Raw genomic sequence first — 56,292 nt, 5'->3', positions numbered from 1 at the left:
AGGCGCGACAACCTGTCCCATGCTCCCCATCTCGACCAAATCCATCTACCTGCACACCGATGACGCCAAACGGGCACGGTCAGGCCTTCCCCGCTTGATACTGCATCGCTATCCGAAATGCAGATCAAAGTATCGTCGCGTGATCGACTTGCGGGCCTCGGCCTTCATCGGGCGGACATGATCAGGCGACCATCCCTTCCCTCCATAGGTCGCCCGGCAATGAGCGCAGCGATAGGGGGACTCCAGAAGCCGGATATTGAGCAGATACGGTGCCTCGTGGCCGCAGCGCCGACACGAGTTCTCCAGCGGCTTGCGATGCGCTGGACAAGCAGCAATGCTCTCAATCTGGTGCAGGACGCTGTGATACCCGTCCAGCATGCAGCTATGACAGTGCCGGAAGACGCTGCAATAGCGCCGCCGCTGACTCGGCTGGACGAGTGCAAGACGCAACGTCTGGATCGGTATCGCCAGGGTATCGTGCAGCCGCCGCAGATCAATCAGCCCGAGTTGCGGCACGACGCCCTCATACGGATCGATGTCCGCACCCAACAGCCGGGCCACGACGTGTCCGGGCAGCGCGTTTGCCTTCTCGAACTTCCACAGGATTGAGACAAGCGACTCGTAGGGCTCGATCCACTTCTTGTTGAAGAGGTACCCCAGCGCCGGAGTCAATCGGCCCTCGTCCAGCGTGAGGATCGGGAAGCTCGGCGGCGTGAGGCGCGAGCCCCTAGGCAGCGACGAGCACATGACCGGTGGCATGACGCGATTGCACGTAACCGCAATGCTGCACCGCGTAGCTCCACAAAGCCGACTCGGGGCAGTATCCCAGCGTGTCGCGGATCTCGCTCTCCTTGAGGAGAATCTCGACTGCCCGTGCAAACGACTCCATCGGGATCGCCAGTCGGCCAGGCAAACATGCCTTGTTGTGTGCCGCCTCAAAGGCTTGCCACAGGGTGTCCGCATCGCTCACCAGTCGATACCCACTATCGAAGGCCTGCGGGACATAGAAGCGCGTGAAGCTCCAAGCGCTACCTTCAGGGTACGCAGTCTGGTCGTAACCTTGCAAACACGTAGCCACATCCTCGGCATTGCGGATGCCATAGAATGACAGTTCCTCGACCATCAGCCGCGCAACAATCTGCGTCTTCCCCGCTATCTGCAGCGCGGTTTTTTGCGCGAGCAGTTCCTGCTGGCCCACCAAGAAAGTGAACAGCTTGATCTGCTGCCGATCGAGCGCGTCGTGTACGTCGCGCAGCCATTCGTACTCGTTCTCGTTATAGCGCTGCGCTTCGTCACAAAATAGCAGGACGGTGCCACTCCCGGCACGTGCGGCCGCTTCCCGAATTCTCAAGGACAGGCGCATCCGTTTTGACGGATTGCCACCGGCATTCGGCTCCGGATCCCCCACGGCCGCAAGCAGGTTCGCAAAGAACGGCCCCTCGGCATGGCGTGGCTTGTGCTCGCACTGCGCGTGGTAGGTGGTCATCTTCGGATGGTTGCGCGCCAGCAACAGGCGTACATACTCGATCGCGCGGGTCTTACCGATACGCGATGGCCCATGGATCAGCGCGCCCATGATCCGGTAGCGCAGGCACCGCTCGACGAGTTCATAGAAGCTCTCGATCGCCGGCGTGGCAATCCTGTAGTTGCCGGTGGCGAGCGGGTGCAGCGACGGGTCAATCGGACGCGGAACCTGAAGCGACATGATGCACCTCCTGACAAGATCGACTGGGATTAGAAAACCTGGCCGGTACCGATCGAGAGCTTTCGCGGCCGTGCCGTCAGGCGCGGCGAAGGCTCAGCAATCGCCGCCCCTGACGCGACGTCCACCGAGGGCGTGGCAGGTTGCGCCACCGCTGGCTTGTCGGTCGGTCGAGGTGGACCAGGGGGTGTGCGGGTGGTCGGCGCCGCCGCGAGCAGGCGCATCACATGGGCAAGCTCCGTGGCCGCCTTGCGGGTCTTCTTCGCCTGTGCGGCCTTTTCCTTCACGTAGGTCTCAATCGGATTGGCTGCGCCGGCCGAGTGGTGGCGTCGCTTGCCCGCTTGCCGGCGGATTTCCTGCCGCAACTTGAGGTTGTGCGGTACCACCCGCCATGCTCCTTGTGCGTCAAGCACACCCAATTCCGTGCCGTCGGCAAGGAACGCGCGCACGCTACGCAGATCATCCGCGTTCATGTAGATCAGCAACTGGTGGCCGATCAGATGCGTGCTGGTCGCGAGCACACCGTTGGTATAACGCACGCCATGCAGGTTGATGTGCGGACGTACCCCCTGGTCGAGATAGGCCCGCACGCGGCACCGCCGAGCCGACTGCATCAAGCAGAGGGTTCTGCGGCGCTGATCTGCAAGCCATGTCACCAGCGTCCCCCGACCACGAACGAAGTACTCGATCGCTTCGAGCGGCGTGGCATTGTTCAGACCACTATGTGGCATACCGTTGTAGCCGGCAATGGCGTACTCGACGAGTTCCTCGAGCTCGCCAAGCGACACGTACAGGCACAGGTCTCCCTTGGGATCGGCCAGGGCCCGGCGCAGATCGCGTGGGTGGGAACCCGTATAGCCAGGTAGGCGCGAGGAGAGGCGACTGGCGATCGTGCCAAAGAAGCGCTCGATGTACGGACGCTCATCGGGGCTGTACCTGGGTCCGGCATCAACCAGGCAGCCGATAAACTCGCACAGGACTGACAGCGTCTCGTTGGCGAGGTTCGCCTTCGCGTTATCGAGCTTCATGGATTCCCAGGTGGCATAGGCGAGTTCCGGCAGCCTTTGCGACGGGAACCCATCCTGCGGACCATAAGTCAGGCCTGGAATGGTGAAGCTTCGTGGACGATGGGGCTCCAGCGCGTTCTCGAGGGTCTTGATCACATCGTAGCGGCTGTACTCCCTGGCGAGCGCAATGTGGTAGCCGAGGACTGCTCGCGTACACACGTCGATCATGACGAGTAGCCATACCCGCTCCATCTCAAATTCGTGCTCAAATCCAAGCGGATCGCGAACGACCACCTTGAGGCGGATGTCGAGCCGGTGACCATCAAATTCGACGACCTGATACGGGCGCGTCGCGATAGACGCTGCGGTGGTGCCGGTGCGTGGCAGTCCCTTGAGGTGCGACGCACCGGCCGCACGAGCCGCCGTCCCGAAACTGTGCAACAGCTCGGCCTTCAATCGCCGCGACAACGAACGAATCGCATGACCCGCTGTGTTGAACGGATAGTTGGCGGCCGTCAAGCCCACGGCCCGACACTGACGCAGAAAATCGTCATGCAGCGCCTGCAAGCCGCGCAGCCGGGTGCGCAAACGCCCATCCGTATGGATCTGTTCAAGCACGACCTTGCGCTGTTTGACCTGGAGCAGCAGCCAGCCGGCCAGTGCCGGGTAGCGTTCAAACAGCTGAGACAAGGCACCAGCCGCCCCGCAACTGCCGCGCTCGCCGCGTATCTGCACGTCACACACCCGCGCGTATTGAGTAATGCGCGTGTAGTGCATCAGTGCACGAAAACCAAATGGCCTGCCGTCCGGATGCGCCTGCATGGCCCGCTCAAGCCAGCGGTACAGTTGTCGCCGATTGACGCCCGTCGTTTGCTCGATGGCCTTGATTGGCGCCCCGGCCACGTACTGCTCCAACGCTTGCCGGCGCCTTTCGAATACGCGTCGAGCAGCTTCGTCGAACTCCGTGTAGGCTACCGTGGGCCAGGCACTTGCATCGACGGACTGCAGCGCCGGTTTGCGACGGTTCATGACTTCGCCTCCTGGGCCACGAACATCGTGAGCAATGACAGCGGTTGGGTCCGCAGTTCCTGTGCGGTGACTCGACCAACATGCAGCAAGCCGAACAGCGCCGCGCGAACCAGGACCGGATCACCCGTCGAGAATTCGCGCTCGATGGCCAACAGGCGTTGAGGTTCCTTAAGGAAGCGCACGATTGCCCCAGGCAGCGTTGGCGCGACAAGACCGCGGTTTGCGACCAGGTACGGCAGCATGCGTTGCCAGTTATCGATCCAAATACGCGCGGCAGCCAGCTCAGCCAGGGCGACGTACCGAATCGAAAGGGCTTTGTCGTCAAGATCGCTATCCGCAGCCGGTACCTCGTCCTCGGATCTTGCATCATCAAGAAGGACCAATTCCTCGCGATCGCCATAGCGAACCCAGAAATCGGCGAGACGGCGGCAACCATCGATCTGCGCATAGCCCGGCCGTTCGCAAAACGTAACGACTGCCGGATCTGCTTCCAGCAGCAGCCACTGTTCGACGGCGGGGCGCTGATAGAACATGACGCGCCGCGCAAGCTTCGGGCTGAATGCTTCGAACCGATGCGCACCTCGCGGCCGAGCAAAGGTGATCGGCCCCGCAATCGACCGGGAATCTTCCATAAGATCAAGGGCTTACGGATGGGATTCGAAGTGTAGGAGGTGAATTGACAGATTTAATACGGACTTATGCGAATTGACACTTTTAATGCGTTTCGAGTGGAAGCAAATGTGTCAACACAACGGCGCTAAGCCGCGTCAGCTAACGGCAAGGGTAGTGACAGATTTAATACGCTCTACGTTTGCCGACCCGCACAGTCCGTGGCAGAGGCCGAGCAACGAGAACATGAACGGACTGATCCGTGAGTATCTACCGAAAGGCGAAGACCTATCGATCTTCTCACAAGGGTACTTGAACAGGATCGCGAAAGCGTTGAACTATCGCCCTCGGGCGGTCCTTGACTTCGCCACTCCGGCAGAAGCCATGGCAGAAGAGATCAACAAATTACGAACCGGTGTTGCATCTCAGACTTGAAACCGCCACCTTGTTCGCCAACTGAAACGGTCCGACATCAGACGCAAATTCAACGCATACACCCGTATGCTTGTCGCCATAATGCGACCACATCAAAGGATGGTCGCGCCTGTCTGTCATGCAAAAGACACCGACGTTCTGAACATGTCGACGGCCTATCGTGTTGTACGTCTCGATTTTTTCAGTGTTCGATTGCGCCATGAATCGAAAGGCGCGACCGCGACGCTCCTGCCGGCTGTGGCCCTGCTTTCGGCCTGCATTATTGTGGAGCTTGAGAACACTCTTCCGGTCCAGCACCGCGCGTGGATTGAAGCTGGGGGCGCAGTCGAATGGATCATTGAAGTCCGAGGGCTTGGCGAGGTAGATCTCCCCGTGGCTGAGTAGACGTTCGAACCTGGCCCACTGCACGGCTGCACTTAATGCATATAACTTGTAGAGAGACGCTGGCGGAGTCACGAGTTCCATGAAAGTCCTAGTCAGCATTGAGGAGCATCTCACGGACTGCCACCGTCTCCATGAGTCGATCAACCGATCCATACAGCGTGTGAGCATTCATGTTGTGCTGATCCAGATAGCCGAGTGCCCGCCGCCATTCAGATCTTGGTAGCGTGAACTTTACGAGTACGTCTTGTATGGCGTCCCGGCTCGCAAATGCCTCCATATGGCTGCAGATTCCATGCCGCCCTTCCCCGCTCCTCTTCCGAAGACACAGTGTGTATTCGGCCTGTTGTATATAGTGCCGAGGCGCAGTCCTGGTATATGGACCGAACGAGTAAATGGTCGGGCTCGCAGGCGATGTTGCCTTTCCCCTTCCCGTGGCTTCCAGGTATGCAAAAACCGCTACGCGCTCTTGGCGCTGTTCGTATGCTCTCGAATATGCGAAGAATGCGGCAACGTACGGCGACCTTGTCCAGTCCAGTAGCGGCGAAGGGAAACCGTGATGTCGCAGATAGACCAGGTACGCGTACTCGTCGGGCTGCGTATTGAACCCTGTCAACACTACGGCCGCCTGGCCAAACTCCTCGGCAAACTCATGTGGAGGTCGGATGTTCCACTGCTGTCCAGTTGCTGACTCAATGCCGTATCGTGGCCTGTAGGCGTATGCATAGTACTCTTCCAGAGTGTCGATACTGGGGTTGAACCGCTCAAGAGTGCTGATGATTGGCCACTCGCTATCGGCGTGGCCGCGGAAGAGCCATTTCGTCGAGCCCAGAGCTGCCGTGTCGGCCTCGCGGTCAATTGACTCGAGTTTGGCGAGCGCCTGATGAAACTGCGACCAATCATCCAGCTCGACCTCGAAACTATCAGCTGCACGATGTGTGATGGTCGACAGCGATAGGTCATCGAGTGCAACTCGCTTGAAAGAAGGAGTGATCGCCATATTCCCACCATGCCAAATGAATGCGCATATTGCCATACCGGAGAAGACAATACTGCCCCGCGGAGGTCTGCGCAGCTTTGGAACCGAAAGCGATCAGCGAGAGTCCCGGTTCAGAGCAAACTCGGTCAAAAAAAAACCGCCTGAATTAGGCGGCTTCCTTTCGAATGGTCTTGCGTCGCAGCTCGACCATATACTGCGCAATCTTTTTGTTTCGTTTCATTCGTACCTGCTGTGCGCCTACCTTGGACTGCCAGCGTCGGCCGTTGCGCAAAGCAAGCGCAAGAGCAATCCGAGATGGGCGAATGCGTGGCCTTGCCTCACGAATGAGTGCCTCAAGATGTCCGGTACCGGACTCCAATACTTCCAGCGTGACCTGGTCGTCGACTTCCGCCCGTTGGGGCGCTCGGCGCTCCAATACCGCAATCATTCGGGCCACGACGTCGGCTGGCGGCGTCAGCGCGTTGCTTTTCGTCGTCATAGCTCCACTCCATTTCGCTTCATATACTCGCCAAGTATAACCCAGCAGCTACTTCCGGGCGCGGTGTCGAATGTGAGGAAGCCGCCATGTCCCTTCGCGCGCCAATATGCAGCGCCTCCCCGCCGCTGCATCAGATCATTGAGCGACCTACACCCCACAAAATCCGGAGGAAGTGCTTGGATGTCGTGGGGAGTGAGATCCGCGTTGAATCCGAGCACTGGCCAAGTGTAGTAGCCATTTAGTGTATCGCCGGGCGCGCCTGCCGCGATGCACGACACCGCCGGAATCCCCAAGTGCAGTGCCATGCGCATTTCGGTGGCAATGCTGCGCACCCCTAGCCCCTTCCTCCGGTGCGGTCCAAGGATCTTGAAGTTTTGATTAATGATCAAGCGACGGGCGCCTTCGTCGGCGTCCCACGAAAGCACGCGAATCATTGGGTCTTCTAGCCACGGGTGACGGATCTCGAAGACGTAGGTCTCATCGTCGAATGACACTGAAATTTCGCTGCCGTCGATAGCCCCAATGAGCTTTGGTACATCAGCAATCGGCACGGGCAGGTTCTCGGCGCCAGGCTCGAGCGTGACGGCGGACTGCCCGGTGAAGTGCTGGCTGGTGATGCGGTCTGGCATCCGATGACTTCTTTAGATTGTTTTCAGGATTCTAACATGCTGGCCGGGTCACTTACGTGCGCAAAACATACTTTTTCTGCTTCTTGATAATCTTTCTTATCAAGAATGGCGAAAATAAGGTACGGGTCACCTACTTGAACGCACACTCTAGAGCTTACAATCGGAAGCTCGGCCTGCAACCCTCTTAGCTGGAGCGGTTTTCCAGGCATCTGGCAGGTGCCCCAGCCGGAAGATCAAACCATTTACCAGTCCCGCTGGACGAATCGTTTTCGTAGGTGTATAACGAAACGGCCGTTAATCACCTACGAGGAGCAGTTATGGCAAAGTCGAACAAAGAACGGGTAGACGATCAGCGCGCTGCACGCCAGCGGGCAAACTGGGTCGAGGTCCGCCTGTGGGTACCGTCCCAAGAGGATGCCGATGCTGTGAAGAAACTTGGCGCCGAGCGGCGCGCATTGGCACAGGAATTGATCGGCCTAGAGGAATTGGACGTTCCCGGCAGGGACGATCTTGTCCAGCGGGTCAGAGAAGCCATACGCCAGCAGGGTTCGAAAGCTTACGTCACCGAGTCCGGGCCAATCCTTGAATTGCTCAGCGCGCTTGCCGACGCGGGAAACGTACGCGGCATTGCGCGGGCTTACGCAATCTTCGCTCGCGCATACCCCATGAATGCGCATTTCGTTGCCCACTCCATCCCCGCGAAGATCGTCAGCAGACACTTTCCAAAATTGTTGCCGGTCGCCACCCTGGCGCGTATTTCGTCACTCGTACCCGATTGGCAAAGTCGCCTCATCGACTCCGTGGGCGACGAGGCAGCCTTTTCCGCCCAAGTCGCTCACCTTCACGACGCGCTCGGTACTGCGTCGAAAGGCTAAAAGCAGATGACAGCCACGGTTCGCTCGCGCCGCAGGTCCGTCACTCGGCGTCAACTCCATCGCGGTCACTTCGGCTTTCTGCGCGCCACCATTCAGGGTCTGCACGCCCGGAGCATGTGGGACCGCTACCTAGCGGAAGAAGGGGAGATCGAGGCTGAGGCGGATGCGCGCGCCGCGGCCGATGGCGGGGAAGCTGACGCCTTTTCGCGCCATCCCAAGGTCAGGCGCGTCACGGCGTGGCTGCGCGACGAACTGGCGGCAGCTGCGCGGCGCACGCAGCGTCCAAGCATGGCCCGCCTGGTGCGCGTGGATCTGCGCCAGATCGGTCGGCCGGGCGCCGGCCTCCCCTCGTTGGAGGATTTTGCCGCCGCCGAAGGGCTGGACGGCTTCAGCGAGGCCGAGCAGCTGGCCGCCTATCAGGAGCAGCACGGCACGGCCCTCGAACGGGAGAAAAAGCGCGTCGCCCTCATGCGAAAGCAGCTGGAGGCGATGGACTGGCTGGAAACGCAGTATGCGCGCCCGGTGCTGGTGGATGATGGCTGCCGGGCCTGGCTCGCCGACACGCTGGCCAGTCGCTTAGAAGCTGCTGGCGTCGAAACGATCGGCCAACTCATCGACCGCATCAACGGCCTGGGTACAGGCTGGTCAACGGCGCTGCCCGGCATCGGCGCCGGCAAGGCCCGTGCCGTGGAGCGGTTCCTTGAGGCCCACCAGGACACGCTTACCCGCACGATTGGCCAGCACGTCGCGGTGCCCCGCCGGCAGCGCTACGCGCATGAGCTCGCCCGCGTCGTGCCGCGCGCGACGGGGCTGGTGCCCCTAGACAAGCTCGTGGTCCCAGCGGAACTGGATGGCCGGGCCGGAACTTACCGTCGACCACAGGCGCAATGCCTGCTCTCCGCCCACAACGATTACGAGGCGGTGCTCGCCTGGCTGCGCGCGAAGCCCGGCCTCCCGCCTGAGCAGGTCTCTCGCATTCGCGAAAAGCGTCGCGACATCAGCACGGTACCCGGCCCGCTGGACTGGCTGCAGACGCTCTCTCACACGCAGCGCGCCTACCGGAAAGAAGCCGAACGCCTCCTGCTATGGGCAATCCTCGTCCGTGGCAAGCCGCTCTCTTCAATGACGCACGAAGACTGCATTGCCTACCGGGAATTTCTCGCGGCGCCGCCTTCGGACTGGTGCGCGCCGCGATCGCGCGAGCGGTGGAGCCCGATCTGGCGCCCTTTCGAGGGACCGTTGTCGGACCGGGCGCGCGCCTACTCGATAGGCGTGCTCAACAACCTATACCGGTTCTTGGTGGACCAGAACTATCTGATGGGCAATCCATGGCATGGCGTGCACGTGCCACGCACCGCCGCGCCCAAGCTCGATGTAGGCCGCAGTTTCACCGAGGCCCAGTGGAATTTTGTCCGTACAGAGGCCACCGCCCTGCCCCAGACGTCGGCCAACCTCCGTCTTCGATTCGCCTTGTCGTTGCTGTACACCACGGGCATGCGGCTGTCAGAAGCCGTAAGCGTGACCACTGATCACCTGGAGTGGGTCAGTTTCCCAGGCGCCCGTGGCGATAGGCCGGTGGAGGGTTGGCGTCTGGAAGTGCTGGGAAAGGGAAGTAAGCTCCGGCGCGTGCCGATGGCGCCCGTCGTCATAAGCGAGCTGGCCACGTACCTCGCACACCGCGGATTCCGGTCAGAGCCTGACCAAGGGCGCTTGCCTCGGAGCGTCTTTCTCCTGGGCGAGGCCATTGACGCTGGCCAACTAGCGCCTTGGATGATGCAGCGACAGCCAGATGCCGCCCGCGGCGTCACGCCTGACACCCTATACAAGCAATTGAAGGGGTTCTTTGCTAAGTGCGCGACTGCCCTGCAACCTCACGACGAGCGTGGAGCTGAGCGGCTGGCCGCTGCCAGCACTCATTGGCTTCGCCACACTCATATCTCGCACGCGCTTGCCGCTGGCGCACCGTTGGAAGTCGTCCAGCAGAACGCTGGCCACGCTTCCTTGGATACGACGACGAAGTACGTCACCACCGAAGAAGCACGGCGCATGGCGGCGATGCTTGCGGTCTGGAGCTCCGACCGTAGCGAGACGATGGAACCCCCCGCTTCAGAGGGGTGAGTTTTTTGCGTCGAATATAAGGTCCCTCGAGCTATACGTAGAGCGTCGTTCAATCCCGAGTGGCGCACTTCTACAAGGCTTGAAATGACAATCTTCACCCTCTTTCCCAACTGGCCAGAATTCGCGTACGTCGTAATCGGCGGCGCTCTCCTGGCCCTCGGTCTCCCATTTGGCGGCTTTCATGGCTGGTCGCAAAAACAGTGGTCACTGGCGACGGCAATTGCAGCTACCTGTATCGGTACGGCTGTTCCAACAATGGCCACGGTCTCGGCAATAGGCAATCCCGACGCCCTCCCCGGTGTTTTCGCGTTCTGGTCCCTAGTTGCGGCGATGAGCGCTGTGCTTGGCGGTAGATGAGGTAGTTTATTCGGGGGGGGGGGGGCTCCCCCCTTCTTGCTAGCCTTTGGCTGCCACTGCGGCACATTTTGGTCACAGCGGCGTGTCGGAGCCGAGACTCATTTTGTCGTACGTTCAGTATATAAATTTAGTTCAGTCGGTCGGTTTTGTCGTGCCTAGTCTGCAAGAAAATTCCCGGTTGGACTGTTTCTTCGTAGAAGACTGGTTGTTTACCCACGGGGTTAACGTCTCGCATTGGTGAGAGATGGTTGACCATCGCCGCTCCTCAACCCGCCAGCCGTTCGCTGCGCCGAATTGATGCCGGCAACTGTTGACGCAAGAGCGCGAGCGACTGGGCGAGGTGGCCGGCCACGTCGTTGCGGCTGCGTCGATCGGGCTCGCGCATTTCCTTTGGGGTGAGCGAGGCAATTTGGCCGGAGGCCAATGCCTCGAGCTGACCCAAAGCCGCATGCAACGGAGTGGATGACGTAAAACTGCCTCGGCGGACGACCACAGACACTTCGTCGACCGAAATGGTCGATCCGTCCGGCAACTCAAATTTTTTGCCGCGCAGGCTCACTGCCAATTGGCTGATCCGGTTCTGCGTTTCGGCGGCTTTCCTTTCTCGCTGCTGTTCCTGGTCAGCCATATCCGCATGCTCTTTCGCGATAAAGGTGAAGTCGACGTCCTTGGACAACAGGGAACTCAGGTAGGCGTAAAGCTCTTTGCCCTGCAGCTTCTGAAGAGCGTGTTTGGTCACTGCCACCACATCGGAGAGCCGCTTGCCCGCTGCGCGCGCAGCCTTCATGAGTTTGAAGATGGCTGTGACCGCCAATGCGTTTCGCTCGGCCAACCAGGCCAAGTCGGAAGGAACTGCTTTCCCATTGATGGTCTTGAAGGCGTGCTTCCGCTCGGATAGGTTCTTTTCGGCCTCCTTGCTCCCGATGCTCGGCGGCTTGTAAGTCATTGATTTAAATGATTTTTCTGTCAAGTTATCGGAGGTGCGCGAGGAAGCACCTGCAACTACAGCGTTGTCGCGGTGCTGAGCGACCGCATGCTCAAAAGTACGTTGCAAAAATCCGAGTGCTCCTAATAACTTCAGAGTGAATCGAATCCTTCCGATGTTTTGAAGCTTCATTCGTGTACGGAGCTGTTTCTCGCGTTCGATAAGGCCCTGCCCTTCCAGGGTCGACAACGCACGATAGACAGTAGCTTCGCTAACTCCGACATGACGGGCCAACGTTTCCTTCTTAACGTAGGCTAATTGGTGCATGTTTTTGTCGTTAAGAGAGAACCGAATCAATGCTGCTAATACCTGACGGGTCGTGATTGAAAGATCATTAAAAAATCGGGATTCGTACGCGAGTGCAATCGCCTTCATAACGCGCGAAGGAAGAAAATCAGGGCTTTCAAAGCTATTGGAAACTTCTTGAGTTACCGCTTCGCATTGCGCGAGCGATGTCTGCTTATTAATCGCAAACTGTGCTTCTTTAGCGTACGCACTATTTGCAGAGAAAATAAGCTCTCCACCGACTGCTGTATTGGTCGTCATCGTTTGCTCATTTAGTTTTTATTCGTGAAGAGCATTGACACGACGATCCGAGCTTCCTACACTCCAGTTGCGAGCTTGAGTTTGGAAGTAAGACCGAAGTCAACGCATCACTGAGAAAGCCTGGAGTTGCAGCTCCGGGCTTTTTCTTTTTGTCTTTTGCGTCTAGGGGCTCATTGGCGCTCCAGTCGATTCAAAGGCCACAAAAGAAAACGCCCCAGGGTTACTGGGGCGTTTTCTTTTGGTGTCTGGGATCGAGGTCCATTTAGCCGGCTAAATGGACCGGACCAGGGAGACCCGTATCGCTGACTGTCCGGATGCTCGTGCCGAACGTTTAGCCGGCTAAACGAGAACGGTGGGACGAACGCGTTTAGCCGGCTAAACGCAGGAAAGGTCCGCAGGTTGCCAGCGTTTAGCCGGCTAAATGGCTGCGCGATCAGAGTGAGAAGGGTAAGGGCGTTTAGCCGGCTAAATACCAGTCCGCCTGAGCGGACACTAGCATCCAACTGGCTTAATGATGTAGCAATGTCGAGGCCGAATGACTTCCCCATGCGTTGCATGGAAGGGGAATGCATGTCGGCCATGACTGAGTGCATCATACGTCTCTTTTTCCGGCGGAGAGGCGCTCAAGAAGAACTTCCTTGATTCCCTCGCCGCCGCCACTGTTCAGCGCATCGACAGCGGCACCTAGGATCTCGAGCAACTCCTGCTTCGCCTCAGTCGAAAGAGCAGCCGACGGCTGGAGTTTTAGTTCGATCCCGCCATTGGCGTACTCACGCAGTGAGCCGCCCTTGGCGGAACCCACCATAATCGGGCGATTCGTCAGTGCGGCCTTGCGTTCCCGCTTCGCACCAGGTTCACGAACGAATTGACGGACCAGCGCCTCGATACCGCGGCGGGAGACGTTCTCGTCGATGACCTTGTCCACGAGCGCGAGCAATTGATCGTCGCCCAGCTGAGACATATCCCCAATCTGCCGTGACAACTCAGCCGCGACGGTGTAGGGGAATGCCTCACTATGCTCGGCCATCCGGTCAGTTACCTTCTGGGGGAACTTCCCGTAGGACAGCATATTGCTGATCGTTGCCTTGCTCCTATCAAGCCGTTCAGCCAACCATTCCAGCGTGGCGTGACCTTTGCCGACGAGCTCGGCCCAGCGCAGACCCTGGTCAATTTGAGAAATTGGCTCCGTCGAGTCAGTACGCTCAAACGAAACGGCATAGAACTCTTTCGCATCGTTGGGATCGACCGCACGCTCAAGCGCCCAAAGCTGGTTCCATCCCAACTTCTGCCCGCTCCGGAAACGCGTCTCGCCATCGACGATGAACCAATAACCCGCCTTAGCGGGGTTCTTCGTGACAATGATTGGCGATTCCTGACCGTCCGTGGACATCTGGAGGCTTAGCTCCTTGATGCGAGCTGCCGAACGATGAATCCGAGCATTCCATGGATGGGTTTCCAGTCGATCAATGGCAACCGGAAAGCCCCTTACGGCCCCGTCATCCAAGCGGATGGAGGGCTCAGAAACCGTTACGGGCGCGTGTTCAGCCGCGACGATAGCGGGCGCAGGCGCAGTCGTCACAGCATCGGTCACCGGGACCGTGGCGGCGCCGGCCGATCGCTTGGGAAATGCCGCAATCTTGAAGCCGCCGCCTGGCACGGGTGCCGCGGCCGGCGTGTCGCCGCCCGGCGATGCTACTTCTGCAACTGGCGGCGGCTGGAAGGAACGCTTTCTTTCAGTCATTAGTTAGTCGCCCTCCTCGATTCGGGAGCGTCGTCGAACAAGCCCGGCGTTTCGCCACGTGCGAACGTCTCTTCGGCAATGTTCATCACAAACTTGCACACGTTTCGGATCTCTTCGTGCTGCCGTTCCAGTGCGCGCGTCCACCCCTCAAACGTGACGGGCAGCACCTCTTCAAGCTCGTGACCGATGTCATGCATCAGCGAACGTGGGAAGCGCTCGGATTCACCCACGTGCGGGGCAATCGGAACATCGTCACCGAAAGACCGCTGCAAGGCGCTCATGACGCGAGCGCTGCGGCTGTTATTCGCCTTGAAGAAATTGGGAACCGCGACGACCTGGGGAATCGGCAGTTGCGACTCCGATAGCCCCGTCAGTTCGTTCGCAAGGAAACTGAGCGACTTCACAGTCAGCGCATCGAGGCGAACCGGAATCAGTAGCAAATCGGCTGCAACGATTGACGCACGAGACACGACAGACGTAGACGGCGCGTTGTCGATCAGGATGATGTCGATATCCTTGAGGTCGCTGTCGGCATGCGCTGAAATCCAATTCCGCAGAAATTGCTCGCGGTTCGGTTGAATTGCCAGTCGATAACCCAGCTCGCCAAGCGTAATGTCAGCAGGCACCAGCTTGGGGCCATGTTCCCCATACGGTTTCACGATGATCTCGGACAGCGGCAGCGTAGTTTTTTCCCCATTGGCCGGATACAAGGCATTGAGGAAGGTATGCTTGACGAGCCACTGATTCGGCTTGCCGGCGTCCGCGACTTCATCTGGCTGGAACCCGTTCATAACGGTCAGCGACGCTTGGTCGTCCAGGTCGATGGCCATGACGTTGTAGCCCTGCAGAGTCAGTTCCGCCGTGAACTCGTTCGACAAGGTGCTTTTGCCAACGCCACCCTTCGGTACGTAAACGGCAATGACGAGTGGACGCTTGAACTTGACCTTGCCGCGATGGCGCTTGGATTTCGCCAACTGGAGGATCTGTTCGAGCGAATAGACAGGGCGCGTAGTGCTGCCTGCCGGAACCCGATCAGGAACAATCCCCTGTTCTTCGATCATCCTTCGGACGGTTGCCTCGCTGACGTCCAGCATCGGGACGATGTCTGCAAGACGGTACTTGTTAGTCTTGATTGGCACTTGGCAATCCTGAAAGGGTTTTTCGGCAAAAAAGCACGATTTCCCTATCATAGCAAAAATTACGGGCTACGCTATAAAAAGTGCCTTGTTGGTGAATGTTGCGGTGCCGCAGGCTATTAGCCAATAGAAACATGTTTTCGCAGTAGATTGGTTCTGTTGCTTTTATCCAACCGAAGTGCATGCTTTCGGTCATCGTATATGCCGTATAATGCATTTTATGCCCTGTCTCAGGCTTGGAGAGTGCTGAGAGAGGCAGGCCCATGTTTTCGGCAGATTTGTGCGACTGTCTTAAGCAGCACTTACAAGAGTCGTGCCGCTAGGCAAGCCCGGATTCGACGACAAATCGCGACGTCGGATTCTTCTTGGCAGTTGAAAGAAACATGGAGCTTCGAGCGCGCGTGAGACCCACATAAAAGAGCCGCCGTTCTTCGGCTTCCGTGCTGCCTTCGTCCGGAATCACCGTCTCTTCGAGACGAATCAGCGCCGTTTGATCCCACTCCAGCCCCTTGCTGGAATGGAAGGTCGTAAGGACGATGGCGTCTTCGCCAGGCTCGTTGTTCTTCCGACGCAGAAAATCGAGTCGGTCGGAGAACGTCCCATTTAGTCTGCTGAGCACGTCATACGTAGTGTTGATCGCGCGCTTGGCCTGATCCGATGTCGCCTTTTTCAGCATCCATTCGTGGACGCCATCAAGCACCAGGGCGTGAAACTCCCGTTCACAAAGCGCTCGCCATTCGGCCATCTTTTTGGTCAGTTCGACGAATTTTTCTGCCGCGTCCTCGCCGAGGCCTGCTTCGATCAAGTCTTTCTTCTTGACGCCTTCGGGAACCTTTCCGGCAGCGAACCTCTTATGGATCGTGTGCAAATCCGTGGACCCAATGCCGGTGTAGCCGAGGATTCCGTCAAGGCCGTTGCTCGTTGTTTGCTGAATAAGTTGGAGCAAGTTACCCATCAGTGCGGACTCAGGACGATCCAGGATCGATCGTCCCGCAGCGCGGTAGTACTTCACACCATGCGAACGGCAAACTGCTTCGACAGGGTCAAGAATACGATTCGTCCGAGCAAGGATGGCCGCGCTCTTCCCGGCGCGAACGGCCGCCGACATGGCCTCAACCGCAGCGACACCTTCCTTGTACTCGTCGTCATACCGTTGGAACTGGACAGATCCACCTTGGCCCTTGTTGGAGCGGAGTTCCTTGATGATCCGTTCCTCGTTGTTGCGGATCACGTTGTCGGCCACACTAAGGATTTCTGAGTGCGACCGGTAGTTGACCCCAAGTACGATCTGGCGGGCGCTGAACTCGCCAGCGAAGGCATCCATCCCTTTTTTTCCGAGGGCCGACCTGAAGCCGAAGATAGACTGATCGTCGTCCCCTACCAGTGTGGTCGTGGACCCAGATCGCGCGTGGATTGCAGTCCAAAGTGCCTGAAGCGAATCGCAATCCTGGTACTCATCGACCAATAGCACGTCGACGGCGTACGGCTTGATAGCACTGGATTGCATCCCCTTGACCGCGTGCCGCATCAAGTCTTGAAAGTCCACACGCCCATTCCGCTCCAGTGCAGCTTGATAGGCCACATATATCTGGCTTTCAACGCTATCGTCTGTGGGTGAGCCTAGCTCGGCCTTCAGACGCTCGATGACCGCAACCGCTTCCTCGATCTTCCATTCAAGCCCCATCTCCTGGAGAACCTGGACAATCAATGCCGCACGATCGCCATCAGAGGCAATATCCGGTCGCTTTCCAGCCACGGACGCCAATTGCTTATATGCGAGCGAGTGGAAGGTGCCGGCGATCAGCCGCTTCTTTGCCGCTGGGCCCGCCAGTGCGAGTATCCGGTCGCGAAGCTCGATTGCAGCATCCTTGCTAAAAGTGACCGCACCTACGGTCAGTGATGGGTCGCTCAGTAGCAATGCGGCCTTAGCGGCAATCGTCGCCGTTTTCCCAGCACCAGGAACAGCTACGGCCACGCAATGGTCGCGGCACTCCACGACTTCGCGCTGCGACGCGTTCAGCTTTTCGAGAACTTCAGCGAGAGACATAACTCGGTGTGGCGAATGCCTTGGGAGGGCCATTGACCGACATGGTCGGACTTGGTCCCTGCAAGTAGGAGAAAGTGCCAGCAACTGCCAGTAGCAAGCCTCGGTCCGCCATACAAACTGGCACTAGGAGGGACATAGTCCCACCATGTCCTACTTGCTGGCACAACGTCAGACTAACGAACTGGGTGACGCCGATCAGCTATCTGGCAGTTGGTGGCACCAAGTCCCACTACATCGCATTGCGACGGACTTGGTGCCACCATAGTTGTGCACGAAAGCACTAGATGCCGCGAACCGTTGTCATGAGCTTCAGATGCGTCGTGTAGCTGCGCAGGCCGAGTGGCTGGAACTTTCGCAAGAAACGGGTTACTTCATCATTGACATCGCTCTGGTCGCGAATTCCGTTCCACACCATGAAGTCGAACTGATCCATAGTCTGGTCGAATTTGATGAGTACCTGTAGCGCCCGCACGGCGAAACGCGAGTACGCCTGGACCTCGAGTGAGAGCGAAGGGCGCTGGATGGTCGGTACAAAGACGATCTCCTCCTTGCTGCGCATTTCGGTCTCTCGCTGCTCACGATAGGCCTTGGCAACCTGCAGCTGTTCGTCGACGTAGTCCTCAAGCTTGGAAAGCTCACGCTCGAAGTAGGTTTCGAGCGTGGACAACTCGGTGCGAGTGAACGTGCTTTGCCCGAAGCGCTGAAGATTCAGCGACATGCGGTTCATGTACGGCCACCATTGTTCGAAGAGGGGCCGCAAGCGCGTATGGTTCAACTTCAGAGCGATGGGAACAACAGCAGCGCCGGCAAGCTCGCGATCCAGGATCTGCATGCCGAGCTCACGACGGCGGCGGATAATTGCCTGACGCTGTTCAGGCTGTAGCTCACGAAAAAGCTTCCGGGTGCGCTCGACTTCCGCTTTGCGTTGCTCGTGGTCGGCCGTGGAGATTAGGCCTTCCTTACGCAGTGCATCGGCGGAGGCCTCCATCTCGTTGAGTTCGCGTTCGACGTCGCCGCTGCTGTCCAAGGCACCGAGCGTGCTCGGATTCGGGGGGGAAGCCGTGGTCGCCGCCGGATCCACTGGGAGGTCTTCGTTGGGGGTGAGGTCGGTCGTGGTCATGAATTTCTCCTGGGCATGGCCCATGTAGTCAGCAAGCGGCCGGATTATTTTCCGACGTGGAATGACGCTGCGAGGCGCCAGCAGAGTAGGCCCACCAGGCAGACGACATAGGTCCACCAGTTGGCGAGCAAGGAAAAGGGGAGCAGCAGCGCGGAAGCACCCAGCCCAAAGCAAAGCATCAGGCCGTGCGCTGCAACGTGGAACGACACAGGGTTCGCAAAGCCCGCACTGGCAGCGCGGATCTTCCGGGTGACAGAACCATCGTTGAACACGGCAAGCAGTAGGAAGAGTGCGCCGAACAACCAGTGGTAGGCCACACCGGCGCGGTACAAGGCTCTGTAAATGGTCAGCCAAAAATGCTTCATCCAACCGCGGCCGAAATCCGACGCACCGCCGTCGGATACTGCCGTCGAAGTATCCGAACCAGAGAATGAAGCCTTAACGGCACCGGTTTCAATGAACCACCTGTGAAATCGTGCGTTCGCGAGCAAAACCGCGCTTTGGGCTTTTCTCTGACCCAGCACTCGTTCAACGGACGTTTGTTCGGCCTCGCTGATCTCAAATGCCGACTGGTCCTGAATGAAGGGCGCCAAAGTGCAGATCATCAATGGCGAGACGATGAGCCAGAGGCGAACATGAGAAGCGAATCTGCTATTGCCGGCCATGATTTAGAACCAACGCAGAGCTAGAAAGACGGGAAAGGATGGGATAGCCACGATTGCCGCCCAAAACATCGCTGGTTTGATGACGGCGATCTGCACGAGAGCGAAGCACGCCGGGGCGGCGCCCTCAGCGAACGCCACCGGTCTTTCCCCTTTGTCCGGTGCGGTCGAAGTGATCCACTCATGCATGGCCAGTGCCAGGGTGGTATCCACCCCGCAGACCCGGGCGGCTATTCGGGCCGGAGCCTGCCGGAACAGCATGGCAGCGTGCCTCGCGTCAGTGTGCAAAGTTGCCAGCGACATCGTAGCTCTCAAAGTAGCGGGAGAAGGCATAGCCCGTGAGCACGCGAGCAGCCAGTTGGAAAGCGGCGCATCGCTGTGTGACCGGACCCGGTACGCGTTCTTCGACGACCTGGCAGACATATCCATCAGGCTGGCGCTGCTCGAACGAGGGGATGGATTCCTGGAACGGATCCCAGACGTTGTACCTCTCCCCTTTGAACGCGGCGTAGCGCTTCTCATAGAGATCATGAGCGCGCCCGAACAGCCCTTTCATGAATGCGACATTCGGATCACCTTGCTTGCGCGCAGCACGCCAGGCGGTGATGGCATCCAATAGCATTTCCTTGACCAAGGGTTCGTCACGGACCCGGAAGTTCACGCCGATGTAGTCGACCACACGAGTACAAACGTCATCGAGATCGGGCGAAAGCGTGAAAATAGGGGCGAGCTTCGTTGAAAGCTTGTTTTCCTTGACAACTTGTCGGAACAGACTGCTGCGCATGGATGGTTAGTCCTGAATAATTGGAATACGGCCCTGGTAGACGGCGCCACCGGAGATCCGCAGAAAAAACTGGAGGTTGGGCAATTGCATGAGAAGGTCATGCGGTATGAGCGGGACCTTTTCGAGCTGTGCCGACCGAGATACCGAGCCAGTGAACTCACCAACATGGGCTTCGGTGCCGGTGCTGGTACTACTGGAGACGACAAGGTTCCGAATCGCGGTGGTCCCAGCCTTCTCCGCAAACCACTGGGCGGTGTCGATGTCTTCCAATCGTAAGACGATCTGATTGTTCAAATTGCCCAGAACCTGGTTCATTTTTGCAACGTTTCCGAGCTTGGCAGTGAAGTCGGAGCGAGTCTGATAGGCGATGAATGCCTTGAAGCCGGCACCGCGTCCCTTATTCAAAAGCTGTAGTAACTGCTCGTTGATGGCCTCAGCCGCCTCGTCAACCTGAATGACAATCTCGGGAGGCTTGGCGTAGAAGTTGTAGATCGCCCCTGCGACCGACGCAATGTCGGCAAGCAGCATCGACATGACGGCCTGGGCCACCATCGAGTTAGATAGGGAATCCGCGCCGACGTAAAGGACTGCCTTCTGCTTTATGACCTTGTCGATATCCCAGATCTCGCGGTCGTCATGGAAGTCGTCGGCCTTCGGCGCCAGCATCAGCCCAGTCTCACCGGTGGCCAGCATCTGCAGAAGGGGCAGGGCGGACGCGATGATTCGACCGTAATGGTCCCGATCGTGCTGGAAAGTCGAGATGAGGCCGTCGATGGATTCGTGACCGTTGCCGACGTTTGCGAAGCGCTCGATGTACATCCGTACCATCGCATCTAGCCGCGTGCCACCGCCCCTTTTGTCCGACCTGCTGCATATAGCCGGCAACCTCTTCATCCCAGTCTGGCTTACCGGCTTCTGGGAAGAATCGCTGCAGCGCGCGCTCGAGCAGGTTGTTGATGCCGTTTTGTGCGTACTGAAGGATCGAGCGCAGATTGGGCTTGTCGCCCACATAGAGTTCGCCCTTGACAGACCGGTCGATAAATAGGAACGCAAATTGCCGGAAGGGGCCTTCCTCCATGAGCTGCGCGATACGCGTCGGAATCTCCGAGGGCTGCGACCAGTTCTCCAACGGATTGAGGCGAATGGATTGTGACGGCGCCGCCTGTTTCCAATACAGAAATTTCCGACCCGTACGCTCGCATTCTCGCCGGCATCGAGCGACCCACTCGGGGTCGTTCTTCGGGTCGATCACAATCAACACGTCGTTGGGATTGTGAATAACCTGGGTCGAGATGATCTCGAACGTGCGCGTTTTCCCCGCTCCGGTGGTACCGCTGATGGACGTATGACCGCCCATTGCCTTGTAGTGAAATGGAATAGGGTGCTTAGTCGATTCCAGGCCAGCGATCCAAGGCTTGCCCTGGGGCGAGCGGTCCGCGATGCTGCTCCCCGGTGCGAACGCCTTTTCGATGGCACGTACAGTCTGCTTGGGGAGCCACTTAGGTAGCCCAGGGATGTCCGTCGAAGGCATGCGCAGAATGTCGTGCGCGAGCTGGCAGTGCTTCTGCGTCCATTCGTAGCCAGTCCCGAGGTACATTGCATCCTCATCCTTGTCCCTGGAACGGAGTTTTTGGCTCTGGGCGAGAAGCGAGTCGATCCTTTCGACCGTCAGCCACTTCGTGGAAATAGCGAGACGGAATTTCAGGGCGCGCCAGACTTGAGTCGAGCGGAACAGTAGTACCGTCAGGCAGAGCAGCGCGAAGTATCCAGCGTGGGGGATGCCGCTGAACAGGACAAACACCGCGGCGAGGCTCCATCCGAGCGCGGCTCGGATCTCGTAGATCGGTCGGAAATGATTGGTATAGGGATTCATCACGACGAAATCGGAGCGATGAGGTTTCCCACCTCGTCGACCAGCAGAATGCTCTGCGCGTCAACCCGGTAGAGATGCTTGCCCTTGCGGAGGTGTTCAACCAGCGTGTCAGACGCCAGTCCGTAGTTGCCGAGCATTCGCTTGCTAACGGCCACTTTCCCATCCACGCGAGTGACCTTTGTCTTGCCGGTGGCCACGTCTTGCGAGAGCGCCTTGAAAAATTCACGCATGAGATTGGACGTTCCCGCCAACGCCTGGAAGGGGTCGTCCGCTAGCGTTTCCTTTCGGAGCGTGCGCGCGCCGTCCAACTGCAGGACGTTCCGCGACGATGGCTCTTGCGCTTCTGGTGTAGACGGCGATTTATTGTCGATACTCGGCGCAGCAGTCGGCGCCCCCGGCTGCTTGACTTCGCCAGTTGGCACAGAAGACGGACTGGCCACTGCGGTACAAGAGGGGCCGGAAACGGGAACGCCGTCCGCTTTCGCCAACAGCTCCGCGGCCGGAGCCGGCGTCGAGTCCGGAGCAAACTCGGCTTGACGGGCTTTCACCTCGAAGGTTGTCAGGGTCTCAATGGCCTGACGGGCCACTTTGTGCAAGAGAGATTCGAGACCGCTAGGACGCGGATCAGGATTGATGGCGCCAAAAAGGTCGGTCAGCACCTCGCTGTCAAAACGGCTCAGGCGTTCTGCGCCGAGGATCTCGCGCGCCAGGAGTGCCGTGCGCATTCGTTCCGGCTGAAGAGCGATTTCCCGCCGCGACACACGATAGCTACCTGTGCCGACCCAGTTTGAGAACGCACCATGAGCGGCAGGAATCCATTCAGCGCCGTCGCTGTCGCGGTAAAACTGGAAATGGCGACAAGGCTCATCGAGCCGCGAGCAACATGCTGCGAGGAACAGTGCATAAAGATACTGGGGTTCAAGCAGTCTCCGGCGCTCCGAAGGCTGATTTGCCCCAAATTTCTGCGCGCCGGACAATCGCATAGCGAAATATGCAGCCTCGATCGTGGCACGGAAGGCGCCCCCAGGTTCCGCATGCTCATTTGGGCGAAGGGGTACGCTAGAAAACCACTCTGCGCACCGGATAAGGATGCTCAACCATTTGTCGTCGAACTCCGCCGGCGTTGTCTCATTGGCGTATTGCCGAATCAACGCTACACGGCTTTCTTGCGCCGATAGGAGGGCCGCAGGAGGCAACGGTTGGTGGATATGTGTACTCATTTTTTGCTGAGAAACTTGCCGATTCCACCCGCTGCTTTCAGGCCGATCCGCATTGCGCCGCCGCCACTGACGCCACCGCCTGAACCGAAGATCCCAGTGGCAATCTTGGGGAGTTCCAAAGCCACGATTAACATGAAGATAGCGACACTCATCGCGTATGCTGCTCCCGCCAAGGTTGCTGTACCAACACCTTTCTGCTCCGAAAGCGTCGACACGAGGGCACTTGAGACGAGTTTCGCCATGATCGTTGCAACCACTGTGTACATGGACGCGCCGATCATGAAGTCGAGCCAGGAGGTGAAGTAGCGGCGGGTGTACTCAGACAAGCCTAATGCAACGGCGATGGGGCCGATAACGATGCCAATGGCCGCGGAGACCTCACCCAACGAAATGAAGATGACATACAAGCAGGCAGCCGCAGCGCAGAAGACAAACGCTATGACAAGAGGGATGCCGGCGAAGATGATCTTCAGCACATCGCTGATGCCCTGGGCCGCCGACATCGATTCAATGTACGAGTCCATGAATCCTGCCCCGACGCTGGCAAGTGTAAGGCCAGGTGTTGTGGCGTCTGTGCCCGCGATTTTGGTGGCAAGGGACTGGAAGTAGTCGTAAATGCCGGGTCCGAACTTGTCATAGCCCGCGTAGATCGACGCAAATATGCCAAGCAGTAGAATCGTCTCGAAGAAGTCAGTCCACGCGGATACAGGGTCCGACGTGGCGGCAAACCGCAAGCCCGCCAACGTCAGCGTGATGATGCCAAGACCGAACGCAATCTTGTCCGCGTCCGGTTTCACTGTCTTGCTCAAGGTTGTCGCGCCGGCAATAAGTCCCGTCCTAAACGACGTAAATTGTTCGAGCCACTTCTGGATTGACTCTCCGATGGTGCCTTTCTGTGCCCCGAGACCCACTGAAGGTTTGTTTGGTTGCTGGGCCTCGGTTCCCGTGTCCGGCCCGGAGGCCTGGGCGTAGACTGCGCCGGAGTGCAGCGCGAGTACCGAGAAGAGCAGCACGATGACGCGAGCGAACCACATCGGGTAATCCTCTATCAATTGGCTTGCAACTTGCGCGAGTACACCCGTGCGCGCAGCTGCTTCAGCTCTTCATCCTGCGCCGCGTTAATGGCACGCATGGCATCGGCGCTCTGCGCTTCCTTGGCAACGTTCTGCTGGTCCTTGTCGGCATCGGACTGGGCGCGAACGCTCATGAGTTGGAGTAAATCGGAGTTCTGGCTGGCCAGCACATCCAGCATCTGGTTCGTTGTCTGGGCGGTCGCTTGTGCTGTTGGCGAAAGCTTGATCTGCGATTGAATTTTCTCGCGACGTTTGGCAACCGACTGGGTGTTCTTGAAGACCTGTTCGCCAAGGCTGAACAGCGCCTTGGCGGTCTTGTCGCCATTGGTCAGCAGGGAACGCTGGTCTTCGAACCATTGCTCCTTGGTTTTCCCGGACGACACGACCATGCTTTGGATCTTCTTCAGGTAGTCGGCGTTATCCTGCACCGTCCCATAAAGATCCTTTAGCGTGGTGCCGTACACTTCGTATTTGCCGATCTCGTCTTTGATGCTGTTGAACTGATCCATAATGGCCTCGGGGTCGAGGCCGGTTGCCTGCAACAACTGGTTGGCCATCATCTGGTATTGGTAGACGATGTTGGTGTTTTCGTACACCTCGGACTTGATTGACTGCAGAGCCGAGATGGTGGTTTGGACGAGGCCCACCCAGTCAGTGACAGGCAGTGCGGCGTGGGCGGTTGATGCAACCGAGACCGATGCGGCGACGGCGATGTTGGCGATCCACTTCTTCACTTTCTTCTTCTCCCTGGGTTAGGCCGCGCGCGCGAGCATTTCGCGGACGTAGCGTTCCTGCCAATCGGGCTCGCCCGACGCATGGTGGTTGTCACAAATAGACTGGGCGACGCCGTCGGATCGCAGCATTGCGACCATCTCGTCGTTGAATGCCGTCTGAAGCATCCGGGTCTGCGTATTGGTGATCCAGAGGTAGTCCCGGTTGGGGACCGCGTCGGAGATCATCTGGATCTGGTCGTTGGTCAGACCGAACTTCTCCCCATAGAGCTCAGGGGTCGTCTTGGCCTGGCTGTTGGGCAGATAGATCCAGTTAGCGATGTTCTCCTTCAGGATTTCGAAATTCGCCACGCGAGCGATCTGGCGCAAGGATTGGGTCGCCGCCCAGATCGAGCCGTTGAGCTTTCGGATAGTGGTAATCCAGTCCTCGAAGCGCTTATAGAACCGTTCGTTCTGGAAGAAGAAGCCGCATTCCTCCACCTCGATGACGGTGTAACGGATGCCGTCCATCGACTGGCTGATCCGATAGAACGCGTAGTCGGTGAAGAGAGCAGCCGCGCGCGGGAACTTCTGAAATAGCTCGCCGCACTCGATGCAGAGGTTGTCGCTCACGGCGAAGGCGTCATCCACGTGATCGAAGAAGTGACCGTATTGACCGCCCCTAAGCCAAATCTGGAGTCGCTCGCGCAGTTCACCGTGGACCTGCGTGGCGAAGTTGCTGAGGGTCCATCGTTCCGGGCCATAGCTCGCCAGCAGCTTCACTGCTTCGAAGATGTCCTGCTTTTGCTGCGGTGTGGTCGAAAAGCTGTCGTCTTCAATGGCGAGCGTCAGCCATTCGGCGACATAGGTAAAGCTACCCGGATCGGAGAGCAGTGAGAGCGGATTCACCGGCGTGCTAGCCTGGAATTTTCCAGTTACGTCGATGAATGCCCCACCGCTCAGCAATGTCGGAATACGCGTGGAGCGATCCTTATCAAAGCGAATGCGTCGTGCACCGTGTCGGTCCGCTTGCGACACCAGGAAGTTGAGGAAGACGGACTTCCCGGCGCCAATCGGGCCGATGACGAACAGGTGGCCGTTGCCACCCGGCTGGTGCATGTCGACGCGCTGAGGGGTGCGGTGGCGTGTCGGCAGGCAAGTGAGCGGCGGCACTTCGGTACCCCTCTTCTCCGATAGCCAGGCGTTCCGGGTTGGACCTTCGAGCACCGAGCGCACCGGTGCGATATCGGATACAGCAGGTGTCTCGACAAACTGCAGTCGCCGTTGCTTGTCCCAGCGCCCAGGGAGGGTGCTGTTCCACGCCGGCATCAGGTTGGTCTTTTCGCGGATCGCGCCAAATCCGGCGTTCGTCAGCGTGCCGACCACCTCGCTGACTGAATCCTCCAGTTCCGATTCCGTATCTGCGTAGATGACGATGGAGATATTGGCGAAACCGTGCTGGACGCCTTCGGCCGTCAGGCGTTTCAGGGCCTTGCCAGCTTCCTTGGCAAGCTCCTCGCGCCCCTCATCATTCTCGTTTTCCTCCTTCGCCACATACTGCTTGACCATCGAGCGGAGGTTGACAGCCGCCATCTTGTAGAAGCGGCGCACTTTCTCGATGTAGGCCGTGGCCCGCGCGGTATCGAGAAAGCGGAACATGATGCAAATATCCAGCTCCGCGTCCACCTGCAGAAGGCTGTCGAGCGCGGCTTCCTGGAAGCTCATCCACTCCTTTACCGCCACAATCGCTGCGTAGCGTTTGCCGTGGGCGGACTCGAACAGCAGGCGCTCAGCGCCCACGGTGATTTCAGATTCGCTCAGATGGGTGTCAAGCAATGTGACGGGAAACCGGATGCGTCGCTTCGGCACGCTGGGATTCGCAATCTGATGCAGCGCCTCGTAGCTTTCCTGCATGGCGAGGCGGGTTGGCTTGATGCGCGGAACACCGCCCGTGAAGGCATCCAGCATGGCCTCGAAGCGGCGCGTGTCGGAGCGGATCTGCTCCATATCGAAAGCGAAGGCACTGCGGGACAGCACGGTGTCCTTGGCAGCTTCGACAATGGCGCCATAGACTTTCTTGCCGCCGACCGTCATGTGATAGCCGATTTTTTCAAAGAACTTGGCTACGCCGGTTTCGGGCGTATAGGCGATGCTCAGTGAGTGCGCATTCCGAAAATAGCGCCCGGTCGTCATGTGCGCCTCATTCAGGGCGTTGAGACGGGCGTCGGTACCATTGCTGAATTCGCCGTCGACGTAACCTTTGGTGCGCCGGTGCGTGAGGCGCCACCATGCGGTAATGCGGTTGTCGAACGAGCGGCAGGCCTGGTCGAGCTGCTCACGTGCGGAGGTGATATCGCTTGCGTCGGCACTGTCTGCATCCACGCCGCGGAACTCGTAGGTGGCCAGCAGAGAGCCATCCTTGTTCAGGATGAGTTCAGGTGTGATCGAGGTGAGCCAAGGGGCAATCTCAGCCAGCGGGCGTCGCTTGAGTTTCAGCATGGCAGGTCGCTGTCAAAGCCATAGGGTCGGCGGAAAACTGGATGCGACTTGCCGTGCCACGGAAGTGATTCGTAGAGGTCGCCGTACTGGTTGTAAAGGTTCAGAATCTGGTTCCACCACGGATCTCGGCTTGTCAGCCACGCCAGTAGCGCATGAACGCTCAATCCCAGGACAAAAAACGTCACAGGGATTTGCCAGCCGCTTCGGTAGGTGACGTAGATCAGCAGTGCGGTAATCGTGCCGTTGGCGATGGCCAAGGTCCGCACCGCGCCGGCAATCAGTTGCGGCATGGACAAGCCGATGCTCACGTGGTGTTTGCGCATTTCAGAAGCCCGTGCAGGACGCAACAATATTCAGCGTCTTGAGGATCGACGGCGCAGCGGCGGCCAGACCGATGCCCACGCAAGCGCCAGAGATGAACTTCGAGAGCGAGGATTCGGCGTTGGCATACGCGATCGCGCCAAGCACGATCACGATGAGCCCCAGCACGAACAGGTACTTGGTGTTGATGAACGTCGCCAGGCCGCAGATGAAGTTGCCGAGATTGCCCAGGAACGAATCGTCAGCCGCCACCGCCGATGTGGCGACGGCCATCATGCCGATCATCAGCATGGCGGAGGGTGCGTACTTGCGGGCGGTGGCGCGTACGCGCGGATGGATTGCGAGCTGCATTTCGAGGAAGACTCCGTTGGTTAAAAGACACGTTTGAGGTCGTAGTCGTTGTCGCGAAAGCCTTTGATTTCAATGATTTCCGAGACGTGACGCATTTCGCCGGTTCGTTTCATGTGCACCACATAGTGGATGCAATCGGCAATGAGCTTGCGCATGTCGTCGAGCTTCCAGCCGGAACCGGGTGGAATGCCGAGCAAAGCCATGCTCTCCAGTCGGGAGAGAGCGGAGCGTGCGCTGCTGGCGTGAAGGGAGGCCATACCGCCATCGTGGCCGGTGTTGAGTGCCTGCAGCATGTCGAACGCCTCGCCAAACCGCACTTCGCCAACGAAGATGCGGTCGGGGCGGAAGCGCAGCGCCAAGGCGACGAGGTGCTGCGTGGTGACGCCCTTGTCCTTGTTGGACAGCAAGCGGACCTGGTTAGGTACGGTCAACTTCAATTCCATCGTGTCCTCAATCGTCAGAACACGATCGCCTGCCGGGACCTTGCCCGCGAGGGCGTTGAGGAAAGTCGTTTTCCCTGAGGACGTGCCACCGGCGACGATGACGTTCTTGCGGCGGACCATCAGTTGTTCGAGGGCGCGTGCAAGAGCTTCGTCTTCCTCCCCGCCAAGAAAGATCGGCTCTTCCTCCTGGGTTGTGGCGTTCCGTAATGAAAAGGCGCCGGCTCGCGCGTAGTCCGCGAGGGACAGGTTCGTTTCCCTGTGTCTACGGATGCTCAGCGCGTGACCATCAATGGCAGTCGGTTGCATGACCGCCGCGATCCGCAGGCCCTTGTGGCCGGCATTGATGATGCCTTGCTCTGTGCCGCGGACTGCGGATTTTTCGACGGAGGATGCGAGTGAGCGGACGGCGCCCTCGACCTTGAATGGCTCAAGTACCACGTCCAGCTTTGTGAGGACGCCGCGGCGTTCCACCCAGATGCTGTCGTGGCGGTTGATCATGACTTCTGCAACGTCCGGCGCATGGATGACGTCGTGCAGCGGCGCGAGCGACTCGAAGAACATCGAGACGGCGCTTTCGGCCAGCTGCGTGAGCTGTAGAAGAGGGTGGTCGTTGGTCGGCGATTCCATGCCCCGTATTGTTGGCGGGGTACGTTATGCATGGACTGCCGAAAGCTATGGGATTTTGGCGAGCTTTCTCAGGATTTGATGTTCGGTCACGCCGCGCCAGTCCCGGCGTGGTATCAAAAGTCTGAGCACGCTCATCACAAAATCCTAGAAAGCTCACTTTTTTGTATCGTCTTTCTAGGGACATCGATCTGGCTGCGCCGGTGACTCAGCGCATACGACTTTTCAGGTATATCGCAGAATTTAAGAAAGCTGAGTGAAATCACATAGCTTTTTGGTGATAGTCGGCGGGCATTAGCTGATTCAATGGGCGGCATCAAATTGGATAGCCGCAGCATGCGCCTTACTCGCAAATCTTCCGACAAAGCCAAGCCCCTGACCGTTGCGCCGGGGATGTATGGCGATGAAAGTCCGGAGCAAGCCATCTTCGACCGTACCACGCGAATCAGCGTGGACCGGAATCATTGGAAGCTGGCCACCGTTGGGTTGGGCGTAATCGCAGTGGCGGCGATCCTTACGCGTGAGCCACCGCCTTCGGTCGTGAAAGTGGTCGGTGTGTCGTCGGACGTGACTGGTAAGCCGATCACGCGTGAACTGGATGCCTTCCGCCCGGATGAGCGACAGGTGCAGGCCGCGCTCAAGGACCTGGTGCAACGTTGGTTCACCATCGAGCCGATCCTGACCTCCCAAATTGAAACGTCTCGCATGGCAGCGAACCTACGTTCCGTGCGCGAGCAGATGCTGGGCTCGGCCAAGGAACAGTTCAAGGCGTGGGTGGACGAGGATGAGCCGTTCCGTCAGGTCACGTCGTCGCCCACGCTCACGCGGGAGCCAAAGTTCACCAATATCGCGAGCCTGCCGGACAGCACCGTGGTCGTCGAGTTTGTGACTACGACCACCGAAGACGGCTTCAAGCCGCGCAAGCAGCGATACACGATTACTTTCCGGTACCAGACCAAGCCGGCGGACAAGGAAGCCGTGCTCGGCACCAATCCGTTTGGCGTGTACCCCATTTTCTTCAGCATTCAGAAATCCGCGGCCTGATCCGCGCACACGCTCATGGACGCCCGTACTTCTTCCCGATTCCTCCCTGTCGCCATCGCCTGCTGTATCGCGCTGGTGCTGTCTGTTCCGGATGGCCACGCTGCCGAAAAGATGCCCCGTCGCCCAGGAGCCGGGATGGCAGGTCTTGGTATCGGTGACCTCAGTGATGCGATGAATCCCACCAACCCGTTCAACGGCGGCGTGGATCCGGTCGCGCTGCCGGGCGACTCGCGGCTGGTTGTGTTCACCTACAGCCGCGACCAGATCTTCCGTGTCCTGAGCGCGCCGCTCAAGGTGACAACCATCGAGTTCCCGGACGATGAGCAGATCATTGGTGATCCGGCTTGGGGTGAGAACGTCAGGTGGGACTACGATACCGACGGTGCCAATCACCTGTACGTGAAGCCGCAAGCTGCCGGCCTGGTCAACACCTTGTCGGTGAACACCAACAAGCGGAGCTACGAATTCACGCTGGTTTCCTCGCCGCTCGGCGGCATTTTCTACCAGAAGGTCCGGTTCCGTATTCCTACGTCCATTTCTGCAAAGGTGAAAGCGCGCAATGACGCGCGGCCCGAGCAGGCCGACGACGGAAAGGCTGGCGAATCCGACAGCGGCCGGAGTCTGGATGCCGTTGGCGTACCGCCCGACCAGCTGAATTTCGACTACAGCATCTCTGGGGGCGCGGCGTTCAAGCCGGACACGGCCTTTGACGATGGCAAGGCGCTCTGGCTGCGCCTGCCGGCTGGTGCCCTGCAGAACTGGCCGGTCCCGCTCATCAAGGACGGCAGCGACTACGTGGTGGTGAACTCCGTGACGCGCGGTCGCTATCTCGTGGTGCAACGGCTGGCCGACACCGTGGTGCTGCGTTCCGGTAGCGATGAAGTCAAGATCGAGCGTCGTCGCCGCATTCTGGGGTTGTTCTGATGCGCGGCAACAAGAAGTCCGAGAACGTCACCGACGTGACGGAAGCGCAGGAGCGTACTGTCAAGGGGAAGCTCCCGCGAAACGTTGTGCTCGCCTTGGGTGGCGTGGCCGCCGTCATGGTTGGCGCGCTGGGCTACTACTACCAGACGATTTCGGACCAGCAGCAGGATGCCAAGGCCGAGCAGCAGCGCACCGACCAGATCGCCCAGCGCGCGGGCAGCGCGGACACGGGCCAGAGTCTGGAGGCCACGATTCGCGCACAGGCGGACAAGGCGCGCGAGGAAGCCGACAAGCAGCGCAAAGAGGCGATTGCGCCGGACACGAAAGCGCCTGTCATGACCGCTGGCGATCTGACCAGTGCGGCCAAGAGCACGCCCGCATCGCCGGATGCCAAGAAGAATGCGCAAGATGACCTCTTCACTGCGCCGGTCTTCAAGAGCGGGACGCGGAAGTCCCAAGTCAATCAGGCAAAGCCAACGGCGGCGCTAGCGGACATCACCGATCCCGCGCAGATGCGCGCGATCCAGCAGGCTGTGGCGGCGAAGGCAGCGGCGGCGAATGCGGCGGCTCAGAATCCTGAGGGCGCGGTGGCTCAACCGGCGTCTGCCGATCGCCAATTCTTGCGCGACGCCGGCAGCATGACCACACTGCGTACAGGTTTCGACGGCAAGCTCCCCCGTTGCACCCTGAGCCGGGGCTTCAACATTCCTGCAAATTTTGCGGGCGGTCTGAACTCGGACAAGCCGGGCGAATTCCGTGCAACCGTGTCGCAGGACGTCTACGACACGGTGAAGGGCACCTGCAAGATCATCCCTGCCGGCAGCACGCTGGTCGGCATGTACAGCGCTGACATCGCAGTTGGCCAGGAACGCATCCTCACGGCCTTCGTGCGCATGCAACTGCCCAATGGCAAGACTGTGCCGCTGATGGGCATGCAGGGCGCAGATCCGGACGGCACCGCCGGCAATACGGGTGACGTCAACAACCACTTCCTGAAGATCTTTAGCGGCGCGCTCATCATCGGCGCGCTGTCGTTGCGCTTCAACGACAACCCGACCACCACAACGGTCGGGCCGGCCGGACTGGTGGCATACGGCAACGCGGCAGGGCAGGTAGCGACGCAGACGGCCCAAACGATCCTGAATCGCAACCAGAACATTCGCCCGACCATCACGACCGAGCCCGGCCAGAAGATGATGGTGCAGGTCAAGCATGACATCGTGCTGGAGCCTTATCGTGACTAAGCGGCTCGCGGCGTTCTTGCTTTGCGCTTCCGCGTCCTTTGTTGCCAGTGGGGCAACGATCGATGCCGTCATCAGCCCCAACGCCATTGTCGTGAATGCCGATGGTCAGGCGCGCGTGCACACCCTCGAAGGCAAGCCCGTCTTGTACTGCGGGCTGGACACATTCCTTGCCTGGTCGGCGCGGCTGCTTGGCGTGCAGATCGAGGCGGGTGGGGACCAAGGCCCGACCGTCACGTTGGCGGGAAAGACGGTGCCGCTTGCTCGTCTGTTCGCTCGGGAAGGGTGGTTGCGCCCGCCACATCTGGATGACGCCGCTCAAGAAGCGCTGGCGGAGCGCCGCGGCGGCTGGGCATGCGCGCCAAAGACCGAGCCGTTCGCCCAGATGGGCAGCCGCGTGGACCCCAAGATTACCGCTGGCATTGCCATGAACGAGTCGTCGTATCGCGGCCGCCCTTGGCCGTGGACGCTAAACGTTGCGGGGCGGGGCATGTTCTTCTCGTCGAGGGAAGAAGCCTATTCGGCGATCAACCGTTTGCTGGCGAGCGACCGCTGCGACTTTGACGTGGGCCTCATGCAGGTCAACTGGTGCTACCACGGCAAGCGTTTTGCCTCCCCGTGGGAAGCACTGGCGCCGGCGACAAACATCCGCGTGGCTGAGGACATCCTTGCGGAGAACCTCCAGCGCAGCGGCTCCCCCATGAAGGCCGTGGCCTGGTACCACAGCGCCAACCCGGAGCGTGGCGGGCCTTACTTCTCACGTTTCATGAAACACGTTGCGAGCTTCCAATGATCAGGCCGCTGATTTTCTCTGCACTGGCGCTGTTGGCAGCGCCGGCCATCGCGGCCGATACCGACCCGCTCGACTTCGACTACCAGGTTGTGGCCCGCGCGTCCGACCGGCCTGCGATGGTGTTCAACGACGGACTGTCCACGTACATCCAGCCGCGCTTCGGGCAATCGGTGCAGGCCGATGGCGCGATCCAGAACGGTCCCTATTGGGTCATCGAAGGTGTGCCGGAAGTGGTCCGCTATTCAGTGAACGGACAGCCTGTTGTAGCACGTTGGAAACGGGCGAATGGCTTCACGTCCGAGCCAGCCAACCCCGGTGGCGACATGCCGCGCAGCCTCGCCGCGATCTCGGGCCGCCTGGCTCTGATTGGCAGCTACTCGGATATCGCGCTGGTGCGCGCCGGCCGGTCCTCCTTGCCGCTGGCGCAGATGGTCAAGTCCATCGCGCCGAACGGCTGGAGCGGCACGGCGCAGAAAGACATTCCGCTGACGGACGATGTCTCACTGGATGCCCGGGCCGGGGAGAACTGGCTGCAGGCGCTGGCGCAGGTGCTTGAGCAGCGCAACCTGTACGCAGAGGTGGATTTCGGCCGCCGGAACGTTGCACTGCGTGCCACGCCGCCCAAGGCGTTCGCCGTGGAGACCGCGACCGGCGGAATGCTCCGGGCCTCGGCCACGTCTGGAACCACGCCGGCAGTCCCGACGCCGGTCCCGGCCGCGAGCGCACCCGCGGCAGGCACTCCGCTCCCTGAAGGTCCGACACTGGCCTCGGCATTCAACGCGTTGGCAATCCGCGACGCCAAGAACGGTCGCATCGAAGTCCGCTTCGAGACCGAGCCGAAAGATCTGGAAGTGCGCGATGGCGCGGGTGACAAGCTCCGTACGCGATGGGATGACGCCGAAAAGGTGCTGTCCTTCCCGACGGTCGACAGCTTTACGGCGAGCAGTGGAGCGAAGCGCGTCGAAGTCGCACGTGTGCCGGGCATCAATTTCCTGTTCCCCCGCGAGAACGATGCGGGCCTGGAGCGCGTGTTTGAGAAGGACGGTGCCACTTATCTGAGCTTTGCCAAGTCCTCGGCCAGCATCTCCGTATTCGGCGACAACCACCAGGGCGGCGGCGAGCAAAAGGACCGGTACTTCAAGTTCAACGGAGTGTCCGATCACCTTACTGTGATCGCGGACGGGAATGTCGTCCGGGTGGACCGTCTGCCAGAAGTCCGGTTCTACGAGCGAGCCGCCCTTCAATGAGTGTGAAGCGCCATTACCTCCTGTTGTGTGTCGTTGCCGGGCTGACGGTGGCCGGCGGTGCGCACGCCGACTGCCTGGACGAAGCCGCAGCATTCCACCGCGTAAGCCCGACGCTTGCACGCGGGATTGCGCAGGTCGAATCCGGTATGCGCTCGTGGGTGACCAACACCAACACGAACGGCAGCGAGGACATCGGCCTGATGCAGATCAACTCGGCGCACCTGCCGCGCCTGGCGAAGTTTGGCATTACGCGGCAGAGCCTGTTCGACCCCTGTACGAACGCGTACGTGGGGACGTGGATTCTCGCGGATTGCCTGAGCCGATACGGGGAAACGTGGACGGCGGTCGGTTGCTACAACGCCGGCGCTCCAGACAAGCGGCTCCGGTACGCCAACCGTGTCTATCAGAAGCTCCAGTCCACCAGCAAATAAGCCAACGAATTCATAACGGAAATCAGCCATGTACCAGCCTCGATCGATGTCCCGGATGTGCCGGGTTCTGCTGAGCGGCGCCGCCGCTATCGCCGTCTGCGCTCACGCAGCCGTACCCGGTACCTCGCCTTTTGGGGCGTCCGCATCGGGCAACTTTGAGCCGAGCAAGCCTTTGGCCGGTGGCGGCTGGCAGCTGCTGTCGGACGGTCGTGGCAACGCGCAGCCGAAGGTAGGCGAGGCTCCGGCACTCATTGCCAAGGCAAGCGACACCTCGACGCCGATTGCCCAATCGATCCCCGCGACGGTAGTGACGCCGGTGGCCGCTGCGGGTGCAGCACTGCCGACCGGTTCCGGCCCGCGCGACTGGACTGTCTCTACCGCCGACGGCAACTATAGGCTGCTGGTCGAGAAGTGGGCCCGGGAGACTGGCTGGACGGCTGCGCCTTGGGAACTGGACCAGGACGTGGAGATCGGTGGCAACGATGCGTTCACCGCAGATTTCAAAACAGCCCTTCGTCGCGTCCTCTCGTCCACGGAGATGACCGACTACAGCCTGAAGCCTTGCTTCTATTCCAACAACTATGTGCGCGTGGTGAAGAAGACCACGAAGTGCAATCCGTCCAAGTGAGGCGAACAATGAAGCTGAACCGCATTCTCCGTCCCGCCACTGGTGCCGCGCTCGTTACATCGATGCTGGCCGGTTGCGTCTCGCCGACGTTGCTGAAGGATGTTCGGCAGACGACCGACGACACACGCGCGCAAGCCACGCAAACCACCCAGGATCTCTACGCCCGTATCCGGCAAGACCGCGCCGCTGTGGAAGCGGAGCAGGACGTTGACCGCCCGTTCCTGGTGGGAAAGCGCGTGGCCGTCGCGCGGAACGTCACGCTGCCGCTGGCACTGCGCAACAACGTCGACACGTGGGTGATGTTCCCCGAGAAGACGATGCCGCTTGCGGTGGTCGGCCAGCGCATCACGATGGCAACCGGTATCCCGGTCAAGATCGACTCGGACGTGTACCTGCCTTCGAACGTTCTGATGCCTCGCTCGCTGGGCCCACAGGCGCAGCAGGCTTTGCGGGGTACGCCGGTCAGTGGTACGCCGACGCCGGCGGGCGCTCTCGGTCCCGCACCGTCGCTAGGCGGCCCGCTGCCCTCTACGCTAACTGCCGCTGGGGGATCTGCCGGCATCCAGACCACACCGCTGGTCGAGAACGCCTTGAACGTTGAGTTCAAGAACAGCGAAAAAATGCCGCTCGCGACCATGCTGGATCTGGTGGCCACGCGTCTGGGCATCAACTGGGAATTCCTGCCTTCGAAGGGCGTCATTCGGTTCTACCGGCTGGTGACAAAGACCTGGCAACTGCCGATTCAGCCGGGCACCAATTCGTTTACGACGGAGTTCAAGCAAACGTCTCAGGGGTCCGGCGGCACGGGCAACAGCGGTAGCTCGAACTCGTCGCAGATTGACGCTGCGGCCAAGGCCGAGCTGAAGGAACTCGATGATCTGGAGGAAGTCCGCAAGAGCTTGAACCCAGTGCGCACGATGGTGGGGGATCTGGACCTGAACCGCGGTACCGGCCTGCTCACGATGCGTGACACGCGCGAAGCGGTGGAGGCGGCCGACGACATCATCCGTCGCCAGATCGCCATCTACTCGCGCATGGTGACGCTCAAGTTCCAAATGATCGACCTGTCCGTTGCCGACAACGGCGAGGCTGGCGTGGACTGGAACGCCGTGCTGACCAAGGCGCTGGAGAACGTGCCGGGCTTCACGCTGTCGGCGCTATCGCCGTCGACGCTGGTGTCGAGCACGGCCGGCAGCTTTGGCCTGACGATGAACTCGGGCCAGTTCGCGGGCACCAACGCCATCATGAGCGCGCTCAAGCAGTACGGCACCGTGACGTCATCGGTGACGATTCCCGTGTCGATGCGTAACCGCCACGCCTTCCAGTACAACAACCGGCGCACTTTCTCCTACGTCTCAAGCACCACGCCGGCGACAACGACCGCTGGCGGCACGGGTGGCATTCCGGGTATCAGCACGTCGACGGCCACGGTGGGTTTCAAGCTGCAGGTCTATGCCGATGCCACCACGCGCGACGACGTGAACCTGCAGATCGCCTTCGACCAGTCGAAGCAGGATGGGCCGCTGGAGAAGTTCACTTCGGGCACGGGCGATAACCAGCAGTCGATCCAGAACATCAACCTCGTGGCGAAGGGAATCCCCAAGCAGGATTTGATCGTACGCAACGGCCAGACGGTCGTCATGACCGCGTTCGAGCAGGATGACACGCAGTTGACGCGCCGCACGCTCGGCGAGTCACTGCCGATGATTCTCGGGGGCTCGATGACTGCGTCGAAGACCCGGACCTTCACCCTCGTGCTGGCGACCGTCATGGTGCAGGACCAGGGCGAGCCCTCTGTTCAACACGGCAGCTGACATGGCGCGCATCCAAACACTTTGGGCCGATATCGCCCGGCTTTACCGCGATCATTACTGGGTCGCCGTGCTGATGTGGCTACCCGGCATCGCTATGCTCGCGATGCAGCGACCGGCGGAAATGATTGGTTGTGCACTGGCCACGTGCCTGCTGACGTTGGCGTATCAAGCAACGCTATCTGCCTACGGATTGCATTTGGAGCATCGTATCGACTCGGAGGACGTCGGCTTCTTGCATGTGCGTATCGACGGCATTGACCTGGGCGCCGTGCCGGAGAATGAGTACGCTGCCATCCGTCATCGCGCGGCATTCTCCTTGTCGACGTATCTTCGTCAGCTGTGCAACGCCGGCGTGCTGGCGGTCAACGTCTGCCGCTGGCTGGCTCGATATGTGCCGCTGATGATGTTCTGGACTGCCGTCGGCGCATTGCTGCTGGACGGCACCGGTACAGTCACCGGCATCAAGTCGATCCTCCTCGCGGCACAGGTGGCGCCCGAGCGGCTTTCCGATCTCCTCGCACTGTTCTTGAGAGCGACTTTGCTTGTGGCGATGATGGGCGCGCTGTTCGCCTATCGGCAATTTGGATTCCGTAACGAGTTCCGCGCCGAGTGGCAACATGCGCTGCGCAACCGTCTGGATCTACCGTCGACAGGGGATCTGTCGTTGCATCGCATGCGGGGCAATGAGTCCGTACCGGTACGCGATGGGGCTGAGTTCCGCGCGTTCCTCCGCAAGCGGTACCGCTTCGGGGCTACAAACGGCGGGCTTCTTGATGGGGTTGCGCAATGATTCTGGATATCCACGGCAAGAAGCTGGTGTTCGGCATGCAGTGGCGCACCCTGACGGGGAGCGGCACGCCGACGACACTGGCTGCCAACATTGCGAAGGAAGTCCGTGCCGCGCGCATCTGGCACGAGGACCAGGCGCTGCACATGGGCTATCTCAGCGGAGCCGATGCGCAGGCCAAGATCAAGGACAAGCTGTATTCGGCAGCGGCCGCGCTCTCGCGCGTGCCGGAACTGGTCCCCAACGCGCTGTTCGTTTTCAGGTTCGATCACGCCGGCGCCGCGCCGATCTACTTTGTATGCGGCATCGTCAAAGGCAGGCCGCGCGTAGGTTTTGATCAGGTCGTGACCGAAGAGCGCACGCTGTCTGCGCTCGTGGCCGATTTCCCGACGAAGTTCGAGGGCGAGTTCAAGTTGGTTGGGAATTCGCCGGAACTGCTGGCGTTGCTCCCGCAGGACCGCCGCGTCTCGCACGTCGAGTTTGATTTGGCAAAGCTGGTAGAGGTGGCCGGTCCGGCGGCGGTTCTGAAGAAGCCGCGGGCGACCACGCAGCGCAAGCAGTTGCTGATCGTGACGGCGCTTGCTGCCGTCGGCTTTGTCGGGTGGCACTACGGCAAGGCCGAATATGAGGCTTACCAGCGCCGTCTGCATCCGCCGCCGCCTCAGAAGACGCCTGCGGAACTGTATGCCGAGGATCTAGTTTCGCGCAGCGCTGCACCTGTCGCACCGGCAGCGAGTGCACTGCCGGCATTCACGCACTGGTTCTCCGCGGTGGCGCCGTTGTCTGTGGGCGGCTGGACGCTATCGACGGTCAAATGCGAGCAGGTCGTAACCCCCGAGTCGGATTGCGTTGCGACCTACGTCATCAAAGACACCACCCGTGGTGCCACGAATCGGACGTTCTTGGAGGCGATCCCGGACTGGGCAGCGAATCCGCATTTCCAGAAGGGTGACGCCGCCGTGGATGTATCCGCTCGCGTCCGGATGGGCGAGGCCCGGCGCCTGGGCGATGTGGTCGGCCGCCTGCCGGCTTCCATGTCGCTGCGTGCGGACTTCGGATCGCAATTGCAAGTTCTCCGGCCCGTGGCGGGCAAGGCTGAGCTGGGCGAGTTCGGCCACTTCGGATTCGTGCCACCGCAGGGGCCTGCCTCTATCGAGCACCCCGTAAAAGTGGGTAATTGGGAACTGTCCGGCCCGCTGCGTAACGCGACGGAGTTCAAAGCGTTCCCGACACCGGTGACGGTCACCTTCATTGAGCTGTCCGTGAACCTTGACGCCGCGCCCGATCTCAAGCAATCCAAATTCATGTTGACGGTCAAGGGCGATGCCTACGCCCGCGATTAAAGGACACCCCATGCGCTTCGCACGAAACTCTGGCCGCACGCTGGCCGCGATCCTGGGCCTCGCCGTTGTTGGCGGTGCCTACGCCGACGACGACACCAAGACGATCACACAGAAGCTGATCGACGCTGATGGACGGGTGGCGCTTCAGAAGATCGAGCAGGATCTGAACAAGGGCGCGCCGCCCGCTGCGGTGTCGGCGGCACCCAACCCTGCGCAGGCCAAGGCGGAGGTAGAGCGTTCACGCCCGCGCACGATCGCCCTCTATGGCGTTGACGGCCGCTCCGCCGGTGGCGCCATGTCGCTGCGCAGCTATGTGCAATGGGGCGGCGAGACCTATTCAGCCAGGGTGGGGGCAAAGTGGCGCGGCTATACCGTGAGCGCCATCACCGAGAGCGGCACCACGCTTACGAAGGGCAAGTCCAAGCTCTTCGCGCCCTACGAGCAGGACGATGCTGTGAACCTGTTTGAACAACGACCTGGCGGCGAGGGGATGAACGCCGCGCGGCCGTCGTCGCCACTGCCGCAAGGTGGTCTGCCCGGCGCGGCCGCTCCATCCTTCCAGATGCCGTCGACGTTGCCGCAGCCTGCACAGATGCCGGCTGCCCCCATCATGCCCCCGATCGCGCCGCCCCAGCCGGGTGGGATGCCGCCGGTTGCGCAGCGCTGAGTGCCGAAATGGGACTGTTCTCCAAATCGGAAAAGGCCAAAACCGGCATGGCCGGTATGAATGGCGTCACCGTGCTGACCGGCAACGGCGCGTCGTTCATGCCGGCGGCGTCGGTCGAGCCCACCCTCGCGCCGCCGCCAGCAGTCGCGACGGAGATCGGCACGGCAGATGACTTGCCTGTTTTCCTCAGTACGCTCTACGAGGAACTGAGTCTGTCGCAGTCCCTGCGTCACTCGATCTGCCCGGTGCTGGTGTCGGAAGGTAGCGGCGCTGCCGGTCGTGGCACCTTCGCGGTGATCTTGACCCGAGAGATGGTCAATTCGGACGTCACCGAGGAAATCCTGCGCCAGCTGCGTCTGCGTTACGACGCGGCGACCCCGATGTTGCATGTGGCCGCGCCGCAGGTGATGGTGACGCTCTCGCGCGGCGGTGTGGATCCGATGGGCTTGGCCGACGGCACGCCTGCGACAGGCCGCCGCCCAGCAAGCGCGCTATGGCACAACTTTGAAGCCATCCTGCGCTTCACCTTACGGGAGACGGCCTCCGACATCCATTGGGAGATCGTCGACCAGGGCACCCATTCGCAGATCCGGTTCGCCATCGATGGCTATCTGGTGGACCCGCCCGAGTTTCGTATGGAAACCGGTGTGCTGCTGGACACGCTGTCGCATATATTCCAGAAAGGGAAGGGCGGCTCGCACAACGCGTTTTCACGCGCTTTACCACAGCAGACGAGCATTCGCACTCGCGTTGACGGGCAAAGCGTCGTCTGCCGCTGGGCGTCTGCGCAGAGCGTCAACGGTCATCTGACCGTGATGCGGGTTCATCGCGAAGAGGCTCAAACTCACATCCTCGACTTTGTGGAGGATCTGGGCTACTTCCCGCAGCAATCGGCGCTCCTGGATCGTTGCACGTTGAACCTCGGCGGAGGCACCGTGTTCGTGGGAGTGGTCGGCTCCGGCAAGACCACCTCCGCGCAGGCCGTGATGCAGCGGCTGCCGGCATGGATGAACAAGATGACTGTGGAAGATCCGGTGGAGCTGATCGCACCGGGCACGCATCACTTCTCGGTTTCCCGGACGCTGGATGCTGGCAACCGCGACGAAGATCCGTTCATTGCGATGAAGCGGCAGATCAAGCGGATGAACCCCCATTTTGTGATGGTGGGGGAATTGCGCGATCACGAGTCCGCCGGTCTCTTCCGTGACGTCGCCGGTGCAGGCCTGCGTGCGCTCACGACCGTCCACGCCCCAAGTGCCCTGACGGCGCCCGATCGACTGTCCGACGGTGAGCTTCGCATCCCGCGCAGCGTTCTGGCTACGCCCGGCTTTATCAACCTGTACGTCTACCAGGCGCTGCTCCCGAAGACCTGCTCCTGCGGCCTGCATGGCGCGGAAATGAAGAACGTTCTGGGCGCGGCCAAGCTGCAGCAGATCGAGCGACTTTTCAAGTTCGATGTGGAGGGCATCCGTCTGCGCAACCCGGCGGGCTGCGAACTCTGCGCCCGGCCGAACTTGCCGGACCTGAATGGCGCACGTGGGCGTACGGTGGTGGCCGAAATGTTCGAGCCCGACGAGCAGGATCTCGTCTACATCCGCGACGCCATGAACATCGAGCTCGCGGCCTATCAGCGCACCAAGCGAACGACAGGCTTCGATATCCCCGACAGCACGGGCAAGACGGTATTCGAGGTGGCCATGTACAAGGTCTTCGCCGGGATCGTGGATCCGCGCGAAGTCGAACGCATCACGTCGCTGGACGCCTATGAGGCAAAGCGCCAGCGTGAAATGCAACGGAGAAATTGAGTGCTCAAATCCATGCAGCGCTTTGGCCAGATTGTGCAGGGCAAGGTTGTTGGTCCCGGTCTGCGTGCCGGCGACCGCGTATTTGCCGACCGTCTCTTCTGGGCCAAGTTCCGGTTCCGCGCCGAGCGCGGTACGTACTACAGCGCACTGGCCAAGCGTATTGCCGCGATGCCCGGCGAGCCGATATCGAACTTCTTTGCCAAAGATGCCGCACGCCGGGCTGGTGAGCCGCTGGGAAAGCTGTCGGCGCATTGGCTCGCGCGCTTCGAAGGCCTGGACGGGGAGAAGCAGCAGTCCACGGTCACGGAGATCTTCCGAGGGACGGTGCCGGATGAGGACATCCCGATCCTTGCCGTGGCAGAGCAGGGCGGCGACATTCGAGAAGGACTGGAAACGCTGGGTGCGAACCTGCTTGCGCTGAAAGAGGCGCGCACAGGCATGGTCGCCATTCTGACCGGCGTCGTCTTTACGTTCCTGATCCTTCACGTCTACTTGGGGACGATGGCGTTCTACGCCGGCCCGAAGATGGAGAAGTCGTTCCAGGCGCTGCTCGATCCTAGCCAATATGGCCCGCTTGGCTCTGCATTCCACATCGGAACGACGTTCCTGCGCCATTGGGGCTGGCTGTTGCTGGCTGCCGAGATTGGCATCGTCCTATGGACGGCGCGGGCGCTGACGCGATACGTCGGCAAGCACCGGGGCTGGATGGATCGGAACCTGCTGCCGTTCGACTTTTTCCGTCGCTTCCAGGGGGCGCAGTTTTTCGCGGGGTTGTCCGCTGTGACAAAGCGCGTCGGCGGCGATCGTAAGAGTTTGTCGGCAGGTCTGTCGCTGATGCGGGACAACGCGTATCCCTACCTGGCGTACCACATCGAGCGCATCGAGCTGAACCTGGAGTACATCCCGAACGAAGGGGGCAAGGTCTTCGACACGGGCCTTTTCGACAAGGACACCAGCTTCAACATCCAGGATATCGCCGAGTACGAGGAAGACCTCTCGAAGATGCTGAGCAAGGTGGCCGCAGACATGCTCAAGGATACCCCCGCCTTGATGCTCAAGAAGGCTGCGGCTTTCAATCGCCGTATGTCGGTTGCGATGGCGTTCCTCATTACAGGCTTGTCGTTCACCCCCTTCTTCATCGCTATGGAGATGAAGGGACGTTCCCAGATTGTGGGCATGTCGAAACAGCATGTCGCGCCGTCAACTGTCACCCCCCAACCTTGATTTCAATTCCCCAGGAGATTTAAAAATGAGCCAACAAATCAACGAACACGACGTCTCGATCGAAGCCACGAAAGCTCCGGCGCTGACGCCCCTCAAGGATCGGCCGATCAGCTCGAAGAGCCGGCTCGGCCGTCAGCGCGGCGCCGGCATTATCGAGGAGTACGGTATCTACCTGCTCGTTGCCGGCATCGTGCTTATCGCCGTGCTGGTGGCCTTCGCCCGTACGCTGACGGACACTGAAGTCCAGCAACTGACTTCCGAGTTGAACTCGGTGGTGGGCAAGACGAAAGCGACCTACCGCGGCCAGTACAGCAAGGTCTCGATGTCCGGCCTTATCAACAACGGCATCTTCAAGGATCTGACGACTATGACGGTGGCGGGCAGCAACGTGATCGTCCAGCCCGGCGGTGCGCAACTGGCTGTGGCGCCGGCGCAGCTGTTGAGCGCGAACGATGCCATCCAGTGGACGCTGTCGCAGCAGCCTGACGCTGCCTGCAGCTCCCTCGTGGCGGCATACCAAGGTAGCGCCGGCAAGATCGTGGTGAACGGTACCGTCATCAAGGCAGTGGGCGGCTCGGTCGATCCGTCGCAGATTTCCTGCTCAGGCGGGAACAACACGATCAACATCGTCGTTGCCTAAGCCTTGCCGCCAAAAGCGATAGCAAATTGCCGAGCTTTTGAGCGGTAATACTCTGCTGATTGGCTGCATGATACTGAGGTATAAGGACCCGGCCGTGTGGCCGGGTTTCGCATAAGGAGAACCAAGATGCTGATGACGGATGCCGCCTTTCAGCTGACGATTTCTGCGGTGGGGCTGGCCACGATGGTCTACACCACGAACAGCGCCATCGATGACGCCCTTGCGATGGGCACTGGGCAGTACATGCAGAACGTGGCGCAGGTCGTGAACACGTACGTGTTTGACAATATGACTGTGCTTGCCGCCAGTCCGACAACACCAACCAGCATTCAGGCGGGCAGCGTCACTGCAACCGTACCCAAGCCGTTGCAGCCGACGATTCAGGATCTGGTGAACCTGCAGTTGTTGCCCATTGGATTCAGTGACAAGAGTCCATTGGGCATCTCCTTCACTATCAATCTGACGCCCACAAACTGCGCATCCGGTCTGACTAATTGCACGATCCCTGGGCAGATGTATTCCACCGCCGGTTATCGGGATGCGACCGGCAATATCCGGTCAGACCTGATGGCAGCCGCAGTTCAAATGGCCGGCGTGGATGGCGGTGCCTCATACGCGGAGAATCCCGCCCTTATCACTGGAATGGCGGCAAGTTGGTCGGCGGCGAACCCTTTGCCGGGAACGCCGGCCGGCGTGCTGATGATGCGAGTAGGTAATACCTCACTGCTCGCGCAGTCCATGAATCAGTTCTACAAGCGCGACGGCTCGCTGAATCTGACCGGTCCAATGGATGCGAACAACCAGGCGATGAATCGCGTGGGGAATTTCCAGTCTAATGGTTCTGTGTCGGCAGCCGGGAATGTAGCCGCGAGCGGTAACGTTACGGGCAACCTCGTGGCAGCCAACGGGCTTCAATCCTACGGAAACGCATCCATTGCGGGAATCGTAGGTGCCGCTCAAGTTAACGCCTCTGCGATCCAATCGTACGGGAACGTGAGGGCGAACGGGTCAGTTGTGACAGACGGCTATATATACGCTGCCGGTGCCTTGGTCCCTTCAACAGGTACATCGCAGCAAGTGTTTGACGGACAAGCATGCGGGGACCCCCAAGGGTCGATTCGGAGCGACGCATCGGGCAAGATACTTTCTTGCCAATCGGGTGTGTGGAAGGCTGCGTCCGGTGGTGGGATGGGCATACACTCTATGACATGGCAATATGGAGGCTCGGGCGCCGCGAATAGTTACCCGATGCTCTGTTATTACAAGGCAGGGTCACCGGGAATTTATCAGGGGGCTGGCGCCTACTCGACGGACAATCGTGCCGGATCCGTTGCGGACGCATTTTCGCCGTTTGGCGACAGGGGATATCGGCAGACCGATGGATACGCGTGCCCGCCGGGCACTGCGTGGGTCCAAGCCTTCCCCATCATTCAAGATGGGGGCGGCAACGGCGGCTAACTCAGGTCGCTCTTGACCCCAAAAAGCCCCGCCGCGACGGGGCTATTTCTATTATTTTAGCTGTGAAAAGGGCAAGGAATAGGATGCCAAGGGCAGGCAGTGAGCGCCAACGACCTCACCGTCAATCCGCTACTCTTAAGCACCCTTACCGGTGATGAACGCGTGAAGGCCGCGTCATTCTCCGAAGATAGCAAAAAAAACGGCCAGCAGGGCTGGCCGTCATACGCCGTGCGAGGGGCTTACTGGCACTTCAGAACGACGACCCCAGTAACGTCCCCACTCGTGGGGGTAGGGATGGCATAACCAATGGCCAAGTACGGCTTCGTTGCAGAAGGCCCAAAAGTCTGAACTTGCTGCAGAACGCCGCCGGCAATGAAAACGCCGTTGAGAATTGAGCCGGTCACAGCTGCGGTGGCGTGCGCATCGGAGCCGATGGCGACGTCGAGATTGAAGCTGTCAAGCGTGGCAAATGTCAAATCAACGACTGCTACGGCCGAGTTGAGCTTACCCGGAGCAAAGTTGCCGCTTACAGCGGTGGGGCTAGTGCTCGCTACGGCAGAGCAATTCACTTTGATATCCGGGGCTCCGACAGTCAAGTCGGGAAGGAGCTTAATCGGCCTCCCTACGGCGTAGTGGGAACCTTGGTTGCTGTTGATTGTGCCAACAGAGCTGCCACCGTCAGTCCACCGGCCAATGGCGAAGTCACCGTTGCCCGCTACGTCCACGACCTTGCCGGAACTGAGCGTCACCAGGCTATTTGCGTCAACGCCGAACTGTGTGTACGCGCCTTCGGCAGTCGCCTTCTGGAACTGAGCCGCGAAGCTAGCCGAGGAGATTGTGCCGGTAACAGTCTTCGTGGTCGATGAGCCCTGCGGCACGAGGATGACGGCAAGAGGGTCACCGGAAACCACTGTGGCGCTACCCTGAACGGTAATGGTCGGCGCGGGCGGCGTCGGCGTTGCAGGCTGCTGCGCCGCAGAAGCGCTATCGCCACCGCCGCCACCACAGGCGGCCAGGGTCAGCAGTGCAGCAGCAGAAACGATGGAGAGTGCGAACTTGGTCTTTTGCATTTCTTCTTCCTCTGTTTTCGGTATGGACCGCGGCTCGATCTGAACCGCTTAATTCCATCCTACGGGCTTAATCCGCTTGTCAAGCCCGTGAAAAAATCATCGGCCGCGATTGTTAAGTGCGGCCTGAATCTTCTGGTCGGTTTTGTATTGGCTCAACGCATATGCCGACCAAATGGCCGCCGGAATCCAGCCGATCACTGTTGCCTGAAGTATCAAGCAGACGACGCCGGCGAACGGTCTCCCGATCGTGAAGAACTGCAGCCACGGCAGCAGAATGGCTAGGAGTAATCGCATCGTTGCAAGCAAATGGCAAAAATGACAAGGGCAGAAGGATACATCACCGCCCATTTGACTATTCGGCAATAAAGCGCCAATTTTTACCCCACGTCCAGGGGGTGCTGGCTAGGACGTGTACAGAGTCTTTCCACACGAATTGCACAGGTGGTATTGGCGAGCGACCATGAAACCGGTCTCCCTCCACAGACGAATGCTCCGCGAGCCGCAGTAGGCGCAGCTGACGCCGTGTTGCGTTTGGCACTGCGGATGGGCTTGGAGATACTCCGCCAACCTCGGATGTTTCCGGCTGGGGAGCAAGATCAGCGCAACGAGGCCAATCAACGAGGTGCAGAAGCAGATCGCTGTCCAGAGAAAGCGATTGCGGCCTACGCGAGGGGCCAAGAAGAAGGCGAGTATGGCTGGCAGCCAAAGTGCGATGTACATAAATACTATTTCTTCCTCTTTCGGGAATCAGCGTGTGGGCCACCGAGCGCGCCACTGCAGTTCGGGCAGGAGAAATTGTGGCTGAGTTCGATGCGGGGAGCCGTGTTGGCAATGAGATAGGGAGTCCTGCAAACACGGCAGGGCGCCAATTCTAGCGTGGCTTCTGTCGAGATAATCCGACAGATGTGGCACGCTCGGTCAGCTGAGATTTTCGAAATCGTGCCAAAGATCTTCTCGAACAGGTCGTATGCCGCGATCAATGCCTCGGGGACGTTGGCACCGAAGGACTGCGCTATCCTGTAGAACGAAACCATAGCCGTGGCTTGGAGGCGATGCGTGGCGTGCTCGAAGTACCAGGCGGTAGAGGACGGGAGTTGGCCGGAAGGGGAGGAGTCGCCGTGAATTTGTTGGAACTGGTTCCGCGTGTACGTTCCGCTCATCCCGAGCAACGACGCCACGATCGACGCGCGGAATCTCTGACGGATCATCAGATCCGAGTAGACGCGCTTGGCGACCGGCTCCAACGTGAGGCGTGTCCAACTATGTTTGCCAGCGAGTTTGTCGGCACGCATCGGCGTCGCGGCAATAAAATGGTGCGCAAGGGTGTCGGGCATGATGCGGCCCGTATCGAAGTCGATCCAAAACGGCTTGCTTGGAAGCCGCCACTTGAAGATCGGGAAATCGATCCGGGCGATCGCGCGGTCAAGCACATGTTGGGGTAGCGATCGGAGATACTCTGCGAGATCCTTGCTCAGTCCAAGAAGCGGTGCCGCAAGGATGCTGACGTGGAGCAGTTCTGCCAGCAGCCAGATGTAGTGGCGGTTGTTATAGAACAGTCGCAGCTTATCGTCGGTGTCCCACGGCGGCATGTTGGAGCGCAGCTCATCGATTGCCAGTGTGGTCGTTGTGTTCTCTGCCAAACAGCGCCAGTCCTGCACATCGGTGAGCGTAGGCGTAACGACGAGGAAAGGCGTGCCCATCAATTCGCGCTGCGTGACCTCGGCTTGACGAACGCGCTCCACATTTTCATGCCCGATCTGGAGCGTAGCCTCAAGCTCGGGGTGGTGCGAGAGAATTTCTGCCAAATGGTCGGTCAGATGATAGTTGGCGGAGCGAATACGGTCTCGTGTCATTCGCGAAAGCAGCAGTCGTTCGAAATCCGCTGTTGGAGATTGGGCTTGCATGATGTACTCCTTTTCTTATGCGGACTTCAGGGCTGCACGGATGTCCGCCTGAAGGCGAATGACAATGCCGTCGAGCACGCTCAATGTGGGGCGGTATTTTTCAACCTCTCCGTCAAGCTGGACCGCCAACTGGGCGCTAGCAAACGTCGAGACGAGCGACTCGAACATCTGGACGAGCTTCCGCAGGCTCTCGCTGGCACGGGTGCGACGGTCCAACGCGTCCTGGTTCTCGGAAATTTCGTGGTCGATTGCGTCGCGCTTGCTCTGAAGGGCGGTCAATTCTGCCTGGGCAGCAGCCAGTTGCTCATTTTTGGCGGTGAGCGCTTCCTCGAGCGACGCGTAGCCTGGGGGCACGATCTCGATGGGGACGGTCTCGGGGCGGGCATGGGCCTTGGAGTAGGCGATCCGCGATTGAAGCTCTTGCTTCTCCTGTTCGAGGTCGTGAATCTGCATTTGCAGCCGGCTGAACGTGGCATTTTGACGCGTCAGCTCTTCGCGTGCTGCGCTCAGCGCGGTACTGTTCGCATCCGAAGCGGCCGTCAGTCGAGAGATTTCGGAGTTCAGTTTGCGGATCTCGAAGTCTTTTTCCGTGTTCTCTGCGACAGTGCTCGCGAGTTCGCCGGTGGCGATGTCTAGCCTGTTTTGAACTTCTGACAGGTCTTCCTGTTGCCGGCGAAGCTTGTCGACGAACTTCCGGATGTTGTCTCGGTGATACGTTGGGTCCGTTTCCTTATATTCGATGACGGCGTCAATCTCATCGTCCGTATAGTCATTACGGCGAAGAATCATAAGTTCGCCGACATTCAACTTCGACAACGCGCCGTTATGGCTCAAGAAGCGCCGGTAAAGGTTCAGGTAGAGCTCTGCCTTGCTTCGGGATAGCTCAAGATGGTTCTCTGCGATGTGAAAGAAGAGATCCCAGCCGCGAGACCGTGCGGCTCTTGAATCGCCGTAGTGTGTGACGGCGATCTCGGTTGCGGAGTCGTGAATTTGCTGCAGGTCCGCGCCCAGGTCAAGAATTAGACGCTTGATCTTGTCCGTGGTGCGTTGAACGTTCCGGATGCATTCCAGCAAACGGCTCAGCATGTCCTCGCTGACCGGGATGTCGCCGAAAGCCTGGCGCAGTGCAAGCGCGTATCGTGCCGTGTCTGTGCTTCCCGCGTAGTTGACGATATCGGCCTGCTGCTCGGCCTGAGCTTTCTTATCTTTACCTTGAGGCATTTCGACTCTCTGTTGATGTCCCGACAAACAGCGTATCGGTCTGAACGCGATGTCAAGCTAACGTGAAGGTTACGAAAGCGAGGGAGCGTTCAGATCGGAGAAAGCTCGCTTTTTCGATGCGGCTTTTCCGGAGGGGAGTGGAAAGCTGTTTGCCTAAGGGTGTCTTATCGGGACGCTGGAGCCTTGCTTGTAGGCACTTACCCCTATGGTCAGGGGTCCATATAAGCAACGTTTAAGACAAAGGTAAATAAAAGTAAAGACGGGGTGCGTGTATGCGTTGGCGGGATTTCTGAGCACGCTCATCGAAAAAAACCAGAAAGACGGGCCTTTTTTGTGAGCTTTCTCCAATGTCTTGGCGACGTTTTGCCCATAGCATCAGAATCATCCCCGCGTCATCGACGCATCGACTCGCACCAGATAGCTCATACGGTGCCATCTCACTGACGCCTTCTAATCCCAGCGTGCTTACGCCATGCCAATGAGCATGCCGCAAGCGCGTTGCGCCCGCCATCGGATTCCTTGCTCCTCGAGCATCGAATAATCGCCCGGCATCCGCCAGGAAATCCCCCTATCAACGTTTCTCGAGAGAAACCATGGAATCCTTCGCCAATAACCTGATCAAGCGCCCGCTCAAGCTTCTCGCTTTGGCTATGGTGTTGTATCTGGCTTCACAGTCCTTCATCGTTGGTGTGTTTGTCACTGTTGTTGCGTTCTTCTTTCTGAAGGAGAAAGCAATTCAGTGGAGCAAGGTCGTACCAGCCGCCCCCAAGGTGTCGATGCCTGATGTCCCAGCGAAGCCGCAAGCGACCGCTGAGCAGCCGGCACAACCACCCGAGAAGCAGTACGAACGCTCGGCCGTGGTCACGCCTATCCGTCGCACCGGAACGCACGATCGTTCCTAATCCCTAGTCGCCCAATCCTGGGCGGCCTCATTCCACCTGTCGCGGGTATCCAATACCCGCCGACAGGTGGGTCTCTGGATGCCTGTCCGGAGACCATCATGGAAACAAACACAGCAGGATGGCAGCTGGACTTCTTCGGTGAAGCGGCCGCCATCGTTGTCCCGCCTCCCAAGCTTGACCCTTTGCCTGACCCCTCGCATTGGAGCGAGGCGGTGCGGGAGAAGATGGTCGATGCGTTGATCAGCCTGGCCTGTGACAGCCGTCGCGGCGACAACATGCCTGAATCGTTGATTGACTGCGCAGAACTCTTGCGCGCTCGTATCCGAAGGAAGCCGCTCGATCATGAGGAGTACTGCATGACGCTCGGTTGGATCTTTGGATATTGGGACGGAGCGCTTCCCTACATATACGTCTGTGCAGTGTGTGGCGTTAGCCCCGAAGTGCTGCAAGACGTTGTCCTCAACAATGCCCGACTGAAGGCTGATCTCGAAGAGGTCAGGCAACAGTGCTGCGGCTCTCTTCTCTGAAATCTCATGTCGCTTTTCAAGTTCATCAAGCAGGCGACTGTTGCCATCCTGGGGCAGGGTGCCAGTACAGCCGCAGAAGCCGCAGAAGTAGCTGTTGGAACCGGCGCGGATAACGAATACGAGATCTTCATCAGCGGCGTGCCGCATCTCTTCCGTGATGAGGGCGACTGCGTTGTCCATTTTCGAGCGGAGTTCGATAGCCTGATCCAGCAAACAGCGTTCGGCTCAAAGCTGCTGCCGGAGGTGTTTCCTCGTTGGACCAAGGTGCGCGTCTACGACGAAAAGGGCGTGACGCCCAAATCGGTCGCGGAAACGGTGATGCGTGACGCCAAGCAGCAGCCCACGCAGTCGTCGCCGGTGGAGCACAAGGCGGCCCAAGAGACGCACGATGGCCGTGGTCTGTCGGATCGGCGAGGCTCTGCCATTGCGCGGACCGCGCATACCACGTCGCACGAAGAAGCTTCGTCAGCTGACTACACCGTCGGAACGCTCATCGAATGGGGCGAAATGGAGTTCCCCAACCGAAAGCAAGGTGGCAAGCCAACTTATACGTCTTTCGCCGTGAAGCTTGACACCAACAATGGTGTGAAGACGCTGCAGGGCGAAGGCCTCAAGGACGTCCTGGCGGACGCGCGCTCTAAAGTCGGTGAGCGCGTCGGCATCAAGCGTCTCTATAAAGAGAAAGTTCTCGCTTTTGACCAGGCGACCGGTCGTCCCATCTTCGAAAAGGGCACGCAAAAGCAGAAGCTTTGGGACCGTTGGGTCTGGTCCATTAACCGTATTCATTGACAAGGAAACAACATGGCATCCGTAAACAAAGTCATCCTCGTCGGCAACCTCGGGGCCGATCCTGAAACTCGTTACCTGCCGAGCGGTGACGCAGTTACCAACATTCGCCTCGCAACGACGGATCGCTACAAGGACAAGCAGTCCGGCGAGTTCAAGGAAGCGACCGAGTGGCATCGCATTGCCTTCTTCGGGAAGCTGGCGGAGATCGCTGGCCAATATCTGAAGAAAGGCTCATCCGTCTACATTGAGGGCCGCATCCGTACGCGCAAATGGCAAGACCAGTCCGGCCAGGACAAGTACAGCACAGAGATCGTTGCTGACCAGATGCAAATGCTGGGTGGCCGTCAGGGCGGACAGTCCGGCGGCGATGACAATGGTCTGGACGAAGGTGGCAATGCTGGTCAGCGCACCGGCGGTGCTGCACAAGGCCATCGACAGTCGCAACGCCACGCTGGGCAACAGCCGGCTGGAGGTTACGGCGGTGGCGGGGCGCAGCGTGATGGCTTCGATCAGTTTGACGACGACATACCGTTCGCGGCTCCTCTGGCGCTCGATGGGATACCGTTCCGGCGCTAAGGCAGCCGGAGCCAGGCGTCGAAATTTCAATTTGCAACTGCTGCCGGGTTCCCGGTAGCGGTTGCACCTTCCTTACGTTGCCGGCGATTCGCTGCCGCGCCACTGATTCTTCCATCTCCCTCGAAGCGCCATGCTGAAAAGACCTTCTGGCTACCCGCCGGGATGTCTTTTGAGCAAGCGTTCCTTCGCCTGTCTCAGGCATCGACAAACCTACTCCACCTGGAGCATCCCATGAAAATGAAAGATCTGAGCGTGATTGTTGCGAGTTGGGAATCCCGTCAGTGGGATGCACTCATTGCAGAGTATTTACCTGCTGGCGTCCTGACGGATGCCTTCTGGAGCGGTCGACCTTGCCCTTGCCCGATATGCGGTGGGAAAGATCGGTTCACTTACACCCGCAAGCGTGATCGCGGAGATTGGGTGTGTCGCAAATGCAATAACGGAAATCCTGGCGGCGGTGACGGCCTCGAGCTGGTCCGCCGATACACCAACATGTCCTACTACGAGCTGAAGTGTCGGCTCAATGGCGCGGCGCCGCCGGCGCCATTGCAGCTACCCGATCGGCCCGTGTCGACGCGCAAGCCGCTTGATTCGGCGGCAAAGCTGCGTCGGATCGAGCAGCAGTGGTCCAAGGCATCGCCTCTGTCATCGGGTGACCTCGCGATGCAGTACCTTGCCGCCCGGGTTCCTGGGCTACGCGCCCCGCGGCCGCAGTCGTTGCGGTTGGCCGTACAGGAGTACTGGCACGAGAAGCAATTGATCGGACGGTTCCCGACGATCGTTGCGCAGTTCACGCTGCCAGACGGCCGCATGGCAACCGTGCATCGGACATCGTTGGATCCCAATCGGCCTGAGAAGGCCACTGTGATCAGCGAAGACGGGGAGATTCTTCCCTCGAAGCGCAACGACGTGTCGGCGCTTCCACCGGCGGGCGGTGCTGTCCGCTTGATGGCGCCGCGCAATGGCGAGTTGGGTATCGCCGAAGGGCTGGAAACGGCTTACGCCGCGTACATGCAGTTCGGTGTGCCGACCTGGTACTGCCTTAACCGTGTACTTCTCAGCCAGTTCGTTGTACCTGACGGTCTTGGTATCCAGACGATCCACATCTTCGCGGACTTCGATGCTGTTGATGTGAAGACGGGGAAGTCGCCCGGCGTAGCCGATGCGCTCGCGCTTCAAAGGCGCTTGCGTCAAGCCGGCTTCAAGGTAGTGCTTCATCGTCCCAAGATCCGAGGCACGGACTTCTGTGACGAATGGCGAACAGAGTTCCAGTTGCGCCAGATTTCTCAACAGGCGGTCACCGCCTGATTTTCCCCGCCAACCGGCGGTTCTCTTTCAACCTCTGCCCCGTGGGTCTGTCCCACGTGGGCGGACTCCCAATGTGGCAGGATCTCTCAGGAGAAATGCAATGCCGCAAAAGGGTTTCACCGCGATCGTGAACAAGCTCCATATCCAAGCCATGCGTCGCACTTTGACTCGCGATGTTCAGGCCAATCAGTCGGACGCGCAGTTCTTCGACGTCTATCGACGTGAACCATCCGGTGATATGACGTTGGTCGAGAAGGGCCTTTCATTTGACTCGGCGATGGATTATTGCCTGACGCCCACGACGGTACATTGAAGCGGACCCATCCCATTAAACACAAAGCCCGGCAAATGCCGGGCTTTTTTATTTCCGCGCGCCGCTTTTATCAGGCTGGCTTCCGCGCCTTGAAGCCGCGGTAGCAAGCGACGGCCGCCTCCAGTACGCAGTAGCAGATCACGACTGCGAACACGAAACGGTTAATGTCGTGGTTGGTCGAGAGGTAGTCAAAGAACTTCATATGAATTCTCCTGAGGTTTGTTATAGATTGCCACACAACTCGCTGAGGTCAAGCGTATGTCTAGTATCGGGCCATTGCGTCATTGAGTGCATCGATGTCCAGGCCTGCCAGCGGATCGAAATGGTCGTCGCTCGGTTCTTTCATGGCATCGGCGGTCTGCATCGAAGACGAACGGGCGGCGCCGTCAGGTGTCGCAGTGGGTGGTGCCACTGGCGGCTGGCCTCGTAGCGGCGGCGCGGAATCCCGGAACTCTTCTTCCTGGGTGACAGTAGAGGAGTTGGCGGATTGCAATGGGTCCGCCTCCGCCACGCGCATTATCGGTGGGCTTGCCATTAGCGGCAAAAGCGCGCCATCGGCTCCACTCTGCAGCCCCGCCTGAAGGCCACGCATAGCGAGCATTCGCAACATGAAGGAACGCTCTCGTGCCCCGGAGAACTGCCGTACATACGCGAGCAGCTCCGGTTCGGACAGCGTCACGGTCATCTGCAGCTTGTCCATGACGTCGCCTTACGCCTTGCGGTTTGCATGCCGCGCAGCCCCGATCGCGTAGAAACCGCGGACGTTCGCGAAGCAGGGTGCATCCATCATGTGGATGACATTGAGGGGAAAGGCGGCGCGGATCGCCGGCGCATAGATCTGTGCACCGCCGCCAGTCAAAATGATCGCGCGCAGATCATCAGTACGACCGACGCGGGTCTGAATTTCCTTGACTGGTTGCTGGGTGATCGCCAATGCTTCGGACAGATAGGGGCCAATATCGAGATCCTCGCCAAAATATACCAGGGGCTTGGATTCCCGGATGGCCTTGTCGATGCGCTCGATGCCCGCGTCCGGCTGGCCACGGTCAGCGGTGATCAGGCTCGCGACCTGCTGGTAGACGCGAGCCGCGCCGCCGGGCACACCACCGCTGCGGGTGTCGTCCACCGTGTAGCCGCGTGCAACCACCCAATCGGTGGTGAAATAGCCTACGTCGATGACCAAGTAGGCGTTGTCGGGATCGTATTGCTTACCGCTTTGCTGAATGTAGCTGATAAGGGTGCCGAGCGGCTGAGGCAGGGGGAGTACATTGCCAATCTGAATCTCGCCCCACCCGAAATCATGCGTGCCTGCGAAGCGGTCTTTCAGGTGGGCGGCGTATTTCTGGGTGTTGTGGACCGGCAGCCCCAGAACGAGGCGCTCTACCTCGCGCGCGCCGGCGTAATGAAGGGCACCCGCCAGCAGCGCAGCATAGTTTGACGTAGCTGCGAAATCCTCCGACAGAGATCGACCTGTATGTACGTGCGCACCGCTGATCGATACGTCCGGTCCCACTTGGTATCGCGCTCCATCCACTTCCACGGTGACGACGTTGCGTGATTTGAAGACGCCGCCGCCGAAGCTATTCAGCGCGGTGTTTGGCGCGAGCGGTGCGAGGGACGGAAACATGTTCATGGCGATCTCCGAGCCCTGAGCCCAGGCTGACTTGGTGTTGCCGTAGCCTACGTCGATGGCGAAGGTCGTGTGCTTAATGTGTTCGGCGTGTTGCTTCATGACCGCAATTCCTCTCAGATGGTTTGTGTTGCTCTGCTCGATGCGCCAGTTCGGAAACGTCCGCACAAGTCCCACCATGTCCTAGTTGATGGCACCAAGTCCCACGATGTTGGTTCAGTTTGATGCCACTATCTCGGACATGGACGGATCAAGTGCCAGTTGGTCCGACTTGGTGGCACATCGTCACAGCCCACTCTACCGTCGCAAAACCAAAGTCAAGTCCGCAAAAGCTCGCCAAATTAGGCTTCGATACGTTGCCACACGCTTGAATCGTGGTTTATGCTTGGCGCATCTACCGCGTCCCCGACGCATCGACCTCGCCGCCATTTGCGCGGCAAATCTACCCTCTGAATCCTTCCTACAAATGGGTTTAGGGGCGCATCTGTCCGAGCCGCACAATGTCGCGGCATTTTTTTCAATCGGCTCAAGTACATACTGGCCCACACTGAGGACCCCGGACACCGCGATACCAATTGGCTTTGCGGTCGGTTTTGGGGAATGAGCTGAAATGAGGACATGTGCAAACCGGACACCCGGACACATTGTTGCCTCTATCTATTCCACTAGCCCAGCGGCGAGAAGCGGGGTATGCGAACGGTGAACCCGATACACGGCGGTTCAGATGTCGCTACCTGACGGGCAGGACGTGGGTTGAACTGATCAACCAGACGCTCCAACTTCATACGAACGGCGTGCGCGGCCGTAGAAAAGAACAGCGCAACAAGAGTTACGCGGGCGGCGTAGCGTGGTGCTTGCACCATGTGGCGTTCATGTTGGGGAGCGGTTCCCTCCAGCAACCGGGTAGCCCGTCGAGCCTATTGCGCGTAGCGCAGTTGGTTCGATCGGGACAGTCATGCACGCTTCTTCCGCGTGAGGGCTGACCAGCCAATGGAATCGCTAAAGGACCTGGAAGAGCAGGGCCACGGTCGGTGGTTAAACGGCAGAGAGGGGCGTTGAGGCCAAACGCGGTGTTACGGGGGCATCGCGTGATCGCACAGCGTCGAGAACAGCAATTAGAGGAGCGAAATCATGCGCCAGGCGGCGGTGTTCGACATCCGGGGCCTTTTGGCTAAATACGACCTACCCACACGAATGAAGTCCGAGACCGAGGTGGTACTTTCGGACAATCTGAGGAAGATCCTTAGCCAG

General features: G+C 59.6%; 55 protein-coding genes and 2 pseudogenes (1 of these 57 running past the window's edge). 26 read left to right on the top strand and 31 right to left on the bottom strand.

Features of this window, described 5'->3' with window-relative positions; all coding sequences use genetic code 11:
• Positions 1–108 precede the first annotated feature (108 nt).
• From ABDB81_RS08880 to ABDB81_RS08865, 4 genes are read right to left on the bottom strand one after another with little or no spacing between them, the layout of a single operon-like run.
• Positions 109–759: a hypothetical protein gene (locus ABDB81_RS08880; RefSeq protein WP_171020495.1), complete on the bottom strand. Its 651-nt coding sequence runs from the start codon at positions 757–759 to the stop codon at positions 109–111.
• On the bottom strand, positions 728–1,705 hold the full coding sequence (locus ABDB81_RS08875) for an ATP-binding protein (RefSeq protein ID WP_160475179.1): 978 nt from the start codon (positions 1,703–1,705) through the stop codon (positions 728–730). Before ABDB81_RS08875 ends, ABDB81_RS08880 begins: the two co-directional genes overlap by 32 nt.
• A gap of 29 nt (positions 1,706–1,734) precedes the next feature.
• Positions 1,735–3,738 (bottom strand): DDE-type integrase/transposase/recombinase, encoded by a 2,004-nt coding sequence (locus ABDB81_RS08870; protein WP_137927610.1) that lies wholly within the window; start codon positions 3,736–3,738, stop codon positions 1,735–1,737.
• Entirely contained in the window at positions 3,735–4,370 is a 636-nt protein-coding gene (locus ABDB81_RS08865) for a hypothetical protein (RefSeq protein WP_137927611.1), read from the bottom strand. The genes ABDB81_RS08870 and ABDB81_RS08865 overlap by 4 nt, the downstream gene beginning before the upstream one ends.
• A gap of 178 nt (positions 4,371–4,548) precedes the next feature.
• Between ABDB81_RS08865 and ABDB81_RS08860 the strand changes: the two are divergent.
• A pseudogene (locus tag ABDB81_RS08860) lies at positions 4,549–4,782 on the top strand (IS30 family transposase); the annotation flags it as partial.
• On the opposite strand, the gene ABDB81_RS08855 reads toward ABDB81_RS08860, so the two are convergent.
• The 4 genes from ABDB81_RS08855 to ABDB81_RS08840 all read right to left on the bottom strand — a co-directional run bounded on the left by ABDB81_RS08855 (position 4,753) and on the right by ABDB81_RS08840 (position 7,270).
• On the bottom strand, positions 4,753–5,247 hold the full coding sequence (locus ABDB81_RS08855) for a DUF2971 domain-containing protein (protein ID WP_160475178.1): 495 nt from the start codon (positions 5,245–5,247) through the stop codon (positions 4,753–4,755). The pseudogene ABDB81_RS08860 and the gene ABDB81_RS08855 sit on opposite strands and share 30 nt — an antisense overlap.
• Before the next feature lie 7 nt (positions 5,248–5,254).
• Positions 5,255–6,163: an FRG domain-containing protein gene (locus tag ABDB81_RS08850; RefSeq protein ID WP_160475177.1), complete on the bottom strand. Its 909-nt coding sequence runs from the start codon at positions 6,161–6,163 to the stop codon at positions 5,255–5,257.
• Positions 6,164–6,308: 145 nt separating this feature from the next.
• Positions 6,309–6,641 (bottom strand): hypothetical protein, encoded by a 333-nt coding sequence (locus ABDB81_RS08845; protein WP_137927738.1) that lies wholly within the window; start codon positions 6,639–6,641, stop codon positions 6,309–6,311.
• Positions 6,638–7,270, bottom strand: coding sequence for a hypothetical protein (locus ABDB81_RS08840; protein WP_137927737.1), 633 nt, complete (start codon positions 7,268–7,270; stop codon positions 6,638–6,640). The genes ABDB81_RS08845 and ABDB81_RS08840 overlap by 4 nt, the downstream gene beginning before the upstream one ends.
• A gap of 317 nt (positions 7,271–7,587) precedes the next feature.
• Between ABDB81_RS08840 and ABDB81_RS08835 the strand changes: the two genes are divergently transcribed.
• The 3 genes from ABDB81_RS08835 to ABDB81_RS08825 all read left to right on the top strand — a co-directional run bounded on the left by ABDB81_RS08835 (position 7,588) and on the right by ABDB81_RS08825 (position 10,620).
• Positions 7,588–8,145, top strand: a complete 558-nt coding sequence (locus ABDB81_RS08835; protein WP_137927736.1) for a hypothetical protein — start codon at positions 7,588–7,590, stop codon at positions 8,143–8,145.
• Positions 8,146–8,259: 114 nt separating this feature from the next.
• Positions 8,260–10,263 (top strand): phage integrase family protein, encoded by a 2,004-nt coding sequence (locus ABDB81_RS08830; RefSeq protein WP_346810612.1) that lies wholly within the window; start codon positions 8,260–8,262, stop codon positions 10,261–10,263.
• An 84-nt stretch (positions 10,264–10,347) separates the two neighbouring features.
• On the top strand, positions 10,348–10,620 hold the full coding sequence (locus ABDB81_RS08825; RefSeq protein WP_137927734.1) for a hypothetical protein: 273 nt from the start codon (positions 10,348–10,350) through the stop codon (positions 10,618–10,620).
• Between the two features lie 265 nt (positions 10,621–10,885).
• Here ABDB81_RS08825 and ABDB81_RS08820 read toward each other — a convergent pair whose 3' ends face one another.
• The 16 genes and pseudogenes from ABDB81_RS08820 to ABDB81_RS08745 form a co-directional block, all read right to left on the bottom strand.
• Positions 10,886–12,151, bottom strand: a complete 1,266-nt coding sequence (locus tag ABDB81_RS08820; protein ID WP_137927733.1) for a helix-turn-helix domain-containing protein — start codon at positions 12,149–12,151, stop codon at positions 10,886–10,888.
• 592 nt (positions 12,152–12,743) lie between these two features.
• Positions 12,744–13,892, bottom strand: a complete 1,149-nt coding sequence (locus ABDB81_RS08815; RefSeq protein ID WP_237380999.1) for a ParB/RepB/Spo0J family partition protein — start codon at positions 13,890–13,892, stop codon at positions 12,744–12,746.
• Entirely contained in the window at positions 13,892–15,031 is a 1,140-nt protein-coding gene (locus tag ABDB81_RS08810; protein ID WP_249359677.1) for an AAA family ATPase, read from the bottom strand. The genes ABDB81_RS08815 and ABDB81_RS08810 overlap by 1 nt, the downstream gene beginning before the upstream one ends.
• Positions 15,032–15,347: 316 nt before the next feature.
• A complete protein-coding gene (locus ABDB81_RS08805; RefSeq protein WP_137927732.1) occupies positions 15,348–17,075 on the bottom strand; it encodes an ATP-dependent helicase in 1,728 nt (575 codons plus the stop codon).
• Positions 17,076–17,355: 280 nt separating this feature from the next.
• Complete coding sequence (locus tag ABDB81_RS08800; RefSeq protein WP_137927731.1) at positions 17,356–18,195, bottom strand: ATPase; 840 nt, start codon at positions 18,193–18,195, stop codon at positions 17,356–17,358.
• Positions 18,196–18,239: 44 nt separating this feature from the next.
• Positions 18,240–18,860, bottom strand: a complete 621-nt coding sequence (locus ABDB81_RS08795; RefSeq protein ID WP_137927730.1) for a DUF4400 domain-containing protein — start codon at positions 18,858–18,860, stop codon at positions 18,240–18,242.
• A 3-nt stretch (positions 18,861–18,863) separates the two neighbouring features.
• A complete protein-coding gene (locus ABDB81_RS08790; protein WP_237380996.1) occupies positions 18,864–19,118 on the bottom strand; it encodes a hypothetical protein in 255 nt (84 codons plus the stop codon).
• 16 nt (positions 19,119–19,134) lie between these two features.
• Positions 19,135–19,641 carry a hypothetical protein gene (locus ABDB81_RS08785; protein WP_137927728.1) on the bottom strand — a complete coding sequence of 169 codons (507 nt, stop codon included), beginning with the start codon at positions 19,639–19,641 and terminating at the stop codon, positions 19,135–19,137.
• Between the two features lie 6 nt (positions 19,642–19,647).
• Positions 19,648–21,514, bottom strand: a pseudogene (gene traD / locus ABDB81_RS08780) (conjugative transfer system coupling protein TraD).
• Positions 21,514–22,734, bottom strand: coding sequence for a TraI domain-containing protein (locus ABDB81_RS08775; protein ID WP_137927726.1), 1,221 nt, complete (start codon positions 22,732–22,734; stop codon positions 21,514–21,516). The pseudogene traD and the gene ABDB81_RS08775 overlap by 1 nt, the downstream one beginning before the upstream one ends.
• A complete protein-coding gene (locus ABDB81_RS08770; RefSeq protein ID WP_137927725.1) occupies positions 22,731–23,768 on the bottom strand; it encodes a type IV secretion system protein in 1,038 nt (345 codons plus the stop codon). The genes ABDB81_RS08775 and ABDB81_RS08770 overlap by 4 nt, the downstream gene beginning before the upstream one ends.
• 14 nt (positions 23,769–23,782) lie before the next feature.
• Entirely contained in the window at positions 23,783–24,541 is a 759-nt protein-coding gene (locus ABDB81_RS08765) for a conjugal transfer protein TrbJ (protein ID WP_137927724.1), read from the bottom strand.
• Between the two features lie 18 nt (positions 24,542–24,559).
• The gene (locus ABDB81_RS08760) at positions 24,560–27,016 is read right to left on the bottom strand and encodes a VirB4 family type IV secretion system protein (protein ID WP_137927723.1); all 2,457 of its coding nucleotides are present in this window, start codon (positions 27,014–27,016) and stop codon (positions 24,560–24,562) included.
• The gene (locus tag ABDB81_RS08755; protein WP_008645668.1) at positions 27,010–27,339 is read right to left on the bottom strand and encodes a conjugal transfer protein; all 330 of its coding nucleotides are present in this window, start codon (positions 27,337–27,339) and stop codon (positions 27,010–27,012) included. The genes ABDB81_RS08760 and ABDB81_RS08755 overlap by 7 nt, the downstream gene beginning before the upstream one ends.
• A gap of 1 nt (position 27,340) precedes the next feature.
• Positions 27,341–27,688: a TrbC/VirB2 family protein gene (locus tag ABDB81_RS08750; protein WP_008645667.1), complete on the bottom strand. Its 348-nt coding sequence runs from the start codon at positions 27,686–27,688 to the stop codon at positions 27,341–27,343.
• Positions 27,689–27,708: 20 nt separating this feature from the next.
• Complete coding sequence (locus ABDB81_RS08745; RefSeq protein WP_137927722.1) at positions 27,709–28,758, bottom strand: ATPase, T2SS/T4P/T4SS family; 1,050 nt, start codon at positions 28,756–28,758, stop codon at positions 27,709–27,711.
• 333 nt (positions 28,759–29,091) lie between these two features.
• Between ABDB81_RS08745 and ABDB81_RS08740 the strand changes: the two genes are divergently transcribed.
• The 15 genes from ABDB81_RS08740 to ABDB81_RS08670 all read left to right on the top strand — a co-directional run bounded on the left by ABDB81_RS08740 (position 29,092) and on the right by ABDB81_RS08670 (position 44,801).
• On the top strand, positions 29,092–29,799 hold the full coding sequence (locus tag ABDB81_RS08740; protein WP_137927721.1) for a type IV secretion system protein: 708 nt from the start codon (positions 29,092–29,094) through the stop codon (positions 29,797–29,799).
• 15 nt (positions 29,800–29,814) lie between these two features.
• Positions 29,815–30,723 (top strand): TrbG/VirB9 family P-type conjugative transfer protein, encoded by a 909-nt coding sequence (locus tag ABDB81_RS08735; RefSeq protein WP_137927720.1) that lies wholly within the window; start codon positions 29,815–29,817, stop codon positions 30,721–30,723.
• Complete coding sequence (locus ABDB81_RS08730; RefSeq protein ID WP_137927719.1) at positions 30,723–31,967, top strand: TrbI/VirB10 family protein; 1,245 nt, start codon at positions 30,723–30,725, stop codon at positions 31,965–31,967. Before ABDB81_RS08735 ends, ABDB81_RS08730 begins: the two co-directional genes overlap by 1 nt.
• Positions 31,960–32,757, top strand: coding sequence for a transglycosylase SLT domain-containing protein (locus ABDB81_RS08725; RefSeq protein WP_160475176.1), 798 nt, complete (start codon positions 31,960–31,962; stop codon positions 32,755–32,757). The genes ABDB81_RS08730 and ABDB81_RS08725 overlap by 8 nt, the downstream gene beginning before the upstream one ends.
• On the top strand, positions 32,754–34,004 hold the full coding sequence (locus ABDB81_RS08720; RefSeq protein WP_137927661.1) for a pilus assembly protein PilL: 1,251 nt from the start codon (positions 32,754–32,756) through the stop codon (positions 34,002–34,004). The genes ABDB81_RS08725 and ABDB81_RS08720 overlap by 4 nt, the downstream gene beginning before the upstream one ends.
• Positions 34,001–34,435, top strand: coding sequence for a lytic transglycosylase domain-containing protein (locus tag ABDB81_RS08715; protein WP_237380994.1), 435 nt, complete (start codon positions 34,001–34,003; stop codon positions 34,433–34,435). The genes ABDB81_RS08720 and ABDB81_RS08715 overlap by 4 nt, the downstream gene beginning before the upstream one ends.
• Before the next feature lie 28 nt (positions 34,436–34,463).
• Positions 34,464–35,063 carry a toxin co-regulated pilus biosynthesis Q family protein gene (locus tag ABDB81_RS08710; protein ID WP_137927662.1) on the top strand — a complete coding sequence of 200 codons (600 nt, stop codon included), beginning with the start codon at positions 34,464–34,466 and terminating at the stop codon, positions 35,061–35,063.
• An 8-nt stretch (positions 35,064–35,071) separates the two neighbouring features.
• On the top strand, positions 35,072–36,877 hold the full coding sequence (locus ABDB81_RS08705; protein WP_137927663.1) for a protein PilN: 1,806 nt from the start codon (positions 35,072–35,074) through the stop codon (positions 36,875–36,877).
• Between the two features lies 1 nt (position 36,878).
• Positions 36,879–37,667: a hypothetical protein gene (locus ABDB81_RS08700; protein WP_137927664.1), complete on the top strand. Its 789-nt coding sequence runs from the start codon at positions 36,879–36,881 to the stop codon at positions 37,665–37,667.
• Positions 37,664–39,007 carry a type 4b pilus protein PilO2 gene (locus ABDB81_RS08695; protein WP_137927665.1) on the top strand — a complete coding sequence of 448 codons (1,344 nt, stop codon included), beginning with the start codon at positions 37,664–37,666 and terminating at the stop codon, positions 39,005–39,007. The genes ABDB81_RS08700 and ABDB81_RS08695 overlap by 4 nt, the downstream gene beginning before the upstream one ends.
• Before the next feature lie 10 nt (positions 39,008–39,017).
• Entirely contained in the window at positions 39,018–39,674 is a 657-nt protein-coding gene (locus ABDB81_RS08690; RefSeq protein ID WP_137927666.1) for a hypothetical protein, read from the top strand.
• Between the two features lie 8 nt (positions 39,675–39,682).
• Positions 39,683–41,479 carry an ATPase, T2SS/T4P/T4SS family gene (locus ABDB81_RS08685; protein WP_137927667.1) on the top strand — a complete coding sequence of 599 codons (1,797 nt, stop codon included), beginning with the start codon at positions 39,683–39,685 and terminating at the stop codon, positions 41,477–41,479.
• Positions 41,480–42,703: a pilus assembly protein TadE gene (locus tag ABDB81_RS08680; protein ID WP_137927668.1), complete on the top strand. Its 1,224-nt coding sequence runs from the start codon at positions 41,480–41,482 to the stop codon at positions 42,701–42,703.
• A 25-nt stretch (positions 42,704–42,728) separates the two neighbouring features.
• Positions 42,729–43,343, top strand: coding sequence for a type 4 pilus major pilin (locus tag ABDB81_RS08675; RefSeq protein WP_137927669.1), 615 nt, complete (start codon positions 42,729–42,731; stop codon positions 43,341–43,343).
• Between the two features lie 126 nt (positions 43,344–43,469).
• Positions 43,470–44,801 carry an adhesin gene (locus ABDB81_RS08670; protein ID WP_137927670.1) on the top strand — a complete coding sequence of 444 codons (1,332 nt, stop codon included), beginning with the start codon at positions 43,470–43,472 and terminating at the stop codon, positions 44,799–44,801.
• 239 nt (positions 44,802–45,040) lie between these two features.
• Here the strand turns inward: ABDB81_RS08670 and ABDB81_RS08665 are convergent, their stop codons facing one another.
• The 4 genes from ABDB81_RS08665 to ABDB81_RS08650 form a co-directional block, all read right to left on the bottom strand.
• Complete coding sequence (locus tag ABDB81_RS08665) at positions 45,041–45,871, bottom strand: hypothetical protein (protein ID WP_137927671.1); 831 nt, start codon at positions 45,869–45,871, stop codon at positions 45,041–45,043.
• Between the two features lie 96 nt (positions 45,872–45,967).
• On the bottom strand, positions 45,968–46,165 hold the full coding sequence (locus ABDB81_RS08660; protein ID WP_137927688.1) for a YqaE/Pmp3 family membrane protein: 198 nt from the start codon (positions 46,163–46,165) through the stop codon (positions 45,968–45,970).
• Between the two features lie 431 nt (positions 46,166–46,596).
• Positions 46,597–47,775, bottom strand: coding sequence for a FlhC family transcriptional regulator (locus ABDB81_RS08655; protein ID WP_137927672.1), 1,179 nt, complete (start codon positions 47,773–47,775; stop codon positions 46,597–46,599).
• Between the two features lie 15 nt (positions 47,776–47,790).
• Positions 47,791–48,996, bottom strand: coding sequence for a hypothetical protein (locus ABDB81_RS08650; RefSeq protein ID WP_137927673.1), 1,206 nt, complete (start codon positions 48,994–48,996; stop codon positions 47,791–47,793).
• A 593-nt stretch (positions 48,997–49,589) separates the two neighbouring features.
• On the opposite strand from ABDB81_RS08650, the gene ABDB81_RS08645 reads away from it, so the two are divergent.
• The 6 genes from ABDB81_RS08645 to ABDB81_RS08620 all read left to right on the top strand — a co-directional run bounded on the left by ABDB81_RS08645 (position 49,590) and on the right by ABDB81_RS08620 (position 53,411).
• Positions 49,590–49,898 (top strand): hypothetical protein, encoded by a 309-nt coding sequence (locus ABDB81_RS08645; RefSeq protein WP_137927674.1) that lies wholly within the window; start codon positions 49,590–49,592, stop codon positions 49,896–49,898.
• Between the two features lie 98 nt (positions 49,899–49,996).
• A complete protein-coding gene (locus ABDB81_RS08640) occupies positions 49,997–50,425 on the top strand; it encodes a hypothetical protein (protein ID WP_137927675.1) in 429 nt (142 codons plus the stop codon).
• Positions 50,426–50,431: 6 nt separating this feature from the next.
• Entirely contained in the window at positions 50,432–51,214 is a 783-nt protein-coding gene (locus tag ABDB81_RS08635; protein WP_137927676.1) for a hypothetical protein, read from the top strand.
• A gap of 12 nt (positions 51,215–51,226) precedes the next feature.
• A complete protein-coding gene (locus ABDB81_RS08630; RefSeq protein WP_137927677.1) occupies positions 51,227–51,790 on the top strand; it encodes a single-stranded DNA-binding protein in 564 nt (187 codons plus the stop codon).
• Positions 51,791–52,021: 231 nt separating this feature from the next.
• Positions 52,022–53,098 carry a primase-helicase zinc-binding domain-containing protein gene (locus ABDB81_RS08625; RefSeq protein WP_237380992.1) on the top strand — a complete coding sequence of 359 codons (1,077 nt, stop codon included), beginning with the start codon at positions 52,022–52,024 and terminating at the stop codon, positions 53,096–53,098.
• Positions 53,099–53,198: 100 nt separating this feature from the next.
• A complete protein-coding gene (locus tag ABDB81_RS08620; protein WP_137927678.1) occupies positions 53,199–53,411 on the top strand; it encodes a hypothetical protein in 213 nt (70 codons plus the stop codon).
• A gap of 70 nt (positions 53,412–53,481) precedes the next feature.
• On the opposite strand, the gene ABDB81_RS08615 is transcribed toward ABDB81_RS08620, so the two are convergent.
• Genes ABDB81_RS08615 through ABDB81_RS08605 form a run of 3 tightly spaced genes read right to left on the bottom strand, consistent with a single transcriptional unit; the run spans position 53,482 to position 55,143 of the window.
• Complete coding sequence (locus ABDB81_RS08615; RefSeq protein ID WP_255459743.1) at positions 53,482–53,613, bottom strand: hypothetical protein; 132 nt, start codon at positions 53,611–53,613, stop codon at positions 53,482–53,484.
• A 60-nt stretch (positions 53,614–53,673) separates the two neighbouring features.
• Positions 53,674–54,111, bottom strand: coding sequence for a hypothetical protein (locus ABDB81_RS08610; RefSeq protein WP_137927679.1), 438 nt, complete (start codon positions 54,109–54,111; stop codon positions 53,674–53,676).
• A gap of 9 nt (positions 54,112–54,120) precedes the next feature.
• Entirely contained in the window at positions 54,121–55,143 is a 1,023-nt protein-coding gene (locus ABDB81_RS08605) for a PRTRC system protein D (protein WP_137927680.1), read from the bottom strand.
• A gap of 1,029 nt (positions 55,144–56,172) precedes the next feature.
• On the opposite strand from ABDB81_RS08605, the gene ABDB81_RS08600 reads away from it, so the two are divergent.
• A protein-coding gene (locus tag ABDB81_RS08600) for an integrase domain-containing protein (RefSeq protein ID WP_137927681.1) crosses the window boundary here: on the top strand, positions 56,173–56,292 show its 5' end (the start). 1,011 nt of this gene lie beyond the right edge of the window; the window shows 120 of its 1,131 coding nt (coding positions 1–120); the start codon lies at positions 56,173–56,175; its stop codon lies off the right edge, out of view.

It is taken from the genome of Cupriavidus sp. DL-D2 (genome assembly GCF_039710735.1).
In the GTDB taxonomy this organism is placed as follows: domain Bacteria; phylum Pseudomonadota; class Gammaproteobacteria; order Burkholderiales; family Burkholderiaceae; genus Cupriavidus.
The sequence above is the reverse complement of the archived record's forward strand: the minus strand, read 5'-3'. Positions and strand labels throughout refer to the sequence as shown.

Bases quoted from the DNA above. Each gene is read 5' to 3' on its own strand.
- ABDB81_RS08620 (WP_137927678.1), top strand. From the start codon at position 53,199: ATGCCGCAAAAGGGTTTCACCGCGATCGTGAACAAGCTCCATATCCAA.
- ABDB81_RS08785 (WP_137927728.1), bottom strand. From the start codon at position 19,641: ATGCGCAGCAGTCTGTTCCGACAAGTTGTCAAGGAAAACAAGCTTTCA.
- ABDB81_RS08715 (WP_237380994.1), top strand. From the start codon at position 34,001: ATGAGTGTGAAGCGCCATTACCTCCTGTTGTGTGTCGTTGCCGGGCTG.
- ABDB81_RS08705 (WP_137927663.1), top strand. From the start codon at position 35,072: ATGAAGCTGAACCGCATTCTCCGTCCCGCCACTGGTGCCGCGCTCGTT.
- ABDB81_RS08800 (WP_137927731.1), bottom strand. From the start codon at position 18,195: ATGACCACGACCGACCTCACCCCCAACGAAGACCTCCCAGTGGATCCG.
- ABDB81_RS08650 (WP_137927673.1), bottom strand. From the start codon at position 48,996: ATGCCTCAAGGTAAAGATAAGAAAGCTCAGGCCGAGCAGCAGGCCGAT.
- ABDB81_RS08635 (WP_137927676.1), top strand. From the start codon at position 50,432: ATGTCGCTTTTCAAGTTCATCAAGCAGGCGACTGTTGCCATCCTGGGG.
- ABDB81_RS08720 (WP_137927661.1), top strand. From the start codon at position 32,754: ATGATCAGGCCGCTGATTTTCTCTGCACTGGCGCTGTTGGCAGCGCCG.
- ABDB81_RS08775 (WP_137927726.1), bottom strand. From the start codon at position 22,734: ATGAGTACACATATCCACCAACCGTTGCCTCCTGCGGCCCTCCTATCG.
- ABDB81_RS08710 (WP_137927662.1), top strand. From the start codon at position 34,464: ATGTACCAGCCTCGATCGATGTCCCGGATGTGCCGGGTTCTGCTGAGC.
- ABDB81_RS08840 (WP_137927737.1), bottom strand. From the start codon at position 7,270: ATGCCAGACCGCATCACCAGCCAGCACTTCACCGGGCAGTCCGCCGTC.
- ABDB81_RS08615 (WP_255459743.1), bottom strand. From the start codon at position 53,613: ATGAAGTTCTTTGACTACCTCTCGACCAACCACGACATTAACCGTTTC.
- ABDB81_RS08805 (WP_137927732.1), bottom strand. From the start codon at position 17,075: ATGTCTCTCGCTGAAGTTCTCGAAAAGCTGAACGCGTCGCAGCGCGAA.
- ABDB81_RS08760 (WP_137927723.1), bottom strand. From the start codon at position 27,016: ATGCTGAAACTCAAGCGACGCCCGCTGGCTGAGATTGCCCCTTGGCTC.
- ABDB81_RS08770 (WP_137927725.1), bottom strand. From the start codon at position 23,768: ATGTGGTTCGCTCGCGTCATCGTGCTGCTCTTCTCGGTACTCGCGCTG.
- ABDB81_RS08690 (WP_137927666.1), top strand. From the start codon at position 39,018: ATGCGCTTCGCACGAAACTCTGGCCGCACGCTGGCCGCGATCCTGGGC.
- ABDB81_RS08825 (WP_137927734.1), top strand. From the start codon at position 10,348: ATGACAATCTTCACCCTCTTTCCCAACTGGCCAGAATTCGCGTACGTC.
- ABDB81_RS08835 (WP_137927736.1), top strand. From the start codon at position 7,588: ATGGCAAAGTCGAACAAAGAACGGGTAGACGATCAGCGCGCTGCACGC.
- ABDB81_RS08610 (WP_137927679.1), bottom strand. From the start codon at position 54,111: ATGGACAAGCTGCAGATGACCGTGACGCTGTCCGAACCGGAGCTGCTC.
- ABDB81_RS08660 (WP_137927688.1), bottom strand. From the start codon at position 46,165: ATGCGATTACTCCTAGCCATTCTGCTGCCGTGGCTGCAGTTCTTCACG.
- ABDB81_RS08830 (WP_346810612.1), top strand. From the start codon at position 8,260: ATGTGGGACCGCTACCTAGCGGAAGAAGGGGAGATCGAGGCTGAGGCG.
- ABDB81_RS08625 (WP_237380992.1), top strand. From the start codon at position 52,022: ATGAAAATGAAAGATCTGAGCGTGATTGTTGCGAGTTGGGAATCCCGT.
- ABDB81_RS08735 (WP_137927720.1), top strand. From the start codon at position 29,815: ATGGACGCCCGTACTTCTTCCCGATTCCTCCCTGTCGCCATCGCCTGC.
- ABDB81_RS08755 (WP_008645668.1), bottom strand. From the start codon at position 27,339: ATGCGCAAACACCACGTGAGCATCGGCTTGTCCATGCCGCAACTGATT.
- ABDB81_RS08700 (WP_137927664.1), top strand. From the start codon at position 36,879: ATGGCGCGCATCCAAACACTTTGGGCCGATATCGCCCGGCTTTACCGC.
- ABDB81_RS08815 (WP_237380999.1), bottom strand. From the start codon at position 13,892: ATGACTGAAAGAAAGCGTTCCTTCCAGCCGCCGCCAGTTGCAGAAGTA.
- ABDB81_RS08790 (WP_237380996.1), bottom strand. From the start codon at position 19,118: ATGCTGTTCCGGCAGGCTCCGGCCCGAATAGCCGCCCGGGTCTGCGGG.
- ABDB81_RS08675 (WP_137927669.1), top strand. From the start codon at position 42,729: ATGAGCCAACAAATCAACGAACACGACGTCTCGATCGAAGCCACGAAA.
- ABDB81_RS08685 (WP_137927667.1), top strand. From the start codon at position 39,683: ATGGGACTGTTCTCCAAATCGGAAAAGGCCAAAACCGGCATGGCCGGT.
- ABDB81_RS08845 (WP_137927738.1), bottom strand. From the start codon at position 6,641: ATGACGACGAAAAGCAACGCGCTGACGCCGCCAGCCGACGTCGTGGCC.
- ABDB81_RS08745 (WP_137927722.1), bottom strand. From the start codon at position 28,758: ATGGAATCGCCGACCAACGACCACCCTCTTCTACAGCTCACGCAGCTG.
- ABDB81_RS08750 (WP_008645667.1), bottom strand. From the start codon at position 27,688: ATGCAGCTCGCAATCCATCCGCGCGTACGCGCCACCGCCCGCAAGTAC.
- ABDB81_RS08875 (WP_160475179.1), bottom strand. From the start codon at position 1,705: ATGTCGCTTCAGGTTCCGCGTCCGATTGACCCGTCGCTGCACCCGCTC.
- ABDB81_RS08730 (WP_137927719.1), top strand. From the start codon at position 30,723: ATGCGCGGCAACAAGAAGTCCGAGAACGTCACCGACGTGACGGAAGCG.
- ABDB81_RS08605 (WP_137927680.1), bottom strand. From the start codon at position 55,143: ATGAAGCAACACGCCGAACACATTAAGCACACGACCTTCGCCATCGAC.
- ABDB81_RS08850 (WP_160475177.1), bottom strand. From the start codon at position 6,163: ATGGCGATCACTCCTTCTTTCAAGCGAGTTGCACTCGATGACCTATCG.
- ABDB81_RS08640 (WP_137927675.1), top strand. From the start codon at position 49,997: ATGGAAACAAACACAGCAGGATGGCAGCTGGACTTCTTCGGTGAAGCG.
- ABDB81_RS08795 (WP_137927730.1), bottom strand. From the start codon at position 18,860: ATGGCCGGCAATAGCAGATTCGCTTCTCATGTTCGCCTCTGGCTCATC.
- ABDB81_RS08870 (WP_137927610.1), bottom strand. From the start codon at position 3,738: ATGAACCGTCGCAAACCGGCGCTGCAGTCCGTCGATGCAAGTGCCTGG.
- ABDB81_RS08865 (WP_137927611.1), bottom strand. From the start codon at position 4,370: ATGGAAGATTCCCGGTCGATTGCGGGGCCGATCACCTTTGCTCGGCCG.
- ABDB81_RS08820 (WP_137927733.1), bottom strand. From the start codon at position 12,151: ATGACGACCAATACAGCAGTCGGTGGAGAGCTTATTTTCTCTGCAAAT.
- ABDB81_RS08695 (WP_137927665.1), top strand. From the start codon at position 37,664: ATGATTCTGGATATCCACGGCAAGAAGCTGGTGTTCGGCATGCAGTGG.
- ABDB81_RS08645 (WP_137927674.1), top strand. From the start codon at position 49,590: ATGGAATCCTTCGCCAATAACCTGATCAAGCGCCCGCTCAAGCTTCTC.
- ABDB81_RS08665 (WP_137927671.1), bottom strand. From the start codon at position 45,871: ATGCAAAAGACCAAGTTCGCACTCTCCATCGTTTCTGCTGCTGCACTG.
- ABDB81_RS08670 (WP_137927670.1), top strand. From the start codon at position 43,470: ATGCTGATGACGGATGCCGCCTTTCAGCTGACGATTTCTGCGGTGGGG.
- ABDB81_RS08740 (WP_137927721.1), top strand. From the start codon at position 29,092: ATGCGCCTTACTCGCAAATCTTCCGACAAAGCCAAGCCCCTGACCGTT.
- ABDB81_RS08880 (WP_171020495.1), bottom strand. From the start codon at position 759: ATGCCACCGGTCATGTGCTCGTCGCTGCCTAGGGGCTCGCGCCTCACG.
- ABDB81_RS08655 (WP_137927672.1), bottom strand. From the start codon at position 47,775: ATGCAAGCCCAATCTCCAACAGCGGATTTCGAACGACTGCTGCTTTCG.
- ABDB81_RS08855 (WP_160475178.1), bottom strand. From the start codon at position 5,247: ATGGAACTCGTGACTCCGCCAGCGTCTCTCTACAAGTTATATGCATTA.
- ABDB81_RS08630 (WP_137927677.1), top strand. From the start codon at position 51,227: ATGGCATCCGTAAACAAAGTCATCCTCGTCGGCAACCTCGGGGCCGAT.